This window comes from Kitasatospora sp. NPDC001603, assembly GCF_040298365.1.
GTDB lineage: Bacteria > Actinomycetota > Actinomycetes > Streptomycetales > Streptomycetaceae > Kitasatospora.
On the sequence record NZ_JBEPAA010000073.1, the window covers coordinates 1 to 40763 of the forward strand.

Genomic DNA, 40763 nt, shown 5'->3' on the forward strand with positions numbered 1-40763 from the left:
CGGGGGGGGGGGGGGGCCGCGGCCCCCCCCCGGGGGGGGGGCGGGGGGTGGGGGCCCCCCCCCCCCCCCCCCGCCGTGACCCAGGCGCCCGGCCCGGCGGCGCGCAGGGCCTCGGCTAGGGCGAGCGGGAGGGTCGCCGGGTCGGCCTCGCAGCCGCCGCCGTCGGGGAAGCCGAGCCGCCAGAGGGCGGGAGCGGGGCGGTCGGCGGTCATCGCCCGGTAGTGGGCCGCCTCGTCCGCCCGGGGCCGGACGTCGGCCGTGACGGCCTCGAAGACCGCCCGGACGGCCGCGCTTCCCTCGTACGCGGCGGCCGTGATCGACCCGAGTTCGACGGCGGCCTGCTGGTCGAGGCGGGCGGGGGTGTCGGCGCCGAGCGGCAGCCCGCGCTCGGCACACACGGTGGAGCACAGCTCCTCCGTCAGCACCACCTGGGCGACCCAGCGGGCGAGTTGGCGGTCCTCGGAGCTGCCGGGCCGCGGCAGGGCGGCGGAGCGCGGGCCGGACCGCAGGGCGGCGAGGCGGCGGTCGAGTTCGGTGCGCGGCAGCGGGCGGCCGTCGAGCAGACCGAGGGCGCCGGCCACCGGGGCCCCGGCGGTCACGGCTCCACCACCAGGGCGACGGCCGGGGAGTACTGGCAGCGGCCGAACCACATCACCTTGGCCAGCGCCCAGGAGGCACCCGGCTCGGCGTCCTCCGGAGCCGCGAGCTCGAAGGCGGCGGTCTCGGTGGCGCCGGCGGCGAGGGTGAAGCCGCGGACGGGGGCGCCGACCGCCTCCCACGTCCCCCAGGGTGAGACCAGCTGGAGTTCGCCCCGGATCTCGCCGCGGGTCCGGTTGGCGAGCCGGACGGCGAGGATGGCCCGCCCACCGGAGGCCAGCCGCAGCCGCTCCTCCGCCACCGTCACGGTGAGACCGGTGTCGCGGCCCTCCATGGACTCGGTGCCCTGGGCGGCGGTCCAGTCCTCGGGCGTCTCCCCGGGGGCGGGCAGCAGGCCGGGGAGCTCGCCGACGGCGAGGGTGACGACGTCCTCGATCCGCTGGTCCTCGTGCGTGATCCGGACGGCGGCGAAGTACAACCCGGGTTCGACCGCCGCCGGCGGGGTGAGCGTGACCGGGAAGCGCAGGTGTCCGCCCGGCTCCAGGCGGTAGGGGCGGGCGCCGAGGCTCGCCGTCCAGCCCTCGGGGGGCAGGACCAGCGCGGCGCCCTCCACCGCGGCGTCCCGCAGCTGGGAGGAGAGGGCGATGGAGAGCTCGACCGGCTCACCCGGCCCGGCCGTCCGCAGCAGGCCGGGCGAGACGCCGACCGACACCGGGAGGTAACCGAGCGGCGCCGGGCCCCGGTTGTGCAGCCAGTAGCGGGCGTGGACCGGCTGGGCGACCTCGGCGACCGCGCCGAGCACCGGGCCGGCCGGGTCGGCGGCCACGCTCGGCCGGGCCAGCACGGTGGCGATCTGCGAACCGGCGAGGCCCAGGGCCCCGTCGACGGAGTCCAGCGGCCGTTCCAGCAGGTCGGCGCGGTGCGGGTCGGTCAGCCCGAGGGCGCCGCCGAGGGTGGCGGTGCGGCCCAGGCCGGTGGACTCGACCAGCCGGACGGTGAGTCGGCCGTCGCCCGGGCCGGCGGCCGAGCCGTGCGCGATCGGGTTGCCGGTCGGCTTGAGGGTGCCCAGCAGCACCTCCCGGGCGGGTTCGACCCGCAGCCAGGAGAGGGTGGCGGGCAACGGCCCCTTCCGTGCGGGGGCGATCCGGGCGTACAGCGGGTGGTTGAACTCCTGCCCCTGGGCGGGCAGCGCCTGGGCCCGCCAGTCCCCCGCGCCGCCGACCAGCGCGTAGCTGAACTCATGCGTCCAGTGCTGGAGTTGGAAGGACGCGCCGTCGGGCAGGGTGCGCCGGGGCGGGTCGATCCAGACGCCGGAGGGCCAGCCGGTGCAGGAGCGCATCAGCGAGAGGTGCAGCGCGCCGGTGGCGTCGACCGCGAAGCCGGGCAGGCCGAAGCTCAGCAGTCCGACGCTGTGGTCGGTGAGCCGCTCCGCCGGGTGGAGCGTTCCGGGGCAGACGGCGGTGATCCGGGCGTCGGCGAGGTCGTGGACCAGCGCGGCCGGGTCGGTCACCACCAGGGCGGGCAGCGCCCGCAGGTCGCGCAGGTCGGCGCCGGGCTGCCAGACCTCGGCCAGCGGAGTCAGCGCGGGCACCCAGACGGCGCCGTGCGTCCTGAGCACGGTGGCGTACTCCTCGCCCGCCCGCTCGATCAGCTCCCGGGCGGCGGCATTGCCTTCCGGTCCGCCGAGGACGATCCGGAAGTCCGGCAGATTGGAGTCGACGTCCAGCCAGCCGTAGCGGGCCCAGTCGGCGCCGGAGGTGGTGGCGGTGACGCCGATCCGGGCGAGCGCGACCACCAGGTCGCGGGCGTCGGCGGCGGAGTCGAGGTCGGGAGTGATCACCTCGGCGACGCCGAGGGCGCGTTCGCCGAGCGGCGCGCCGGCCGGGTCGGTCAGGGCGACCCGGGCGGTGGAGCCCAGGCCGAACCAGGTGTTGGCCGGGTTGTCCAGGGTCCAGGGCGCCTCGGCGGAGTCCACGTCGGGCAGCGCGAAACCGCGCCCGACCACCGCGTCGGCGACCTCGCTGACCGGCAGCGCGCCGGGCAGGTCGACCGGGAAGCGCAGCCGCAGCAGGCGGTCGGCGCCGGAGAAGTCGACCACCCTGGTCCGGCAGTCGACCCGGTCGACGCCCCGCCAGAGCGTCACGGTCTGCTCGTACCGGACGCCGTCCACGGTGCCGGCGATCACCAGCCGCTCACCGAGCGGGCCGGTCTCGCGGCGCACGCTCGCCGGCTGCCCGCCGGAGCCCAGGACGGGCCCCTTGGGGACGAGGTGCCACGGGCCCTCGCCGAAGTCGGGGTGCTGCGGGTACTCCTCATACACCCGCAGCTCGTTGCCGATCCGGCCGTTCTGGATCAACTCCCTCTCGTGCGAAAGATCCTGAATGGACGTCAGTGCGCCGCCCCGGGCCGGGTCGGCGGTCACCCGGTAGCGGGCGTTGGCGACGGTGTGGCCCTCGGCACGCGACCAGGCGGTGTCCTCGACCCCGTCGGCGGAGGGGACCAGCCGCCAGGTGCGCCAGCCCAGGGCGGGCACCCCGGCGGCCAGGAAGCGCAGGGTGCCGCGGTCCACGGCGCTGGGGACCACGGCGCCGGTGTCGTCCAGGACGAGGACGGCCCGGGAGCGCCCCCGCGGCAGCCGGACGGCGACCAGGTCGGTGCGGTCGAAGGAGAGGGTGTTGGTGACGACGACGGCCGAACCGATGCCGGCGGTGTCGATCCGGCCGGTGAGCGCGTCCAGCGACCGGTCCCGGACGTCCGCCGCCAGGTCGTACGCCTCGCGCCAGCCGCCGAGCAGGTCGAGGTAGACCTGGTCGGACTCCGAGCCGGTGATCGCGTCGTGGTGGGCGCCGTAGGCGAGGTGGCGCCAGACCTTGTCCAGCGCGGCCCCCGGGTAGCGGCCGAGCCCCTGCACGGTGGCCAGGGTGGCGAGCTTCTCGGCGTCGACGGCGGCGACCTCGGCGGCCCGCTGGGCCTGCTTGGTGTCGATGTAGGAGACGTCCTTGCCGGTGTAGACCGGGTTCATGTCCCGGGTCTGCGGGCTGGGCCGGCGGCCGGTGGCGGCCAGCTCGGCGCGGACGGCGTCCAGGAAGTCGCGCGGGGTGGCGCAGACGAACCGCGGCCAGAGGTACTTGCGCGCCCAGGAGCGGTGGATCTCGGTGACCCACTTGTTCGGCGGGGTGTAGTCGGTGCCGACGGGCAGCAGCAGGTTCTTCGTCGCGCCGACCGGCTTGAGCTTGCGGTACAGCTCGTAGACGGCCTGCTCGGCGGTGGCGAGGTCGGCGGAGGAGTCCATCCACCAGCCGGCCGAGTAGTGGTGCGGCATGTAGTGGGTGAGCACGCCGTCGCCGGAGGGCGCGATCCACTCGAACTCGCTCGGGAACTGCATCACCCGGGCGTCGTCCTTGGCCTCGCGGAAGTTCTTCTGGATCGGGCCCCACTGGTGGAACGGGCCGCGGGCCCAGGCGCTGCCGGTGAGCCCGGCGGCCGCGAGGTGGCCGGGGAACTGCGGGTCGTGGCCGAACACGTCCAGCTGCCAGGCGGTCCGCGGGTCGCCGCCGAGGATGTCGCGCTGGTAGCCGATGCCGTAGACGATGTTGCGGATGGTGGTCTCGGCACCGGTGAGGTTGGTGTTGGGCTCGTTGTAGGTGCCGCCGACCAGTTCCACCTGACCGCGCTCCAGCAGCAGCCGCAGCGCCGCGCGGCGCTCCGGGTGCTGGTCGAAGTAGGGCTTCAGGTAGTCGACTTCGGCGAGTACGAACCGGTAGACCGGGTCACGCAGCGCGAGGTCCAGGTGCGCGTCGACGAGCGCGAAGCCGTTGCGCTCCCAGAGCGGCCGGGTGGTCGCGTCGGCGGAGAGCAGCTCCCAGGGCGAGGTGTAGGCGGCCTGGGTGTTCCACCAGACCGGGTCGTAGTGGAAGTGCGAGACCAGGTACATCGTCCAGCCGGGTTCGGCCGCCTCGACGACGGCCTCGGCGGTCGCGGTGACGCCGTCCGTCGCCGCGGTCACCAGGACCGGGATCCGGGCCCCGGGCTCGGCGCCGGTGATCTCCAGGGGGACTTCGACCAGCCCCGTGCCGGCCTCCTCGCCGCGTACGCCCGGGCCGGTGACGGTGATCCGGGCGGGCGGGCCGTCGAGGGTCACGCGCAGCAGCTGGCGCGGCGCGTCCTCGGGGCCGGTGAAGAGGTCCGTGCTCTCGACGGCGGTGATGGTGACCGGCACGGGGTGGGTCCTTTCGGAAGACGGAGCGGGTCGGGAGCCGGGACCGGGTCTGGCCCGACGGTTCCCGTCGCATCAGCGCGCGGCGGGAACCGTCGGAAGAGCCCTACGCGCCCCAGGCCTCGAACTCGTAGATCCGGGCGGCGGGGTCGGTGCCCTGGGTGGGCTTGGTCACCGAGAGCCGGACGTAGCGGGCCGTGGTGCTCACCGGGTGGGTGGTGGTCCCGGCGGTGTTGCCGGTGACGGTGGCGACGGTGGTCCACGCGTCGGCGGTGGAGTCGCGCACCTGGATGGTGAAGTCCCGGGTGTTGTACGCCGGGCTCTCACCCCCGGCCGAGGCGTGCTTCACCACGAACCTGCTCAGCGGCTTGGCCGAACCGAGGTCGACCTCCAGCCACTTGGCCGACGTGGTGGTGCACCACTTGTCGCCGTTGCCGCCGTTCACGGTGCCGTTGACGGCCTTGGCCGGGGTCTCGTTGCCGTTGCACTGGCCGGAGGCGGTGGCCGGGCGGTTCAGTGCCAGGTTGCCGCCGACCGGCGGGGTGCCCGTCCAGGAGACCGTGGTGGTGGCGGCGGCGGAGCGGCCGTACTCGGTGGAGACCGCCTCCACCTCGACGGTGGTGGCGCTCTCCGTCCCGGCCCGCTCCAGCTTGTTGACGAAGTAGGCGTCGGACGGCGTCGCGCCGAGGTAGCTGCGGCTGCCGTCGGCGTTGCGCCGGTACAGCTCGTAGTGGTGCACCGAGCCGCTCGCCGAGGCCGTCCAGGAGAGCCGCAGCGACTGGCTGGAGCCGGCCACCACGTCACTGGCGCCGAGCACGGTGAGGCCGCTCGGCGCGGCGGGCGCGTCCACCGCGCCGTCGTAGACGGCCAGCTGACCGACCCTCAGGTCGTAGGCCGGGTTGGAGCCTTCGACCTGGAGGCCGATCTGGGCGATGGTGCGGCCGGCGTAGGCGGAGAGGTCGAGGGTGTGCCGCTCCCACCCGGCACCGGAGTTCGCGCCGACGTCGACGGTGGTGAAGGTGCCCGGTGCGTCGGTGAAGGAGATCGCGGCCTTCAACCCGGTCGCCCCGGCGGCCGGGGTCTTGAGCACCAGCGAGAGCTTGCTGTCCGCCGCGACCGGCAGCCTGCTCTGGTAGAGGCGCACGGTGTTGGTGGCGTCCAGCTTGCCGCTGAGCCGCAGCGAGGAGCCGCCCTCGTAGGCGTCGGTGAAGTCGACGGACGGCGTCAGCTTGGTGCCGCTGGAACCGACCAGCCAGCGGTAGGTCGGTGGGACGTCCTGGAGCGAGAGGTTGTTCCAGCCGCCGGTGGCGACCCGGCCGCCACCGGCGTTGTAGAAGTCGCCCTGACCGGTGGAGAAGTTGGTGACGAAGGGCTTCGCGGTGATCGGCGAGGACTCGGCTATGTAGGTCGACAGGCCCTTCCAGCTCGACGACGTGGCGGTGTTCGACGGGTCGTTGTTGGCGCCGACCCAGTAGCGGGAGTCCTTGGCGTAGAAGTCGGCGCGGTCGGTGGCGGACTTCCACGTCCACTCGGGACGGTAGAGCCCGAGCGAGGTGGTGTGCGCCTTGCCGGCCGGGAAGAGCGCGTTCCAGTCGACGCCGGTGTTGTAACCGTTGGACTCGGTGTCGATCCCGGAGTAGAGGTCGTACTCGTCGCGGCCGAGGCCGCGGGCCAGCGAGCGGGACGAATCCAGCCCGCCGGAGCTCCAGTTGAAGTTCAGGAACATCGAGTCGGAGGTCCGCTTGGCGCCGTCCTGGAGGAAGGAGTCGTTGGCGGAGGTCAGCGCGTTCTGCCAGGACACCGAACCGGACTCGGTCATCGCGTCGTACCACATGTACTCGGTGCCGGTCTGCGCCTTGGTGTACTGCATGAGGTTGCGCACCTCGCCGGCCAGCGCCGAATCCCCGCCGCCGGTCTCCTGGTTGATGAACCAGCCGTCGAAGCCGTAGTACTGGGCGGCCTGGGTGAGCTTGTCCGCGACCGGGTAGCGGGAACCGGACTTCTGGACGAAGTCGCGGACCCACTGGAGCTGGCCGCCGTAGGCGGCGGGCGGGAAGAAGACGGTGCCGTAGACCTTGACGCCGTTGCGGTGCGCGGCGTCGATGACGGTCGGGTTGGGGGCGAGGATCAGGCCCTCGCCGGCCGAGCCGCCCCAGAACACCAGCTTGTCGACGTACTGCCAGTAGCCGAAGGCGTAGTAGTTCGGGTCGGCCGAGCCCTGGGAGGGGTTGTTGGAGGTCGGACCGAAGGAGACCAGCGAGGCCACCTTGCCCTCGCCGGCCCGGGCGTTGGGGTTGGCCTTGAGCGCCGGGTCGCTGGTGCGCGGCCGGAGCGGGACGCGGGACCGGTTGAAGCGGGCGTCCGGGTCGGTGGCCGGGTCCCAGTTCAGGATGGTGTTCGGGTACCAGTAGGAGGCGTAGGGCTGGGTGCCGGTGGCCGCGGCGGCGGCCGGGGTGGCCGGTGCCGGAGCGGGATCCGCGTGAGCGGTGGGCGCGGCGCCGAGGACGGCGGCCCCGAGGGCGGCGCTCAGCAGGAGGGGGAGACGTCGTGACATGCGGTGGCTCCGATCGAGCGGAGGAGGGTGGGGGCGGAGCCGCCCGCGAGGGGCGGTCCGGATGCATGTGCGAGGTACGTGCGGTGGTGCGGGTGGGCGTGGTGGCGCGGGTGCGGTGGCGCTGATCGCGGGGAAATCCCCGCCCGGCCGGCCCCGGCCCACTCGGTGCCGGACGGCCGAGGGGCCGACGGTGCGAGGCACAGCGGAACGGGGAACGGCGGTACGAGGAAGGCGGAACGGCCGCGCACCGGCTCCCGCCCAGGGGGCACACGGGGCAGCACGGGCACGACGCCACCGCCGCCCCGGCCGCGACGGCCCGGGGCCGGGAGCCGCCCGACTCCCCGCCCACCGTGGCGCGCCGAGCGGACCGGCTCGGCGCTGCGAGGCTAAACCGGTTCAGACCGACTGTCAACGGCCCCGGCAACAGCCACCCCTGAGGGTGACTCGGGGCCCGGCGGTGAGGTGGACTCGCGGACCGTGAGGCGCGGTGTGGGCATCTGCAGGTCCCGGCCGGGGCCGGTCCCGTCGATCACCGCGAGCAGGCTGCTCGCGACCTGCTCGCCGAGCGCGAAGGTGTCCCGGCTGAGCGCCGTCAGCGGCGGGTGGACGATCCGGGCGAGCACCGAGTCGTCGAAGGAGACGATCGACAGCTCCCCGGGCACCGCCACGCCCATCTCGCCGGCCACCCCCAGGCCGGCCACCGCCATGACGTCGCTGTCGTAGACGATCGCGGTGGGCCGCCGGGGCCGGGAGAGCAGGGCCCGGGTGGCGGCCGCGCCCTCGGCGTCGCTGAAGTCGGTCGGCACCGAGACCGCCTCCTCCAGGTCCAGCCGCCGGGAGGCGTCGCGCAGGGCGCGGATCCGGCGCTGGGTGTGCTGGAAGTGCGGCAGGCCGGCCAGGTGGGCGATCCGGCGGTGCCCGATCGCGGCCAGGTAGTCGACGATCGAGAGCATCGCCTCCCGGTCGTCGGCCCAGATCCGCAGCGGCCCGCCGCCCTTGCCGGGGCCGCCCAGCACCACGGCGGGCAGGGCGAGTTCCTCCAGCGCCTCCAGCCGCGGGTCGCGCACCTGGAGGTCGACCACGATGAAGCCGTCGACCCGGTGCTCGGAGGCCCAGCGCCGGTAGACGCCGATCTCGGCGGCGGTGTCCTCGACCACCATCAGGTGCAGCGCGACCGCGTGGGCGGAGAGCACCGCCTGGAGGCCGGAGAGCAGTTGGCTGAAGAAGGGCTCGACCCCGATGGTGCGGGCGGGGCGGGCGATCACCAGCCCGACCGCGTCGGCCCGGGCGCCGCCCAGGGCGCGGGCGGCGCTGTGCGGCCGCCAGTTCATCTCCTCGGCGACCCGGAGGATCCGGGCCCTGGTCGCCTCGCTCACCCCGGGGCGCCCGTTGAGCGCGAAGGACACCGCGCCCTTCGAGACCCCGGCCTGGCGCGCGATGTCGGCGATGGTCGGTCTGCCCACAGAATCCGACTCCTCTCTTGACATCCAAGTTTAGGCGGGAGCATAGTCCCTGCAACAGCTAGACCGGTTTAGTAAGTCAGGTTCTGTACGTCAGCACAATCCCCCACCCACCCCCTGGACCGGGAGACCCTCATGCGAAGAATCTGGGCGGCACTGACGATGGCGGCGGTCACCACCGCCACGCTCACCGGCTGCGGACTCGGCTCCGACACCAAGAGCGACGACACCGCGGCGAGTGCGGCCGCCACCGGTGACGTCAAGGGCAAGGTCTCGCTCCAGACCTGGGCACTCAAGCCGAAGTTCACCGATTACATGCAGAGCGTGATCGACGGCTTCAAGCAGAAGTACCCGGGCGTCGAGGTCGACTGGCTCGACCAGCCCGGCGACGGCTACTCGGACAAGGTGCTCAGCCAGGCCGCGGCCGGCGGCCTGCCCGACGTGGTCAACCTCCCGCCGGACTTCGCCCTCCCGCTGGCCAGGCAGAACCAGCTGCTGGACATCGCCAAGGCCGACCCGAAGCTCGCCGACGAGTACGTCGCGGGCGGCGTCGACGCCTACCGCTTCCGCGGCATGGACGGCACCTACGGCTACCCCTGGTACCTCAACACCGATGTGAACTACTGGAATTCGGAGCTGTTGACGAAGAACGGCCTGGATCCCAAGGCCCTTCCCGGCACCCTGGACGAACTGATCGCCCAGGCGCGGGTGTTCAAGGAGAAGTCTGACGGCTCGACCTACCTGATGAGCCGCAAGCCCGGCCTCGGCGACCTGGTCAACGCCGGCGTCAAGGTGATGTCGGACGACGGCAAGTCCTTCACCTTCAACACCCCCGAGGCCGCCGCGCTGCTCGACAAGTACCGCGCGGCGTTCAAGGAGGGCCTGCTGCCCAAGGACGTCCTGACCGACACCTACGCCGGCAACTCCAAGCTCTTCAACGCCGGCACCGCGGGCTGGACCACCGGTGGCGCCAACTTCATCACCAGCGTCGCGACCGACAACCCGACCCTCGCCCCGAAGATCGTCTCCTCCCCCGCGACGGGCACGCCGCCGCTCTACGTCCAGGGCCTGTCCGTCCCGAGGAACAGCAAGAACCCGGCCGCCGCGGTGGCCCTCGCCCGCTGGGTCACCAGCGCCGAGAACCAGGCCAAGTTCGCCCACCTGACCAGCATCTTCCCGTCCACCAAGGCGTCCGCCGGTGACCCGTTCTTCAGCAAGAGCGACGGCACCAACGCCGGTGACGCCAAGGTCGTCGCGTTCACCTCGCTGGCCAAGGCGAAGATCCTCCAGCCGGTCGAGGTCGACGACGCGATGGGCACCGTCATCAAGCAGCAGATCGCCCTGGCGATCAGCGGCGACGCGACCTCGAAGCAGGCCCTGGACACCGCCGTCGAGCGCTGCAACCAGCTGCTCAAGGGCTGATCCGACCCCGGACGAGCCCCCCGGCCGTACCCCGTACCGGTGGCGCGGCGGCGTCCTCCCCCAGGAGCCGCCGCCCGCCGGGGCCGCCCGCACCGGTCGCACCGGTCGCACCGACCGGCCACCCCCGACCGCCCGCACCGGCCGCACCACCCGCACCGGCCGCCGGCACCGCCCCCGGCCCGCCGGGACCCGGCCGCGACACCCCGGCCGCAGCCCCCGCCGCGGCTCCCCGGCCCGACGGCCCCGGCCCACACCGCACCACCCCCGGGGACCCACCCTCCCCGCCCCAGGAAGGCATCGGTATGACCCACCGGCGTTGGTTCACCCCCTGGCTGCTCGCCGGGCCCGCGATCATCTGGCTGGTCGTCTTCAACCTCTGGCCGACGATCAACACGGTGATCCTCTCGTTCACCAACGCCAAGCCCCTGGGCGGCGGCCGGTTCACCGGCCTCGCCAACTACGAACGCATCCTCAGCGACGAGCAGTTGGCCGACGCCCTGCTCAACAGCATCGTCTACCTGCTGATCTGCCTCCCGCTGCTGACCGTCCTGCCGCTGCTGCTCGCCCTGCTGGTGCAGCGCAAGCTGCCCGGCATCACCTTCTTCCGCACCGCCTTCTACACCCCGGTGATCGCCTCCGCCGTCGTGGTGGCGCTGATCTGGGGCTGGGTGCTCGACGACCGCGGGCTGGTCAACGGCCTGCTGCAGCAGACCGGGCTGGCCGACTCCCCGGTCGCGTTCCTGACCGACCGCTGGCTGCTGCTGCTCAGCTCGATCGCGCTGACCACCTGGAAGGGCCTCGGCTACTACATGGTGATCTACCTGTCGGCGCTGGCCAACGTCGGCCGCGAGCTGCACGAGGCCGCCGCGGTCGACGGCGCGAGCGCCTTCCGCCGGTTCTGGCACGTCACCCTGCCCGGGGTGCGCCCCACCATGATGCTGATCTCGGTCCTGATCTCGGTCTCCTCGCTGCGCGTCTTCTCCGAGCTGTACGTGCTCTCCAACGGCACCGGCGGCCCCGGCGGCCGGGACATGTCGGTGGTGATGCTGATCCAGATGTACAGCCGCGGCTTCACCGGCCACCTGGGCTACGCCTCGGCACTCAGCCTGCTGCTGTTCGTCATCACCCTCGGCCCGATGCTGCTCCTGACGCGCCTGAACCGGAAGGCGGACTGACCCCGTGACCCGACCCGCCACCCCCACCGGGCCCGCCGAGGCACCCGCCACGGCGCCGGTCCCCGCCCCCCGCGAGCCCGCGGACCGCCCCGCCGCCGCCCGGCGCGCCCGGAGCTTCAACTCCCCCTCCCCCGCCCAGACCGCGCTGCGCTACCTGCTCCTGCTGGTCGTCCTGCTGCTGGTGATCGGCCCGTTCCTCTGGCAGCTCTCCACCTCGCTCAAGGGGCCGGGCGAGGACGTCTACACCAAGCACCCGAGCTTCTTCCCGCAGGACCTCACCTTCGCCAACTACGGCAAGGTCGCCGACACCATCCCGGTCTGGACGTACGCGGCCAACTCGCTGGTCGTGGCCGCGATCGCGATCTTCGGCAACGTGGTCGGCACCACCCTGGCCGGCTACGCCCTGGCCAAACTGCGCTTCCGCGGGGCCCGCCTGGTCTTCGGCCTCTTCCTCGCCACGCTGGTCCTGCCCGGCGAGGTCACCATCGTCTCCCAGTACGTGACGGTCCGCAGCCTCGGCCTGGCCGACTCGCTGACCGGCGTCGCCCTGCCCGGCGCGATCGCCATGCTCAACGTGCTGCTGATGCGGACGGCCTTCGCGGCCGTCCCGCCCGAACTCGACCAGGCCGCCCTGGTGGACGGCGCCTCCGTCTGGCAGCGCCTGTGGCACATCGGCCTGCCGAACGTGCGCGGCATGCTCAGCGTGATCGTCATCTTCACCTTCATCGGCGCCTGGGACGACTTCCTCTGGCCCCTGATCGTGCTCAACGACCCGCAGAAGTACACGCTCACCGTCGGACTCCAGTACCTCAACGGCACGTTCAGCGCCAACCCCCGGCTGATCGCGGCCGGCACCATGATCGCCTTCCTGCCGATCGTCGTGGTGTTCGGCGTCTGCCAGCGCTTCTTCTTCAGGGGCGTCGAGGAGGGAGCCGTCAAGGGGTAGCCGCGCCATCCGCCCGACCCGTCGCCGTACCCGCGACGGCCGCACCCACCGAGGAAGCCCACCGCGCATGACCGCCGCTCAGGACCGCCCGCAGGACCGCGTCCAGGACCGGGCCGGGGACCGCACCCAGGCCCCCGCCGCCCCGCGCTTCGGCGTCAACTACACGCCCAGCGCAGGCTGGTTCCACCACTGGCTCGACTTCGACCTCGACGCCGTCCGCGCCGACCTCGACTCGATCGCCGCGCTCGGCCTGGACCACGTCCGGGTCTTCCCGCTCTGGCCCGTCTTCCAGCCGAACCGGACGCTGATCCGCCCGCGCGCCGTCGAGCAGCTGACCGAGCTGGTGGACGCGGCCGGCGAGCGCGGCCTGGACGTCGCGGTGGACGGCCTCCAGGGCCACCTGTCGAGCTTCGACTTCCAGCCCTCGTGGACGCAGACCTGGCACCGCCGCAACCTCTTCACCGACCCGGACGTGATCGACGGCCAGGCCGCCTACCTGCGCACCCTGGCCGCGGCCCTGCACGAGCGGCCCAACTTCCTCGGCATGACGGTCGGCAACGAGGTCAACCAGTTCTCCGGCGACCCGCACCCCGACCCGGACCGGGCCACCCCCGGGCAGGTCGACGCCTGGCTGCGCCGGATGCTCGCCGCCTGCGAGCAGGGCGCGCCCGGCCGGCTCCACCTGCACGCCTCCTACGACGCCGCCTGGTACCTGGACGAGCACCCGTTCACCCCCTGGCACTCGGCCCGGCTCGGCGCCGCCACCGCCGTGCACTCCTGGGTGTTCAACGGCACCGCCCAGCGCTACGGGGCGCACTCCACCGCCACCGCCCAGCACGCCGCCTACCTGGTCGAGCTCTCCAAGGCCTGGGCGGACGACCCGCACCGCCCGGTCTGGCTGCAGGAGGTCGGCGCGCCGGCCCCGCACATCACCGCCGAGGACGCCGCCCGGTTCACCGGCGACACGGTGGCGGCCGTGCTGGACTGCCCGGACCTCTGGGGCGTCACCTGGTGGTGCTCGCACGACGTCGACCGCTCGCTGGCCGACTTCCCCGAGCTGGAGTACAGCCTCGGCCTGCTCACCACCGACCGCCGGGTCAAGCCGGCCGGCGCCCGGCTCGCCGCCGCCGTCGCGGACCTGCGCACCGACCGGCGGCCGCCCCGGCCGCGCACCACCGCCGTGGTGGTCGCCACCGGCGACGACGTCACCTCGCCCAAGCGCTCGGTCTGCGGCCCGGGCGGCACCGTCTTCGAGGCGTTCATGCGCCTCGCCGAGGCCGGCGCCCGGCCGACCGCGGTGCTCGCCGAGCGCGCCGAGGACCGCGCCCACCTGGCCGCCCGGGGCATCACCGAGGTCGTCCACCCGGACGACGTACGCTGACGAACCACCGCCCGGACCTCGCGAAAGCCGCACCCCGACTCCCCGTCACCACCCCTCAGTCACGCAACGGAGCCTGCTGACATGCACGATGACCGCAGCCTGGTCGAGTCCCGCCTCAAGCGCGTCCTGGAGGAGCGCATCCGACCGGCGCTCTACCCGGAGTCCGTCCCGCTGGAGGTCACGGTCTGGACCGCGCCCGGCGAGCCCGTCCCGGTCGCCGAGGGCCTCGCCGCGCCGCGCACCCCGATCGCCGTCGGCGACGCCTGGGGCGCCCCGTGGAGCACCAGCTGGATCACCGTCGCGGGCACCGTGCCCGAGGCGTGGGCCGGGCGGACCGTCGAGGCGCTGATCGACCTCGGCTTCGACGCCAACATGCCCGGCTTCCAGTGCGAGGGCCTGGTCTACCGCCCGGACGGCAGCCCGGTGAAGGGCCTCAACCCGCAGAACCAGTGGGTGCGGATCGCCGCCCCCGCGGCCGGCGGCGAGCAGGTGCTGCTGCACGTCGAGGCCGCCGCCAACCCGGTGATCCTCGACTACCACCCCTTCCTGCCGACCGAGCTCGGCGACAAGGACACCGCCGGCGACCGGCCGCAGTACAAGCTGGCCAGGATGGACCTCGCGGTCTTCGACGAGACGGTCTGGCAGCTCGTCATGGACCTGGAGGTGCTGGGCGAGCTGATGGAGGAGCTGCCGGTCGACGGCGCCCGCCGCTGGGACGTGCTGCGCGCCGTCGAGCGGTCGCTGGACGCGATCGACCTCCAGGACGTCAACGGCACCGCGGCCGCCGCCCGGGAGCAGCTGGCCGGCGTGCTGGCCTCGCCGGCCGTGCCCTCCGCGCACCGGATCAGCGCGGTCGGCCACGCGCACATCGACTCGGCCTGGCTCTGGCCGCTGCGCGAGACCGTCCGCAAGGTCGCCCGCACCACCGCCAACATGACGGCGCTGCTGGAGGACGAGCCGGACTTCGTCTACACCATGTCGCAGGCGCAGCAGTACGCCTGGATCAAGGAGCACCGGCCCGAGGTCTACGCGCGGGTCAAGAAGGCCGTCGCCGAGGGCCGGTTCGTGCCGGCCGGCGGCATGTGGGTGGAGTCCGACACCAACATGCCCGGCTCGGAGGCGATGGCGCGGCAGTTCGTCCACGGCAAGCGGTTCTTCCTAAAGGAGTTCGGGGTCGAGAACCAGGAGGCGTGGCTGCCGGACACCTTCGGCTTCACCGGCGGGCTGCCGCAGATCATCCGCAACGCGGGCTCCAAGTGGCTGCTGACCCAGAAGATCTCGTGGAGCCAGGTCAACAAGTTCCCGCACCACACCTTCCTCTGGGAGGGCATCGACGGGACGCGGATCTTCACCCACTTCCCGCCCGTGGACACCTACAACTGCTCCATGAAGGGCAAGGAGATCGCGCACGCCGCGCGGAACTTCAAGGACAAGGGCGTGGCTCGGCACTCGATCGCCCCGACCGGCTGGGGCGACGGCGGCGGCGGCACCACCCGCGAGATGATCGCCAAGGCGGCCCGGCTGCGGGACCTGGAGGGTTCGGCGACGGTCCGCTGGGAGCGGCCGGCCGAGTTCTTCGAGAAGGCCGAGGCCGAGTACCCGAACCCGCCGGTCTGGGTCGGCGAGCTGTACCTGGAGCTGCACCGGGCCACCCTGACCAGCCAGGCCAAGACCAAGCAGGGCAACCGCCGCAGCGAGAACCTGCTGCGCGAGGCCGAGCTGTGGTGCGCCACCGCCGCGCTGCGCACCGGGCTGGCGTACCCGTACGAGGAGCTGGACCGGATCTGGAAGACGGTGCTGCTGCACCAGTTCCACGACATCCTGCCCGGCTCGTCGATCGCCTGGGTCCACCGGGAGGCCGAGGCGACGTACGCGGCGCTCGGCGAGGAGCTGGAGGCGCTGATCGAGCGGGCCCAGCAGGCCCTGGCCGGGGACCGGGCGGGCGGGCGCGAGCTGGTGTTCAACGGCGCCCCGCACACCCGCTCGGCGGCGCCCGCCGGCGGCGCCGCGCCGGCCTCGGCGGCACCCGCGGACGGCTGCGCGGTCACCGCGCGGGCGGGCGGCGGGTTCGTGCTGGAGAACGGCCTGCTGTCCGTCACGGTGGACGGCGAGGGCCTGGTCGTCTCGGCGGTGGACCTCGCCACCGGGCGCGAGACGGTGGCCCCCGGCGAACGCGCCAACCTGCTCCAGCTGCACCCGGACTTCCCGAACATGTGGGACGCCTGGGACGTGGACCAGTTCTACCGCAACTCCGTCACCGACCTGACCGGGGTGGACGCGCTCACCGTGTCGCTCGCCGCACCGGACGCGGTCGCCGTCCGGGTGGCCCGCTCCTTCGGCTCCTCCACGGTGGTCCAGACGCTGACCCTGCGCGCGGGCGCCCGGCGGCTGGACATCGACACCGAGGTGGACTGGCACGAGACGGAGAAGTTCCTCAAGGCGGCCTTCCCGCTGGACGTGCACACCGAGCGGTACGCCGCCGAGACCCAGTTCGGCCACCTCTACCGGCCCACCCACACCAACACCAGCTGGGAGGCGGCCAAGTTCGAGGCCTGCAACCACCGCTTCGTCCACCTGGACGAGCCGGGCTGGGGCGTCGCGCTGGTCACCGCCTCCACCTACGGCCACGACGTCACCCGCACGGTCCGCGCGGCGGACGGCGGCACCACGACCACGGTGCGGTTCTCGCTGCTGCGCGCCCCGCGCTTCCCCGACCCGCAGACCGACCAGGGCCTGCACCGCTTCCGGCACGCCCTGGTGCCGGGCGCCGGGATCGCCGACGCCGTCCGCGAGGGCTACCTGATCAGCCTGCCCGAGCGGCGGGTGACCGGCACCGCCGACGCCGTCCGGCCGCTGGTGGAGCTGGACGAGGACGCCCTGGTGGTCAGCGCCGTCAAGCTGGCCGACGACGGCAGCGGGGACGTGGTCGTCCGCGTCTACGAGGCCAACGGCGGCCGCGCCCGGGGCCGGCTCACGACCTCGTTCCCGCTGGCCGGGGCGGTGCCCTGCGACCTGCTGGAGCGGCCGTGGGACGGCACCCGCGGCTCGGTGACGGTGAGCGGCGACGGCGTCGAGCTGGCCCTGCGGCCGTTCGAGCTGGTCACGCTGCGCCTGACGGCCGCCACCGGCTGACGCCCCGGTCCGGCCCGGCGGGTGCCCGCCCGACGCCGTCCGTCCGGGCGTCCCGCGGGCCCGCCCGGGCCGGACCTACCCTGCCCCTGTGCCCCCGCCCGCCCGGGCGGGGGCCCCGTCCCCGGTTCTGGAGCCCTGCGATGACCGCCGCCCCGCCCGTCCGCCCGCTGTTCGCCGCCCTCGACATCGGCGGGACGAAGATCGCCGGGGCGCTCGTCGACGAACGCGGGGAGCTCTCCCACCGGCTCCAACTGCCCACTCCCGCCGCGCAGTCCGGCGCGGCCGTGCTGGCCGTGGTGCACCAGGTGCTCGACCGGCTCGCCACCGCGTCCGGCTGGGCCGCGGTGACCGCCGTCGGCATCGGCAGCGCCGGGCCGGTGGACCTGCGGCACGGCACCGTCAGCCCGGTCAACATCCCCGGCTGGCGGGCGTTCCCGCTGGTCGCCGAAGTCGCCGCGCACCCCGCCGTGGCCGGGGCGGCCGTCCCGGTGGCACTGGCCGGGGACGGCGTCGCGATGGCGGCCGCCGAGCAGTGGCGCGGCGCCGCGCGCGACGCCGCCAACGCGCTCTGCCTGGTGGTCTCCACCGGGGTCGGCGCCGGGCTGGTCCTGGACGGCGCGGTGCGGCCCGGCCCCAGCGGCAACGCGGGCCACCTCGGTCACATCAGCGTCGACCTGGACGGCGACCCCTGCCCCTGCGGCTCGCGCGGCTGCCTGGAGGGGATCGCCTCCGGTCCGGCGATCGCCCGGCGGGCCGTGGCCCGGGGCTGGCGCCCGTCGGACGGGGGCGAGGACCGCTCGGCGCGCGCCGTCGCCGCCGACGCGCTGGCCGGCGATCCGGTCGCGCTCGCCTCCTTCGACCGGGCCGCCCAGGCACTGGCCGCCGGGATCGCCGCCACCGCCGCCCTGGTCGACCTCGACCGGGTGGTGATCGGTGGCGGGGTCGCCGCCGCCGGCGCCCCGCTGTTCGACCCGCTCGCCCGCCACCTCGACCGGTACGCGGCGCTGCCCTACGTCCGGGGCCTCGACGTCCGCCGCGCCGAACTCGGCACCGACGCGGGCCTGATCGGCGCGGCGGCGCTCTGCCGTCCGGCGCCGGCGGGGCGTCAGGCACCCCCGGGCCCGCTGTAGCCGCCCCGTCGGCCCCCTCAGGAGAGGCCCCGCATGCCCACACCCGCCCGTCCCCCGTTCGCCCCGCTCCTTAACCCCGTCCGCGGCTACGCATGGGGGTCCATCACCGCCATCCCCGCGCTCACCGGCGCCCCGCCCACCGGCGAACCGCAGGCCGAGCTCTGGATGGGTGCCCACCCGTCCGCGCCCTCGCTGCGGGACGACGGCGCGGGCGCGGGCCCCCGCCCGCTGGACCGGCTGATCGCCGAGGACCCGGACGGCGAGCTCGGGCCGGACACCGTGAAGCGGTTCGGGCCGCGACTCCCCTTCCTGTTCAAGGTGCTGGCCGCCGACCGGGCGCTCTCGCTCCAGGTGCACCCGACCCGGGCGCAGGCCGAGGCCGGCTTCGCCGCCGAGGAGGCCCGCGGCATCCCCCGGGACGCCCCGCGGCGGATCTTCCGGGACCGCGGTCACAAGCCCGAACTGATCTGCGCCCTCAGCGACTTCGAGGCACTCTGCGGGTTCCGACCGGCGCCCGCCACGGCCGGGCTGCTGGACGCACTGGCCGTCCCGCTGCTCACCCCGTGGGCCACCGCGCTGCGCCACCGGCCGGCCGAGGAGGTGCTGCCCGCGATGCTGCGGCACGTCCTGGAGGACGTCCGCCCCGGGCCGGCCGAGCTCGCCACCGTGGGCGCGGCACTGCGGCGGGTCGCCGCCGGCGGCGGACCGTACGCCGCCGCCTGCGCCGCCTACGCGCGGGCGGCCCGGGACTACCCCGGTGACCCGGGCCTGGTCGCCGCGCTGCTGCTGAACCACGTCCGGCTCGGGGCGGGCCAGGCCCTGGCGCTGGACGCCGGGGTGCCGCACGCCTATCTGCACGGTCTGGGCGTCGAGTTGATGGCCAACTCGGACAACGTGCTGCGCTGCGGCCTCACCGGCAAGCACATCGACGTGGACGGGCTGCTGGCGGTGACCTCGTTCCGGACCGGTGAGCCCCCCGTGCTCACCGCCTCCCCTGCCGCCGGGCTCCCTGCGGACGGCTCACCGGCCCGTGGGGGGATCGAGGAGGTCTTCCCGTCGCCGGCCGAGGAGTTCCGGCTCTCCCGGCTGCTGCCCACCGCCGACCCCACCGGGATCGACCTGGCCGCGCCGCAGATCCTGCTCTGTACGGCCGGGCGGGCCCGGCTGCGGAGCGCCGCGGGCCACACCCTCGACCTGCGGCCGGGCGGATCGGCCTACCTGCGGCCGACCGGCGAACCGGTCCTCCTGACGGGCGCCGGCGCGGAGCTGTTCCGCGCCACGACCGGCTGAGCGGCGCGGGCGACCCACCGGACGACCCACCGGACGACCCACGGGACGACCCACCGGGTGAGCACCGGGCGGCTCCCACGGCCGCTTCCGGCCGCCGCCTCGTCGGGGTGTGGGGAGCGCGGCAGCCGGTCGGCGTCCCGGTCGGGTGCTCCGCAGTCGGCGGCGCCATTGCCGCCGCTGCCGACCCCACCGCCGCCGTCCTCGCCGCGGCCGCCCCCGTACCCGCCGTCCTCGCGTCGGCCACGACGATCGCGGCCCGGCCGGGCGCCCGGCGGTGTCCGCGGGCCCGGCCGCCGCGGCCTCGCCCACCGGTCCCGCCCGCGCTGCGGGTCATGCTCGTCCTACGGCCCCGCGGGCCCTGTCCCGGACGCGTCCGTGGTCCCGGACGCCCCGGATGTGCTGGATGTGCTGGATGTGCTGGATGCCGGCAGCGTCATCGGTGCCGGCATCGCCGCCGTCAGCGCGCCGAGGCGCGACAGCGTCGGCGGGCGCGGAGCGCCGAGCCGGGCAGCGGGCTGCGCGATGCCGACACCGGCACCCGCTGTGACGGCGCCGAGGCCGGCGCCTCGACCGCCTCGCCCGGGACGAACGCCGAGAGAAATCGGCGCTCGGACTGGCTGAGTTTACGGGAACGGCCCGATTCGCGGTCCCGGGCGACCACCACGGTGCGCGCCCGCATATAGGTGAGCGGATCGCGGCAGACATTCACCACCACATGCGCGGAACTCCGGCCCAGCCGCTCCACGGTCAGCCGTACCAGCAATGGCTCCGGCTGGTGGTGCAACTGTTCCAGGTAATCGATCTCGTGCCGTGCGATCAGGAATCCGGACGGAAAGAGGGATTCCCGGACGGCGACCTTGTGGTGGCAGAAGAGGTCGTAAATCCCCTCCTGGACGTAGGAGACCAGCCGGGCGTTGTTGATGTGCCCGTTCTCGTCCACGTCGCTCCACCGGGTGGGGCAGGTCAGGACGTGCGCGTTGGAGTGCGGCGCGCTCACGGCTTCTTCAGCCCGGCATCGCCCTGGCCGCCCGCTCCGGCGGGCAGCAGCGCCCGCCGCAACCGGGCGTAGTAAACGGCGTGTTCGGACGCCATCCGGGCCGCCGTCCACCCCTCCTCGGCGGCCTCGGCGGCAGCCTGGACGACCAGGCTGTCCAGCACCCCGTCGACGGCCCGGCAGAGGTCGGCGACCGCCGCCAGGCGCTCGGGGACGTCGGAGCCGCCGGCCCCGCCCCGGGCCGGGAAGGCCGCGAGGGAGTCCACGGCGAGCCGCAGCTCGTCCACGGCGACCGGCCGGATTTCCGAAATGCTATTACCCATGAGTTTCTCCCGAATTAGCTGAGGCATTCGTCGGATGCGTTCGAACGGACCGGTGCGGCACACACGCAAGCGAGGTACCCCCCGGTGCACTGGACGCTATCCCAGGCTGGGCACCGCATACGAGGTTTGGGCGGCCGCAGGGGAAACTGCCCACCATTGGAGTAGTTTGCCGGGGCATAAAATCTGCCGCATCAGCCGAATGCCACCCCGGGCCGTCACCCTGAGCGACCGTCACCCACTCCAACTGGCCCACCAGCGCGCCTTGTACACCTGCGTACCGCGCAGGGTCCGGGCACCGTCCGGACCGTGGAGTGCCAGGACGGAGGTGCACCAGGAGCAGGCCCCCGCACGGTCGGGGGCGGCGGTGAGCAGCCGCCCGGTGCCGGGTTCGTCGCCGACGCTCTTGATGTCACGCTCCGCGGCCTCGTCGGCGAACCGCACCCGGGTGAAGCGCCCGCCGGCCGGGTCGAACTGCCACAGGTGCTCGGCGGTGCTCACCCAGAACCGGCCCGGCGCGGCGAGCACCGGCGCGAGGTCGTGCCCGCCCGGCTCCGGCAGCGGGATGCTCCGGGCGGCCGTGAGCACCGGCGCGGCCGGTGTGCCGCCCACCCGGAGCGCGGTGAGTTCGTCGTCCCCCACCGCCCAGAGCAGCCGGGTGCGGCCGTCCCACTGGACGCCGTGCGCGCCCTTGAGCGGGTACACCGCGTGGACGGTGCTGCGCGGCCCCCGCGAAGCGGCGTAGAGCCGGACCCACCCGCCCGTGCTGGCCGCGACGGCGACGTTGCCGTCCGGCAGCAGCTCCACGCTGTGCGGGTTGGCGCCGCCGGTGTCGGCGGCCCAGTAGGTGCCGCCGGTCGCGGTGTCGACCACCGCCACCAGCCCGCCGCTGGCGGTGGTCAGCAGGTAGCGGCGCCCCCCGCGCACCCGGCTCTTCGCCTCGTCCGGCATCGACCAGCTGTGCGCCGGGGTGAGATCGGCGAGGTCCGCCGCGCGGTCCGCGCTCCAGGACCACACCACCGGCAGCCGGCCAGGCCCCCGATAGGCCATCAGCTCCTCGGCGCTCTGCAGCAGGAGCACGCTGCGCGATCCCTGGTCCACCACCACGACCGCCCAGCCCGGCCGCACCGGCAGGGCCGAGGCCGTCGGCGCACCGAGCCCCAGTGACACGGCCAGCCCCACCAGTCCCACTCGCCACCTGCGCACCCGCACCGTCCCTCCGCCGTCTCGACCCCGGGACCACCGTGCGTCGTGGCGACCGCCGCTGCCACCGCGGCACGCCCGAACGGCCGCCGGGAGCACGGCCGCTCGGTCGCCCCTCGGTCAGTGCCGTCCGGAGACGGCGTCCGCCAGCCGGGCGAGCGGTGAGCCGGTGGCCCGGCCGGTGGACTCCTGGCGGTCGGCGGCGTGGTACGCGGCGTAGAGGGCGTGCACACCGAGCCAGCGCAGCGGCTCCGGCTCCCAGCGGCGCACCCGGTGGCCGACCCAGGGCAGCCGGGTGAGCTCGGTGTCACGGCCGAGGACGAGGTCGCGCAGGGTGCGGCCGGCCAGGTTGGCGGTGGTGACCCCGCTGCCCACGTACCCGCCGGCCCAGCCGAGCCCGGAGGCGCGGTCGAGGTCCACGGTGGCGCACCAGTCGCGGGGGACGCCGAGAACCCCGGCCCAGGCGTGGTCGATCCGGGCACCGGCGGCGGCCGGGAAGAAGCTGTCGAGGATCTCGCGCAGCTGCCGGACGGTGGCCGGCTGGGTGGTCCCGTCCGCGTCGGTGCGCGAGCCGTACCGGTAGGGGACGCCGCGCCCGCCGAGCGCGATCCGGTCGTCCGCGGTGCGCTGCGCGTACATGTAGGCATGGGCGAAGTCGCCGAGGACTTCGCGGCCGGTCCAGCCGGTCCGGGCCCAGAAGGACTCCGGCAGCGGTTCGGTGGCGATCATCGCGGAGTTCATCGGCAGCCAGGTCCGCCGCTCGCCCCGGAGCCCGGCGGTGAACCCCTCGGTGGCGCGCAGCACGTGGTCGGCGGTGACCGTGCCGTGCGGGGTGACGGCGCGGGCCCGGCGGCCGGGGCCGCCCGGCTCGACGGCGGTGACCGGCGTCCGTTCGTGGACGCGGACGCCCAGGCCCGCCACCACCTCGGCGAGCCCGCGGGCCAGCTTGGCGGGCTGGACACGCGCGCCGTAGGGCGTCCAGGTGCCGCCGAGGGTGCCGGCGATCCGGATGCGCTCACCGGTCTCGGCCGCGGTCAGCAGCTGGACGCGGTCCGCGCCGAAGGAGCGCTCGGCCGCCGCGAAGGCCTGCAACCGGGCCAGCTGGGCCGGGGTCCGGGCGACCTCCAGGACACCGCCCCGGACGAGGTCCGCCTCGATGCGCTCGGCGGCGACGGTGTCGGCCACCTCGCCGACCGCCTCGTCCATCACCCGCTGCATCGCGGCGGCCGGCCCGGCCCCGTACCGGCGGGCGAAGGCCGACCGGCCGGCGAACCCGTTGTAGAGCCACCCGCCGTTGCGCCCCGAGGCGCCGTAGCCGCAGAACCGGCGCTCCAGCACGGTGATCCGCAGTCCGGGGTCGGCCTTCTTGAGGTAGTAGGCGGTCCAGAGCCCGGTGTACCCGCCACCGACGATGCACACGTCCGCGTCGGCGTCGCCCGGCAGCGCGGGCCGGGGCTCGGGCAGTCCGGTCTGCGCATACCAGAAGGAGACGCGGCCGTTGACGGCCGGGGATTCGTCGCCGGTGCGGTCCACGGGAACCTGCCTTCGCTCGGTGGTCTCCCCGGACGCTATGCCGCGGCGGTGCGCCGCGACCACCGACACGGTGGCAGGATCCGCGCACGCCGCCCTGCACTGTGTCAGAGCCTCCGCCGCCGGCCCGGTCGACAACTGTGGTTACCTGACAGCATTTCGGTAACTATAGTTACCACCATGTCGACACCCGAGATCACCGCCCCGGAGCGGGCGGCGCTCGCACGGATCCTCCAGGACGCCCTCGGCCCGCCCGCCCCGGCCGCGCACACCGGGCACCACCGGTGCGCAGTGGACGCCGTCGAGGTGGCCCTGGCCGTGCTCGACAGCCGCAGCCGGAGCGTCACCGCGAAGTGACGGCCGCCCGCCCCCGGACCGGCCGGCAGGGCGCCGGCCGGTCCGGCCCGCGGCGGGTCAGCGCGAAGCGCCCGCTCCCGCGCCGATCGTCGAGCCCTCGATGGGCGCCGACAGCGGGATCGTCTCCCCGGCGAAACCGGCCTTGACGAACTGCCAGGTGAGCCCGTTGATCACGCCCTGGCCCAGTGGCGCGAACCTGGCGAAGGCCGGCTGGCTCAGGTCGAGGTGCGTGGAGTCACAGGACGGACACTTGTCCCGGACCGGGACGGTGACCGTCTTGCCCTGATAGGTCACCTTGACCGAGATGCCCTTGCACAGCGGGTCGTTGTTCGGATTCGCCGAAGTCCACCAGGTGTGCGAGACCGCCACCAGCATCTGGTTGGACGCGTTGATCTGGGTGCCGCAGGCGCCGTAGCCGGCGTCGTTGTAGTAGGTCGCCTTGCCGGTCATCGGCTTGTTGATCGGGATCGCGGCACTGGCCGAACCCGCGGTCAGGGCGATCAGCGCGGCGGCGGCGAGCGGAGCGCCGGCCAGGATCCTGAGGTTCTTGACGACTCGCATGGTTCCCTCCGATTGTCGGTGCGGACGGCATGACCGAGTACGGGCGGGCCGGCGGCCCCGCGGAAGCTCCCGAGCAGGCCGAATCGGCTTGCGGTGCAGTGGAGTTCGGGCACGTCCGACCTACCCAGGGAAGGACCGTATGCCGGACGCCGAGGGGAGGTCCATACCTTTGATGTGTTGTCATGAACACAAAGCAGGAAGCTTTACGAAAGCGGCCGAAGGCGGGACGATACGTGACCGCAGAGCGGACGACGCGTTGTCAGTTCACGCGTCCCACTCCCCGGAGGCCCCCTTGCGCATCCCGTCCCGCACGCCGTCCCGCACCCCGCTCCGCCCCGCGTTCCGCGTTCCGCTCCGCAGCGCCACCCTCGGCGCCGCCCTGCTGGGCGCGGCCGTCCTGACCGGCGCCACCGCGACCCCGGCGGCGGCCGTGCCCCGGGAGGTGAACCAGGGCTACGTCATCCCGGTCGGCGGCATCACCGACCTCGGCGCGCTGCCCGTCCTCGGCAGCCTCGGGATGGACTTCGCCCGCCTGCTCGGGCAGCCCTGACCCATCCGCTCAGCACCGGGCGGCCGGCCCCGGCACCGGCCGCCCGACACTCCCGCACTCCCGCACTCCCCACCCCGGCACCCTCAGGCCCGGCCGCGCACCCCCGGGGCGGCCAGCTCGAACAGCCGCCCGGAGAGCGGGTGTTCCCCGCTCCGGGCGGTGGTGATGAACAGCGTGTCCAGCCCCGGCCCACCGAAGGCACAGCTGGTCGTCCGCGGCGCCGGGACCTCCACGGTGTCCAGCAGCCGGCCCTCCGGCGAGAGGCAGTGCACCGCCCCGCCGTCCCAGAACGCCACCCAGAGGTTCCCGGCCTCGTCCAGGGTCATGCCGTCGGGCATCCCCGGCAGGTGGGAGACGTCCAGCGAACGGATCCGGCGGCCGACCGGGCCGTGCTCGGGGTACTCGTAGAACTCGATCCGCCGGGTCGGGGTGTCGATGTGCCAGAGCCGGTCCGGCTCGGGCCAGGCCAGGCCGTTGGGGATGGCCAGGCCGTCCAGGATCGGCCGCACCGAGCCGTCGGACTCCAGCCGGTACAGCAGCCCCGGCTGCTGCGGCCCGGTGCGCTGCATGGTGCCCGCGACCGGCCGGCCGTACGGGTCCCGCTTCCCGTCGTTCATCCGGCGGTCCGGCCGGTCGGCCTCGACGGCGGCGAGCAGCTCCGTCCGGCCGGTGGCGGTGTCCAGCGACTCGAACCCGCGCTCGGTCGCGAGCACCGGGCTGCCCTCCGCGGCCGGCATCAACGTGCCCGGGGTGACGTCCAGTTCGAGCACCGCGAGCCGGCCGCTCGGACGGTGGAGGGTGAGGACCTCGCGGTCCGGGATGCCGATCCAGTGGATCGACTGCGCGGCCGCATCCCAGACCGGGCCTTCACCGAGGGTGAGGCAGGGGGTGTCGGCGACGGGTTCGGCACGCATGGGCATCTCCTCGGTCTGGACGGCGGGCTCGACGCGACGGGCTCCCGGAAGCATCGCACCCGCCGACCGGATCGGCAGGTGCCGGGGTGCGGCGGATTCACCGGATGAGCCGCAGGCCGCGGTCGAACAGCGTGACGAGCTGATTCCGGACAGTGACGATCAGGATCGGGTCAGCCCCCGGCGATCACCTCCCCGGCGCCGCCGCGCACCGCCACCCTGGTCTCGGCACTCTCGCGTGCCGCACCTACAGGGGAGGGCAGTTGAGGGGCACCGCCGGCCGAGTGGACCTACTCCGCACCGAGGTCGAGAACGGCTTCACCGAACTGCGCGGCACCGGTGACGCCCTGCGCACCGAACTGCTCAACGCCATCGTCGACGGCCTGCGCGACCACCGCGACGAGATCGTCACCGCGCTCACCAGGGAGCGGCAGTCCGCCGAACAGGCCGACCGCGACACCCGGCGATTGCAGCGCCGGCTCACCGAGGCGCGCGAGGAACTGCACCGCCTCCAGCTCCGGGCCGCCGAGGCCGCCCGGCCCCGACCCGAACCCGTCGACCCGCCGGATCCCACCTACCTCCCCGTGAAGGAGACGCCCGTGCCCGAGACCGCCCACGCCGAGGAGAGCAGCAGCCCGTCCCCCGGCATCACCGCCGAACAGGCGCAGCAGCTCATCGACCTGCTCGCCCGGCTCACCCCCGCCGAGGCGGCCGCGCCTGCGCCGGACCGGCCCGCCGCCGACGCGCCGCCCGCCGACGCGGGCGGCGTCGCCGACCTCATCCCCGCCACCCTCGCCTGGCCCGCCCACGTGGCCACCCTGCTGAAGGCCGCCGCCGTCAACACCGTGGCGATCGCCTGCAACCCGCACACCTGGGAGTTCCTCGGCACGCGGGTCGAGGGCGCCGAACACTTCGACCAGCAGGAGGCCGCCCACCGCCCCCGCGCCGCCTTCCAGGAGGACGAGGCCGACACCATCCTCTCCGGACGCAGCGTCATCGCCCTCCTCAACGCCCTGCGCACCACCGTCCACGCGGGCACCGGCCAGGACGTCGAGACCTGGGCCCTCGCCGTCACCTGCTACGAGCGCATCGCCGAAGTCGTCAACTCCACCCGCCCGGCCCGCGACGACCACGAGTCCACCCGCCCCCGCATCGTCCTGGACGACCTCACCGCGAAGACCACCACCTGACCCCGCCCCCACCGGACGGCGGCACCAGGCACGGCGTGGTGACACTGAGCGCCATTCGGCTGCCACTGGTGCTGTCGACAGCGGCGACATACCGACTTTCGGGGTGGCGAGCGGAGAGAGTGGCGTACGGCTTCGCTTCCGTTGCCTCCTGGAACACGGTGATCGCCAGCCCCTCCTTCATCAGCACGTCCCGGGCGCGGCGGACGACCTCGTTGTGCCGGGCCCCGGGCACATCGCCGTGAACGGCGTACAGCAGGGTGAAGCGGTCATCGGGCGCCTGCTCACCGTTCTCGCCGACGCACCGGTGAAAGTCCGCCGCCTCCGGCTCGCCATTGATCTGAACACCGGCCGTCTGTGCGAGGTGCGCCATGCGCTGGCGCGCCGCCATCAACACCCCTGCCACGACAACCCTGCTCCGCGACCGCCACCTCACGAGGAGGCAGTCGGCGGCATCAGGCACGGCGTGGTGACGCTGAGCGCCATCCGGGCGTCCCCGGTGCTGAACACCGTCGCGACGTAACGGCTCTCGGGGTGGCGGGCCGTAACGGTGGAGTTCGCCGGCGCGGTCGACGTCTCGCGATAGCCGGAGACCGTCAGCCCCTCGATCTTCAGCAGGTCCCTGACGCTGCGGACGACCTCGTTGTGCCGCGCCGCGGGCACATCGCTGTGGACGAAGTAGGCCAAGGTGAACCGGTCGTCCGGTGCCGATTCGCCGTTCCGTCCGGTGCAGGGCGTGAACCGGGTCTCCTCCGGCTCGCCATTGACCTGTATACCGGCCGTCTGTGCCAGGTGCGCCATGAGCTGGCGCGCCCAGTCCAGCGCCTCCTGGCGGGACTTGACGGGCAGTGGATCGTTCTTCCCGGTACCGGGACTGGACATGCAAGCTCCAAGGGTCGCCGCCATCAGCACCCCTGCCACAAGGCGTTTCAGCCGAATTCCGGCAGCGGGCCGGCGGGTGGACGGGCAGGTCATGAGTGCTCTCTCCGGAATCGACTCAGTGCCAGACGGGGATGATCCCTCCGATGTTGATCTCCTTGGGTTCGACCTCGGGCGGTACGCCAGCAATGATCTTTCCTTGGTTGTAGAGGCTCGCCGAGTTCTCGTCCCAGTAACCGCCATGGCCCGAGGTGTCGGTGTACAGGTTGTGGCCGCCGAACCCGATGTTGTGTGGTCCGGGCCCCAGGGTCATCCCGCTGTAGAGGCGCGTCGGGTCGTCCTCCGCCTCCGAGATCCAGACATGGTCGGGATCAATGTGCAGCTGCTCGGCCTGGTCGACTCCCATGCCCGGACTGCCGAGGGTGACGATGTCGTCGGCGTGCAGACCGTCACCACCGGCGGCAGCCACGCCGACCGCATAACTCCCGTAGCTGTGTGCCACGTAGGTCAGATGTGTCTTCGGCTCGCCGTGCGCGACACGCAGTCCGTCCGAGAACCGCCGCATGTCATCGGCTCCGTCGGTACCGCGCCGCGGATTGACCGCCTCCGGGATGCTCTCCGGCGTGTCGTACCCGAGGTAGGAGATCACCGAGACCGTCTCGTCAGCGCTGTTGGCGGCACCCTTCGCATAGGTCTGCAACTGACGAATGCGGTCGATCTGCCCCGGGACGCCGTTGAAGTCGGTGTTCGTCCCCGGGACGAACACCGCCGTGTGCGTGGCCTTGTCCGGATTGCCGGTCGCGACGATCGCCCGCCCGTCACCCTCGTAGGCCTCGGGATCGATGCCCAGGAGGAACAGCTGATGCATCTCGTCGGCCCCGTCCGCGCTCGCGTCGAGCTTCTTCTTGACCTCCGTCAGCGCGGCCTTGCGTTTGTCGTAGGCCGACTGGTCGAGTCCCAGCGAGGCAGGGGTGCCGGCCTGCAGCGCATCGAGCTTCTGGTCCAGCACGAGCCGGTTGGCCTCGTCCCGGGCCACCGCCGGCAGTCCGTCCAGACTCCCGATCCTGGCCGCGTTCAGGGCCAGGTAGCTATCCTGCTGGTCAGGCGTGAGGCCCTTCCACCATTCGGCGTTCGCCTTGGGGTCCTTGCCGTCCGGGATGTAGGCGTCGGTCAGACCGAGGTCCTTGACCACGTCCGCGACATCGGTGCGGGTCTCGGCCATCGCACCGTTCGCCCGCTGGGCGGTGAGGATGTCCGCGCCGAGTCGGCCCAATGCGGTGTTGCCCTGGTCACTCGCTCGCTGCGCCTCCTTCACCGCGGCATCGATCCGCGCCTGGAGTTCGCCCTTGAGGCCGACAAGGGTGCGACGGGCAGCCTGCGCGTCCGGGTCGTTCCGCTCCTCGGGGGCTTCCGACGGGAGGCCGAGCGCGCCGTCGGACGACACCGTGAGGCCGGCGTCCTGCGCGCGGTGCACGGCATTGGAGAGGTTGGTCTGCGCCTGGTACATCCGGTCGGCGACCGTGTTCAGCGTGAGCGCGACCGACTCGGCCTCGACCCGGATGATGTCCAACTGCTGCTCGGTGCGCGACATGAACGGGAACGCCGCTTCGGCGTCGGCCCCCTTCCAGTGCTGCCGCAGTGGTCCGTCGACCTGGTGACGATGGCGGGCCCCCGTGCTCTCCATCGCGTGGGCCAGAGCCTTCCAGCCCTTGGCGGCATCACGCAGTCCGTGTGGGTCGAACCTCACCAACAACTCGTAGGGGCCGCTCACTTCGCCCCCTGGGTCGCGCTCCACGCGCCGGCGACCGCCTGCTCGTTGTGCAGGTGGGCCGCGGCGTTGGCGTGCAGGTTGGCAGCGGTGTCGGTGAGCCGTTGCCGGAGTGTGCCGAGCGGGCCCGCCCAGCCGCTCCCGAGTAGACCGAGACCGCTCGCCACCGACCATCCGGCGAGTTGTCCCGATGCCGTGGTGGCCGCGGTCAGTGCGGTCCGGCTCGGCTCGGTGAGTTCCTCTGCCAGGACAGCCGCCACGTTCGCGGAAGTGTCCAGCTCGCTCGGACTGATGGCAACGTCGTCTGCCATGTGTCTCCCCCCGGAGTCAACGTCAGATGAGTGTGGGTCGCCGATTGGTGGGCGAGCCACGCGTGCGCTACGTGTCGGTAAGAATACTCATTCGATACGCTCGTACCCGTCTCATTCGGCCGATCCGCTGGATTCCCACACCGGAGTGGGAAGTCGGACCGGCCGGCTTCCCACTCCTCCGCTGGTCCGTGGCGAGGGCTACATGGGGGTGGCGAGGGGGACGGTGATCTGCTTCAGCCAGGTGTGGGTGGCGAAGTCGCGGGCCTTGAGGACGACGCGGTCGTTGTGGACCTCCACCTGGAGGCCCTGGTTGAAGGTGCCGGGCACGGCCGACTCGCCGCCCTGGCCGTTGTCGGTGTAACCGGTCTGCACGGCACCGGTGTTGACCACCGAGAAGCCGTCGAGGTTGGCGGTGCCCGGGACGACGCGGCGGACGTACCAGTCGGAGAGGCCGAGGTCCCAGTGGGTGTGGCCGCAGAAGACGAAGACGTCGCGGTGGCGGCCGAGCAGGCCGAGCAGGCGGTCCGCCTGGAGGTAGTCGTGCAGGTAGAGGTTGTTCCGGCTGCCGGAGACGGTGTTCGGCAGCGGGTGATGGGTGATCACCATGACCGGCCGGCGGCGCTGCGCCCAGTGGGTGAGCCGCTGTTCGAGCCAGGTGAACTGGGTGTCGCTGAGCCACACCTCGTCCCAGAGCTTCGGGTCGTGGAAGTGCATGTAGCGCTCGGTCCCCAGGGTCAGCACCGGGATGCCGCCGAAGACGTGCTCGGAGAAGACGGTGCTGCGGCCGGCGAAGGTGTAGAAGCTGCGGAACAGCGAGTCCTCGGTGGTGCCGTTGGGCCAGGCGGCCTGGTCCAGGGTGGCCGGGTCGCGCCACTTGGGCACGTAGAACTCGTGGTTGCCGATCGCCCAGGCGACCGTCGCCGGGTGGCTCGTCCTGGCGAACTCGGCCCGGACGGCGGCGTATTCGGCGTCGTAGCCGCGCGGGGTGATGTCACCGGCGACGGCGAGGCCGGAGGAGGCGGGGTTGGTGGACCTCATGTCGCGCAGCGCCACTCCGAGGTCGCCGAGGTCGCCCTGGATGTCGCTGATGACGTTGAAGGTGGTGACGGGGCCACCGGCGGAGGGCCGCGCGGCGGCCGGGGTCGCGGTGACCGCGGTGGCGGTCACCGCGGTCACGGCTCCGGCGGCGGCGGTGCTGAGCAGGGTCCTGCGGTCCACGGGTACGTCCTTCCGGGGGAGGGCGGCGCCGTGCCGGACGGACCGGCCCGGCGCCGCCTGTGGGGATCAGACCCGTTATCTCTAAGTGATCACGCTGAACGGACCGGTGGAGACGGTGTGTATACCGCGTGAACGGCTCCCCAAGCGCCGCACCCCGGCGTGGGTCCGGGTCCGGACCCGAACCCGGACCCGGACCCACGGGGTGTCAGCTCAGGGCTGCCGCCAGGAGAGCGGCCGCCTTGGCGACCAGCGGCTCGTCCGCCGCCGCGTCGGCGTCGCGCTGGGTGGACAGGACGGCCAGGACGACGGGCGTGCGGTCCGGCATCCAGGCGATGCCGACGTCGTTGGTGGTGCCGTACTCGCCGGTGCCGGTCTTGTCCGCGAGGGTCCACTCCTTGGGGAGTCCGGCGCGGAAGCGGGCGGCGCTGGTGGTGTTGGCGAGCAGCCAGTCGGTCAACTGCCGCCGGTCCCGCGGCGCCAGCGCGTCCCCGAGGACCAGCTTCTGGTTGGTCCGGCCGATGGCGGCCGGGGTGGTGGTGTCCGTCGTGCGCTCCGGTTCGGCGGAGTTCAGCGCGGGCTCCCACCGGTCGAGCCGGGTCACCCGGTCGCCGATGGACCGGCAGAAGCGGGTGATCGCCGTCGGACCGCCGAGCTCACGGAGCAGCAGGTTGTCGGCGGCGTTGTCGCTGTAGTCGATGGCCGCCGCGCACAGCTCGGCCACGGTCATGCCGTTCGCGAGGTGCTCGGGCGTGCCCGTGATCGGGGCGTAGCCCGAGTCCTTGACGTCCTGCTCGGTGTACCGGATCCGCCGGGCGAGGTACTCGCCACCCCGGTCGAGGTCCCGCAGGACGGCCGCGGCGGTGATCGTCTTGTGCACGGAACAGATCGGGAAGCGCTCGTCGGCGCGGTACGTCACGGTGCGGCCTGTGACGGTGTTGCGCCCGAACACCCCCAGCCGGGCGCCGTGCTCCCGTTCCAGGTCGGCCAGGGCCCGGCCCACCGCGTCCCCACCCGCCGGAGCGAGGCCCGCCGCATGGGCCGACCCGCCTGCCGACACACCGGCGGCGAGTACCGCCCCGGCACCGAAGGCCAGCACCGCGCGACGCCCGGGGCGCCCTGCGAAGGTCTCCACGATCGCATTCTCCTCTTGTTCGGCAACGATCCTTCGGAACTCAGGACGCCCCGGCAGCCCCACCGGTTCACCCGCTTCCCAACGGATCGTCCGACGAACGGCCCCGGCCCGCCCTCACGGGGCCCGCCGGGCTCAGAAGCCGGTCGTGTCCAGTACCAGCCCCAACGGCGCGGGCAGGTGCAGCGAGGTACCGAACGGATGGGGCCCTTCCACCCGGGTGTAGCCGAGCCGGCCCGGCTGCGAGAACAGCGTGCAGGTGCGTTCCTGACGGTCGACCAGGAGGTAGACCGGGGCCCCGAACTGCGAGTAACGACGCCGCTTGGCGGTCCGGTCGGTCTCACCGTTCGACGGCGACGTCACGTCGACGACCAGCACGGTCTGATCCGGCAGGAGCGCGCCCTCCGTCTTCGCCAGTTCGGCGGGTACGACCGCGAGGTCCGGTACGTAGAAGTTCTGCGTCCCGGGCAGGTCGAGGTTCCCGGAACCGGCGCGGAGGCCGAGTTCGCGCATCCGGGGCCCGATCTGCTCGCGGATCAGGTCGACGGCGGTCTCGTGGGCCCAGGACGGTGACACAGGGGTGATGACTCCCTCGACGATCTCGACGCGCTCACCCGCGATGTGCTGGATCGCGTACTTCAGGGCCTGCTCCGGATTCGGCACCCCGCTATAGTCACCCGGACCGGCATGCGCGGTGCTCACGTGCTGCTCTCCTGTTCGGATCTCAATCCCCTACGGAACAGTGACAGTTAGTCGCTTCCTCGGTGGCCAGGCCGACACGGCCGAGGCACTGGGCGAGCCCCGGCCCGCAGAGACACAGGAGGAGCCGAGGCGCTCAGTAACGTTACTAGGAGACACCGCCCGGCGTCGGCGGCGCTCCCGGGACCAGACGGCCCCCAGGGCCCGGAGGCGGTGTTCGACCGTGGTCGGGCGGCTCTCCTCCCGGGCGGGTCGGCCGGGTTAAGCTCACCGTCGTACGCATGCCACACATTCAGGGGGGACCTGTGATCGGCGAACTGCTTCCCGCGGCGGTCGTGGTGGAGACGGCCTACGACGACCCGCCGCAGGCGCGGCTGGAGCCGGCGGAGGAGGCGGTCGTCGCCCGGGCCGTCGAGACCCGGCGGCGGGAGTTCACCACCGTCCGGTACTGCGCCCGCCTCGCGCTCGGACGGCTCGGCGTCCCGTACCGGCCGCTGGTACCCGGCCTGCGTGGCGCGCCGAGCTGGCCCGACGGGGTGGTCGGGAGCCTCACGCACTGCGCCGGTTTCCGGGGTGCGGCCGTCGCCCGGGCGGGCGAGGTCGTCTCGATCGGTATCGACGCCGAGCCGGCCGAGGCGCTGCCGGAGGGGGTGCTGGACGCCATCGCGCTGCCCGGCGAGCAGGAGCGGAACGGCAAGCTGCTCGCGGACCACCCGGGGCTGCCGTGGGACCGGCTGCTGTTCAGCGCCAAGGAGGCCGTCTACAAGGCGTGGTTCCCGCTGACCGGCGTCTTCCTGGAGTTCTCGGAGGCCGACATCACGCTGCGTCCGGACGGCACCTTCCACGCCGTCCTGCTGGTTCCGGGCCCGGTGGTGGACGGACACCGCCTCGGGGGCTTCGACGGGCGGTGGGTCGTCCGGGACGGGCTGCTCGCCACCGCGATCACCGTCCTGCCGGGGGCACGCGGCTGACGGGGGCACACGGGTCGTACGTGGCGGCCCGGGCCGTCGGGGCCTGGGCCGGTTCCGGGACTACTCGGACGGGTGGGGCCGGAACGGCCGCCTGACCTGCCGGCGGCCGGCCCGGCTCAGAGTTTGAACAGCTTGTCGTAGGGCTGCACGACTCGCACCTGGTGCGAGCCGAAGTCGACCAGGACCGCGCCCTGGCCGGCGGTCTCGGTGCTGATGATGCGGCCCAGACCGTACTGGTCGTGGGTCACGCGGTCACCGGCCTCGAACTGCTTGAGGGGCGGTGGGACCTCGCTTCGGAAGGGACTGGTGGGCAGGTGGCGTCTCGGCGCAGGTGATTTCGTCATCCCTGGAAGTATGCGCCCAGTTCGCGGTCCCCGGCCGCACCGGGGCGCCGAATTCCGGGATCCGCCCGGGCCGCCGACCGTCCGGCGCCGGCCCGCCGCGAGGGTGGCCGAGCGAGCGCGACGGCCCGCCGGGACACCCCGTTCCTGCGCCGTTCCCCCCGCGTTCCGGCCCCGTTCCTGCGCTGTTCCCGGTTGCCCCCGGCCGCCGTCCGGCTCCGCACCGGGCACCGCCGGCGGTGGCCGCCACGCCCCGTGAGGCCTCCCGTACGGGGTGGGAGAGTTCGGACGGTCGCTTGACAAAGCCGGATCCAGCCGCGGCAGCACGGGACTGGGCGCCCGGGCGAGTCGCCTCCGATGGCGGGGAACGCGGGCGCGTCCCGGACCGGGGCGCGGCTCAGGCCAGGGCGTCGCAGAGGCGGACGAAGGTGCGCCCCTGCGCCAGCAGCGCCGGCAGGGCCGCCGCGAAGCCCGGCGCCGTCCCGCCGCCCGGGTGGTTCATATGGGCGATCACGATCGCCCCGGGCGGCGCGGCCGCCACCTCGCTGCGGACCTGGGCGGCGCTGAAGGTGGCGCCGCCGTCGCCGTTGACGGTGAAGCCGGCCGCGCGTTCGCCCAGCCCGGTGACGATCCGGGTGGCGACGTCGTCGTAGTGGGCGGTGCCGGAGCGGAAGAACCGCGGCGGCCGGCCGAGCAGGGCGGTCAGCTTCGCCGCGTTGCCCGCGATCTCGTCGTACGCCTCGCCCACGTCCCGGGTGCCCGCGATCCCGTACGCGGAGCGGCCGGCGACCGAGAGCGGCCGGTGCGCCGTCCCGTGGTTGGCGATCTCGAACAGCGGGTCACCGGCCAGGGCCTCGAACTCGGCGGGGTTGGCGTCGATCCAGCGGGCGTTGAGGAAGAGCGTCGCGGGGACGTGGTTGGCCCGGAGGAGGTCGATCAGGTCCGCGTCGTAGCCGGAGCCTCCGGGGCCTCCGCAGGCGTCGAAGGTGAGCGCGGTGGTCCGTGCCCCGTCCGGCAGCCCGGTGATCACCCCGGACACCTCCAGGCCCCACTCCTCGGGCACGGCGTCCCCGTAGCGGGCCACCACCTCGGCGCGCCCGACGGCGGGCGCGGGCACCGGCGGCTCCGGCACGGCGGGCGGCCCGGCGGCGGGGGCCGGGGCTTCGGCGGGGGACGAGGCGGTGGCCGGGGCTTCGGCGGTGGCCGAGACAGTGGGCGAGGTGACGGCCGTCGTGGCGGAGGCGGTGGCCGCCGCCACGGGCTGCGCCGTGGGCTGCGTCCCCGGTCCGGCCACCGCCCCGGCGAGGGGCCGGCAACCCGCCAGCGCGCCGCCCGCCGCCAGCACCAGGACCGTCCGACGACTCAGCCCCATGCGCCCATTCCTCCACACTCCGTCATAAAGTCAGACGAACCGCCTGTCTGTTTCTATGAATACCGATCGGCTGACACCCGCAACTCCACGCCCAGGTCGGCCCGCCGCTCCCCCGGCCGCGTGCGAACCCCCGGCGGCGGGTCCGGACGCGGGTCCGGACGCGGGTCCGGACGCGGGTCCGGACGCGGGTGTGGACCCGGCTCCGGAGCAGGAAGTCGGCCGGTCCGACGTCCTACTCCGGACAGCCCAGCAGCGCCCGGCCGACGGTCCGGCCGGGCCCGCCGACCGAGGAGCCCCCGTGCCCGAACCCCGCCCCACCGACCCCCGGCCCGGCGATCCACACCCCACCGGCCCACGCCCCACCGGCCCACACCCAGCCGGCCCGCACCGCGCCGGCGCCGTCCGGACCATCCTGTCCGGGCTCGCCCTCGGGGAGTCGCCCCGCTGGCACGACGGCCGGCTCTGGGTCTGCGACTGGGGCGCCCAGGAGCTGATCACGGTCGGGCCCGACGGCCAGGCCGCCGTCGCCGCCACGGTGCCCTCGTTCCCGTTCTGCATCGACTGGCTGCCCGGGCCGGACGGCCGCCTGCTGGTCGTCGCCGGCGGTGACGGGCGCCTGCTGCGCCAGGAGGCGGACGGCGCCCTGGCCCCCTGCGCGGACCTGCGCCCGCTCTCCGACCGGCCGTGGAACGAGGTGGCCGTGGACGGGCGCGGCAACGCCTACGTCAACGGCATCGGGTTCGACCTGATGGGCGGCGAGGCGCCCGCGCCGGGCCTGATCGCCCTGGTGGCCCCGGACGGCGAGGTCCGCCGGGTGGCCGACGGCCTGGCGTTCCCCAACGGCATGGCCGTCACCCCCGACGGCTCGACGCTCCTCGTCGCCGAGTCCTACGCCGCCCGGCTGACCGCCTTCACCATCGGGCCCGGCGGCGACCTGACCGACCGCCGGGTCTGGGCCGAGGTGCCGGGCTCGGCACCGGACGGGATCTGCCTGGACGCCGAGGGCGCGGTCTGGTTCGCCGACGTCCCCGGCCGCTGCTGCGTCCGGGTCCGCGAGGGCGGCGAGGTGCTCCGGCGGATCGAGCTCGACCGCGGCTGCTTCTCCTGCGCCCTCGGCGGCCCGGACGGCCGGACCCTCTTCCTGACCGCCGCCGAGTGGCCGCCCCCGCCGGGCGCCCGCACGGGCCGGCTCCTGGCCGTAGACGTGGACGTCCCGGCCCACCGTCGGTGAGCCGTCCCCGCCCGGGCCGACGTGACGCGGCCCCGACGACGGTGCCCGGTCGACCGGGCGCGCGTCCGGCGTGCGCGCGCACGACGGCTCGCCGGTCAGGCCGGGACGGCGGGCCGGATTCCGTCGAGGATGGCCCGCGCGCCCCGGTCCACCAGGTCTCCGGCCAGGTCCGCACCCAGCCGCTCGGGCTCGCTCGCGGGCCCGGTGACCGATCCGGTGACCTGGCGCCGCCCGTCGAGCGAGGTGACCTGGGCGAACAGGTGCAGCGTCCCGTCGGGCCGGGTCGTGGCGCAGGCGCCCACCGGCACGCTGCACCCGCCGTGCAGCTGCGCCAGCAGGGACCGCTCCGCGCGGACCTCACGGTCGACGGCGCGGTCCCCGACGGTCGACAGCACGTCCCGGACCGCCCGGTCGTCCACCCGGACCTGGATGCCCAGCGCGCCCTGGCCCGGGCTCGGGGGGAAGAGGTCGAGGGGCAGCGGTTCGCCGATCGCGTCCTGCCGGCCGAGCCGGTTCAGACCGGCGACGGCGAGGACCACGGCGTCCAGCCTCATGGACCGCAGCTTCTCCAGCCGGGTCGGCACGTTGCCCCGGATCGGCACCGGGACGATGTCGGGGCGCACGGCGAGGAGCTGGGCGATGCGACGGGCCGCGCCCGTGCCCACCCGGGCCCCGTGCGGGAGCCCGGCCAGCGTCGATCCGCACAGCGCGTCGCGGACGTCCTCCCGGCCCGGCGGGGGCAGCAGCATCAGGCCCTCGGGATTCGCGGTCGGCAGGTCCTTCAGCGAGTGGACCACCACGTCCACGTCCCCGCGCAGGAGGGCGGCCTCCTGCTCGGTGCTGAACGCCGACCCGCCGCTGACGGCCGAGACGTTCGCCAGCAGCGACGTGCGGTCCCGGTCGCCGCCTTCGAGGATCACCCGCTGGGTGAAGGCGATCTCCGGGAACCGGCCGCGCAGCGGGGCCAGGAAGTCGCGCACCTGCGTCCGGGCCAGGGCGCTTGCACGGGAGCCGACCAGGTACGTGGGCACGGGAACCAACTCCTACGGTTGACTGCCTGTCAGTTCCATCGTAGGCGGGGCAACCCGCTGCCTTTACAGACAGCGCGTCGGAAACGGGCCGCACCCGGCGGGCCGGTCGCCCCGGCGGGCCAGTCGCCCCGGCATACCGGCGTGCCCGCCGGCCGGCCTCCCGGGCACCTTCACCGGGCCGACCCGCTGCGGCCCGGCCCGGCTCACCGGCGGTTCACCGGCGGGGGTAGGGGGCCGGGCGTGCCGACCGGGTGTCCGCCCGCCGCCGGTGTCCGCCCCAGACCGGAGGCTCCGATGACCGACCGCGACGCCGACACCCCCACCGAGCCCGCCCGATCCGGCTCGCCCCGGGCCGGCTCACCGCAGACCGACCCGGTCCCGGCCGGGGCACTGACCGAGCGTCCCGGGCCCGACCGGCGCGGCCTGCTCCGCACCGGGCTGGCCACCGGCGCCGTCACCGCCCTCGGCCTGGCCGCCGCCGCACCCGCCGGGGCAGCCGACGCGCTGCCCGACCGGACGATCACCCTGGCCGGCCATCTCCCTACCGGCGCCCCCGACTTCGTCCTCCTGCCGTTCGACGTCCCGGACGGCGTCCGGGAGATCGCCGTCTCCTACAGCTACGACCGGCCGACCGTCCCCGCCGGGACACCCGGCAACTCCTGCGACATCGGCCTCTTCGACGAGGGCGGCACCGAACTCGGCGGGCGCGGCTTCCGCGGCTGGTCGGGCGGGTTCCGCACCGAGTTCACCGTCGCCCGCGACCGGGCGACGCCCGGCTACCTGCCCGGTCCGATCCGCCCCGGCCGCTGGAACATCGTGCTCGGCCCCTACCAGGTGGCACCCCAGGGGCTCGACTACCGCGTCCAGGTGACGCTGCGGTTCGGCCCGCCCGGGCCGGAGTTCACCCCGTCCTACCCGCCGGAGCGGGCCCGTGGCCGGGGCCGCGCCTGGTACCGGGGCGACTCCCACCTGCACACCGTGCACTCCGACGGGCGCCGGCTCCCGGCGGAGGTGGCGGCGGGTGCCCGGGAGGCCGGGCTGGACTTCATCGTCTCCACCGACCACAACACCACCTCCGCGCACGGCGTCTGGGGGCCGCTGGCCGGGCCGGACCTGCTGATCGTGCTCGGCGAGGAGGTCACCACCCGCAACGGCCACTGGCTGGCGCTGGGCCTGGAGCCGGGCCGGTTCGTCGACTGGCGCTACCGGGCGCGCGACGGGGAGTTCCCGCGCTTCGCCCGGCAGGTCCGCCGCCAGGGCGGCCTGGTGGTGCCCGCGCACCCGTACTGCCCGTACGTCGCCTGCCAGTGGAAGTTCGGCTACCAGGACGCGGACGCGGTCGAGGTCTGGAACGGACCGTGGACGTACGACGACGAGTCGGCGGTGGACACCTGGGACGCACAGCTCGCGGTCGCGCTGCGCGAGGGGCGGCCCTGGCTGCCGGCCGTCGGCAACAGCGACGCGCACAGCGCCCCGCAGGTCATCGGCTCCCCGCACACCGTCATCCGGGCCGAGGACCTCACCCGGGCGGCGATCCTCGACGGGCTCCGGGCCGGCCGCAGCTGGCTGGCCGAATCGGCCGCCGTCGGGCTCGACCTCACCGCCACCGGGCAGGGCCGCCAGGCGGGCATCGGCGAACAGCTGACCGTTCCGGCGGACGCGCCGGTGGACGTCCGGCTCGCGGTCTCCGGCGTGCCGGGCGGCACCGTCCGCCTCCTGACCGACGAGGGCCAGTTGCACCAGGAGTCGCTGCCCGCCGACGGCGCCGGCACGGTGGTCTGGCGCACCACCGCCTCGCTCGCCGCGTACGTCCGGGCGGAGGTGCGCCGGCCGAGGGCGGACGGGACGCCCGGCCGGGGCAACGCGATGGGGCCGGACCTCCCGTGGGGGCCGATGGCGGCGCTGACCAACCCGATCGTGCTGCGGACGCCGAAGCGGTCCGGGGACCGTTAGCGTCGGTCCGGCGATTCCCGGGACGATCGGTGGGAGGAGTCGTGGAGGTGCGGTGGGGGCGGCGGTCCGAGGACCGACGGGGGGAGGACTCGGAGCACCGGCGTGGACTAGGTTGATCTCCGACAGCAGTCGGTCGTGGGGACGAGGCGGCCGGCTGTCCGTAGCCGGGTCCGGCCGCCGTGCCAGGGCCCGGCCGCCGGTTCGTCTCCGGTCGGCCCGGTGCGCCGGCCGCCCCCCTCCCCCGGTTACCCCGTCCCCCCGGCCCGCGAAGGGATCAGCAGCTGTGAACCGTACGACCGTAGGTGGGCCGAAGCTCGGGGGCGGTCGGGGCGCCGGCGGCGTCGTCGTCCTCGCCGACCCGGCCGGGGCCGGGAGCGGCGCGGTCGCACCCCTGCTGGCCAACTCCCTGCACCCGAGCGTGCTCCTGCGGGCGGACGACTTCCGGCGGGCGATCCGGCAGGGGTTCGTCCCGTCGCACCTGCCGCAGGCGCACCGGCAGAACGAGACGGCCCTGGCGGCCGCGATCCAGGCCGCCTTCGCCTTCGCCACCGGCGGCTACCAGGTGGTGCTGGAGGCCACGGTCGCGCCGCCGGCGCTGGACGTGCTGCGCCGGGAGAGCCGGACGACCGGGGCGCCCCTGCACTACGTGGTCCTGCGGCCGTCCGGCGGCCCCGGGGAGTCGGACCCGCCGGACCGGCACGACGTCGACGTCGCGGCGGAGCCCAAGGCGACGGCCGGGACGGTGCTCGCCGGCCTGGGCCGGGGGGCCTTCCTGCTCGGCTGGTGAACCCGACGGAGGCCGCCCCCGGCAGCCCGGTGGACGCGGCCCCCGGCCGAACCTGACGACGCGCGGCCCCCGGCACCCCGATCCACCGCGGGGGCGGGGGGGGGCGTGGTCCCCGGGCGGGGGGGGGGTGGGGGGCCCGCCATAAGGCGCCGCGCCG

At 74.1% G+C, this 40763-nt stretch carries 34 protein-coding genes; 14 read left to right on the forward strand and 20 right to left on the reverse strand.

The genetic code is table 11. The annotated features are described in order from the left end of the window. The 4 genes from ABT263_RS31395 to ABT263_RS31410 all read right to left on the reverse strand — a co-directional run. A partial coding sequence (locus tag ABT263_RS31395; RefSeq protein ID WP_352295516.1) for a DUF7158 domain-containing protein occupies positions 1-599 on the reverse strand: 599 nt, incomplete at its 3' end. After that, complete coding sequence (locus ABT263_RS31400; RefSeq protein ID WP_352295518.1) at positions 596-4816, reverse strand: glycoside hydrolase family 38 N-terminal domain-containing protein; 4221 nt, start codon at positions 4814-4816, stop codon at positions 596-598. The genes ABT263_RS31395 and ABT263_RS31400, both read right to left, overlap by 4 nt. A gap of 103 nt (positions 4817-4919) precedes the next feature. Beyond that, on the reverse strand, positions 4920-7367 hold the full coding sequence (locus tag ABT263_RS31405; RefSeq protein ID WP_352295520.1) for an endo-beta-N-acetylglucosaminidase: 2448 nt from the start codon (positions 7365-7367) through the stop codon (positions 4920-4922). 386 nt (positions 7368-7753) lie between these two features. Continuing rightward, on the reverse strand, positions 7754-8830 hold the full coding sequence (locus ABT263_RS31410) for a LacI family DNA-binding transcriptional regulator (RefSeq protein ID WP_352295522.1): 1077 nt from the start codon (positions 8828-8830) through the stop codon (positions 7754-7756). 132 nt (positions 8831-8962) lie between these two features. On the opposite strand from ABT263_RS31410, the gene ABT263_RS31415 reads away from it, so the two are divergent. The 7 genes from ABT263_RS31415 to manA all read left to right on the forward strand — a co-directional run bounded on the left by ABT263_RS31415 (position 8963) and on the right by manA (position 19303). Further along, on the forward strand, positions 8963-10249 hold the full coding sequence (locus ABT263_RS31415; RefSeq protein WP_352295524.1) for an ABC transporter substrate-binding protein: 1287 nt from the start codon (positions 8963-8965) through the stop codon (positions 10247-10249). Between the two features lie 302 nt (positions 10250-10551). Further along, positions 10552-11424: a carbohydrate ABC transporter permease gene (locus tag ABT263_RS31420; RefSeq protein ID WP_352295526.1), complete on the forward strand. Its 873-nt coding sequence runs from the start codon at positions 10552-10554 to the stop codon at positions 11422-11424. A gap of 4 nt (positions 11425-11428) precedes the next feature. After that, positions 11429-12370: a carbohydrate ABC transporter permease gene (locus tag ABT263_RS31425; protein ID WP_502885892.1), complete on the forward strand. Its 942-nt coding sequence runs from the start codon at positions 11429-11431 to the stop codon at positions 12368-12370. A 67-nt stretch (positions 12371-12437) separates the two neighbouring features. After that, positions 12438-13751, forward strand: a complete 1314-nt coding sequence (locus tag ABT263_RS31430; RefSeq protein ID WP_352295528.1) for a glycoside hydrolase 5 family protein — start codon at positions 12438-12440, stop codon at positions 13749-13751. A gap of 81 nt (positions 13752-13832) precedes the next feature. Then, complete coding sequence (locus ABT263_RS31435; protein WP_352295530.1) at positions 13833-16883, forward strand: alpha-mannosidase; 3051 nt, start codon at positions 13833-13835, stop codon at positions 16881-16883. Positions 16884-17023: 140 nt separating this feature from the next. Continuing rightward, positions 17024-18013: an ROK family protein gene (locus tag ABT263_RS31440; RefSeq protein ID WP_352295532.1), complete on the forward strand. Its 990-nt coding sequence runs from the start codon at positions 17024-17026 to the stop codon at positions 18011-18013. A 33-nt stretch (positions 18014-18046) separates the two neighbouring features. Further along, positions 18047-19303 (forward strand): mannose-6-phosphate isomerase, class I, encoded by a 1257-nt coding sequence (manA, locus tag ABT263_RS31445; RefSeq protein ID WP_352295534.1) that lies wholly within the window; start codon positions 18047-18049, stop codon positions 19301-19303. Positions 19304-19760: 457 nt separating this feature from the next. Here the strand turns inward: manA and ABT263_RS31450 are convergent, their stop codons facing one another. From ABT263_RS31450 to ABT263_RS31465, 4 genes are all read right to left on the reverse strand, one after another. Next, positions 19761-20411, reverse strand: coding sequence for an acyl-CoA thioesterase (locus ABT263_RS31450; RefSeq protein ID WP_352295536.1), 651 nt, complete (start codon positions 20409-20411; stop codon positions 19761-19763). Then, on the reverse strand, positions 20297-20620 hold the full coding sequence (locus ABT263_RS31455; RefSeq protein ID WP_329486396.1) for a hypothetical protein: 324 nt from the start codon (positions 20618-20620) through the stop codon (positions 20297-20299). The genes ABT263_RS31450 and ABT263_RS31455 overlap by 115 nt, the downstream gene beginning before the upstream one ends. Before the next feature lie 231 nt (positions 20621-20851). Continuing rightward, positions 20852-21808: a DUF6528 family protein gene (locus tag ABT263_RS31460; protein WP_352295538.1), complete on the reverse strand. Its 957-nt coding sequence runs from the start codon at positions 21806-21808 to the stop codon at positions 20852-20854. Between the two features lie 132 nt (positions 21809-21940). Then, positions 21941-23353, reverse strand: coding sequence for an NAD(P)/FAD-dependent oxidoreductase (locus ABT263_RS31465; RefSeq protein ID WP_352295540.1), 1413 nt, complete (start codon positions 23351-23353; stop codon positions 21941-21943). Positions 23354-23530: 177 nt separating this feature from the next. Here ABT263_RS31465 and ABT263_RS31470 point away from each other — a divergent pair, with 177 nt between their 5' ends. Then, the gene (locus ABT263_RS31470) at positions 23531-23707 is read left to right on the forward strand and encodes a hypothetical protein (RefSeq protein ID WP_352295542.1); all 177 of its coding nucleotides are present in this window, start codon (positions 23531-23533) and stop codon (positions 23705-23707) included. A gap of 57 nt (positions 23708-23764) precedes the next feature. On the opposite strand, the gene ABT263_RS31475 is transcribed toward ABT263_RS31470, so the two are convergent. Continuing rightward, positions 23765-24268 (reverse strand): cysteine/serine endopeptidase inhibitor, encoded by a 504-nt coding sequence (locus tag ABT263_RS31475; protein ID WP_329486399.1) that lies wholly within the window; start codon positions 24266-24268, stop codon positions 23765-23767. 292 nt (positions 24269-24560) lie between these two features. Here ABT263_RS31475 and ABT263_RS31480 point away from each other — a divergent pair, with 292 nt between their 5' ends. Beyond that, the gene (locus ABT263_RS31480; protein ID WP_352295544.1) at positions 24561-24818 is read left to right on the forward strand and encodes a hypothetical protein; all 258 of its coding nucleotides are present in this window, start codon (positions 24561-24563) and stop codon (positions 24816-24818) included. 83 nt (positions 24819-24901) lie between these two features. On the opposite strand, the gene ABT263_RS31485 is transcribed toward ABT263_RS31480, so the two are convergent. Then, positions 24902-25732, reverse strand: coding sequence for an SMP-30/gluconolactonase/LRE family protein (locus ABT263_RS31485; protein WP_352295546.1), 831 nt, complete (start codon positions 25730-25732; stop codon positions 24902-24904). Between the two features lie 281 nt (positions 25733-26013). Here ABT263_RS31485 and ABT263_RS31490 point away from each other — a divergent pair, with 281 nt between their 5' ends. Next, positions 26014-26919, forward strand: a complete 906-nt coding sequence (locus ABT263_RS31490) for a hypothetical protein (RefSeq protein WP_352295548.1) — start codon at positions 26014-26016, stop codon at positions 26917-26919. Here ABT263_RS31490 and ABT263_RS31495 read toward each other — a convergent pair. The 7 genes from ABT263_RS31495 to ABT263_RS31525 all read right to left on the reverse strand — a co-directional run bounded on the left by ABT263_RS31495 (position 26897) and on the right by ABT263_RS31525 (position 32884). Continuing rightward, complete coding sequence (locus ABT263_RS31495; protein ID WP_352295550.1) at positions 26897-27322, reverse strand: hypothetical protein; 426 nt, start codon at positions 27320-27322, stop codon at positions 26897-26899. The two genes, ABT263_RS31490 and ABT263_RS31495, sit on opposite strands and share 23 nt — an antisense overlap. Positions 27323-27348: 26 nt before the next feature. Then, positions 27349-27891 carry a hypothetical protein gene (locus ABT263_RS31500; RefSeq protein WP_352295552.1) on the reverse strand — a complete coding sequence of 181 codons (543 nt, stop codon included), beginning with the start codon at positions 27889-27891 and terminating at the stop codon, positions 27349-27351. Between the two features lie 22 nt (positions 27892-27913). After that, a complete protein-coding gene (locus ABT263_RS31505) occupies positions 27914-29566 on the reverse strand; it encodes an alpha/beta hydrolase (protein WP_352295554.1) in 1653 nt (550 codons plus the stop codon). Beyond that, the gene (locus tag ABT263_RS31510) at positions 29563-29874 is read right to left on the reverse strand and encodes a hypothetical protein (RefSeq protein WP_352295556.1); all 312 of its coding nucleotides are present in this window, start codon (positions 29872-29874) and stop codon (positions 29563-29565) included. The genes ABT263_RS31505 and ABT263_RS31510 overlap by 4 nt, the downstream gene beginning before the upstream one ends. 198 nt (positions 29875-30072) lie before the next feature. Beyond that, positions 30073-31092: a metallophosphoesterase family protein gene (locus ABT263_RS31515; RefSeq protein WP_352295558.1), complete on the reverse strand. Its 1020-nt coding sequence runs from the start codon at positions 31090-31092 to the stop codon at positions 30073-30075. A 205-nt stretch (positions 31093-31297) separates the two neighbouring features. Further along, the gene (gene bla, locus ABT263_RS31520) at positions 31298-32224 is read right to left on the reverse strand and encodes a class A beta-lactamase (protein WP_352295560.1); all 927 of its coding nucleotides are present in this window, start codon (positions 32222-32224) and stop codon (positions 31298-31300) included. A gap of 132 nt (positions 32225-32356) precedes the next feature. Then, positions 32357-32884, reverse strand: coding sequence for a Uma2 family endonuclease (locus ABT263_RS31525; RefSeq protein WP_352295562.1), 528 nt, complete (start codon positions 32882-32884; stop codon positions 32357-32359). Between the two features lie 341 nt (positions 32885-33225). Between ABT263_RS31525 and ABT263_RS31530 the strand changes: the two genes are divergently transcribed. Continuing rightward, positions 33226-33891: a 4'-phosphopantetheinyl transferase family protein gene (locus tag ABT263_RS31530; protein WP_329492031.1), complete on the forward strand. Its 666-nt coding sequence runs from the start codon at positions 33226-33228 to the stop codon at positions 33889-33891. Between the two features lie 116 nt (positions 33892-34007). Here the strand turns inward: ABT263_RS31530 and ABT263_RS31535 are convergent, their stop codons facing one another. Continuing rightward, positions 34008-34235, reverse strand: coding sequence for a hypothetical protein (locus ABT263_RS31535; protein ID WP_329486410.1), 228 nt, complete (start codon positions 34233-34235; stop codon positions 34008-34010). Positions 34236-34629: 394 nt separating this feature from the next. Then, positions 34630-35604, reverse strand: a complete 975-nt coding sequence (locus ABT263_RS31540) for a polysaccharide deacetylase family protein (protein ID WP_352295564.1) — start codon at positions 35602-35604, stop codon at positions 34630-34632. A gap of 298 nt (positions 35605-35902) precedes the next feature. On the opposite strand from ABT263_RS31540, the gene ABT263_RS31545 reads away from it, so the two are divergent. Further along, positions 35903-36835: an SMP-30/gluconolactonase/LRE family protein gene (locus ABT263_RS31545; protein WP_352295566.1), complete on the forward strand. Its 933-nt coding sequence runs from the start codon at positions 35903-35905 to the stop codon at positions 36833-36835. A gap of 95 nt (positions 36836-36930) precedes the next feature. On the opposite strand, the gene hemC is transcribed toward ABT263_RS31545, so the two are convergent. Next, the gene (hemC, locus tag ABT263_RS31550) at positions 36931-37866 is read right to left on the reverse strand and encodes a hydroxymethylbilane synthase (protein WP_352295568.1); all 936 of its coding nucleotides are present in this window, start codon (positions 37864-37866) and stop codon (positions 36931-36933) included. Between the two features lie 294 nt (positions 37867-38160). Here hemC and ABT263_RS31555 point away from each other — a divergent pair, with 294 nt between their 5' ends. Beyond that, positions 38161-39819, forward strand: coding sequence for a CehA/McbA family metallohydrolase (locus ABT263_RS31555; protein ID WP_352295570.1), 1659 nt, complete (start codon positions 38161-38163; stop codon positions 39817-39819). Positions 39820-40102: 283 nt separating this feature from the next. Then, positions 40103-40606: a hypothetical protein gene (locus ABT263_RS31560; protein WP_329486417.1), complete on the forward strand. Its 504-nt coding sequence runs from the start codon at positions 40103-40105 to the stop codon at positions 40604-40606. The last annotated feature ends 157 nt before the right edge of the window (positions 40607-40763 follow it).

What these genes read in the sequence shown, in the direction of transcription:
- ABT263_RS31415 (WP_352295524.1), top strand. Translation starts at nt 8,963, where the DNA reads ATGCGAAGAATCTGGGCGGCACTGACGATGGCGGCGGTCACCACCGCC.
- ABT263_RS31420 (WP_352295526.1), top strand. Translation starts at nt 10,552, where the DNA reads ATGACCCACCGGCGTTGGTTCACCCCCTGGCTGCTCGCCGGGCCCGCG.
- ABT263_RS31440 (WP_352295532.1), top strand. Translation starts at nt 17,024, where the DNA reads ATGACCGCCGCCCCGCCCGTCCGCCCGCTGTTCGCCGCCCTCGACATC.
- ABT263_RS31535 (WP_329486410.1), bottom strand. Translation starts at nt 34,235, where the DNA reads ATGACGAAATCACCTGCGCCGAGACGCCACCTGCCCACCAGTCCCTTC.
- manA (WP_352295534.1), top strand. Translation starts at nt 18,047, where the DNA reads ATGCCCACACCCGCCCGTCCCCCGTTCGCCCCGCTCCTTAACCCCGTC.
- ABT263_RS31500 (WP_352295552.1), bottom strand. Translation starts at nt 27,891, where the DNA reads ATGACCTGCCCGTCCACCCGCCGGCCCGCTGCCGGAATTCGGCTGAAA.
- ABT263_RS31470 (WP_352295542.1), top strand. Translation starts at nt 23,531, where the DNA reads ATGTCGACACCCGAGATCACCGCCCCGGAGCGGGCGGCGCTCGCACGG.
- ABT263_RS31555 (WP_352295570.1), top strand. Translation starts at nt 38,161, where the DNA reads ATGACCGACCGCGACGCCGACACCCCCACCGAGCCCGCCCGATCCGGC.
- ABT263_RS31475 (WP_329486399.1), bottom strand. Translation starts at nt 24,268, where the DNA reads ATGCGAGTCGTCAAGAACCTCAGGATCCTGGCCGGCGCTCCGCTCGCC.
- ABT263_RS31435 (WP_352295530.1), top strand. Translation starts at nt 13,833, where the DNA reads ATGCACGATGACCGCAGCCTGGTCGAGTCCCGCCTCAAGCGCGTCCTG.
- ABT263_RS31510 (WP_352295556.1), bottom strand. Translation starts at nt 29,874, where the DNA reads ATGGCAGACGACGTTGCCATCAGTCCGAGCGAGCTGGACACTTCCGCG.
- ABT263_RS31455 (WP_329486396.1), bottom strand. Translation starts at nt 20,620, where the DNA reads ATGGGTAATAGCATTTCGGAAATCCGGCCGGTCGCCGTGGACGAGCTG.
- ABT263_RS31540 (WP_352295564.1), bottom strand. Translation starts at nt 35,604, where the DNA reads ATGGGGCTGAGTCGTCGGACGGTCCTGGTGCTGGCGGCGGGCGGCGCG.
- ABT263_RS31430 (WP_352295528.1), top strand. Translation starts at nt 12,438, where the DNA reads ATGACCGCCGCTCAGGACCGCCCGCAGGACCGCGTCCAGGACCGGGCC.
- ABT263_RS31405 (WP_352295520.1), bottom strand. Translation starts at nt 7,367, where the DNA reads ATGTCACGACGTCTCCCCCTCCTGCTGAGCGCCGCCCTCGGGGCCGCC.
- ABT263_RS31485 (WP_352295546.1), bottom strand. Translation starts at nt 25,732, where the DNA reads ATGCGTGCCGAACCCGTCGCCGACACCCCCTGCCTCACCCTCGGTGAA.